Raw genomic sequence first — 56,855 nt, forward strand, 5'->3', positions numbered from 1 at the left:
GCCGCCGCGGCCCGGGCCGGCGACCCGGTCGCCGTCGCCTCCTTCGAGCGGGCCGCACAGGCCCTGGCCGCCGGGATCGCCGCGACCGCGACCCTCGTGGAGATCGACATCGCCGTGATCGGCGGGGGCGTGGGCAAGGCCGGCGACGTCCTGTTCGCTCCACTGCGCAAGGCGCTGAGCACCTACGCGACGCTGTCCTTCGTCCGGCACCTGACCGTGGCCCCGGCCCAGATGGGCACCGACGCCGGGCTGGTGGGCGCGGCGGCGGCAGCGCTGGAGCGGCGGACCGACGCGGCCGCGGCGGGGGTGTGAGACCGGGCAGGAACGTTCAGGCGGGTATCTCCGGGTCCCCGGCGCGTTGCTGATGCGGAGGGAACCGCTCCGACGCGGGCGGCATCTGGCCCGGCATGGGCATCGGGATGTTGTTCTTCGGGCTGGCGTTCATGGGCGGATGGGCGGCGGCGGCCGGCGCGCTGGTGTACGCCGTCGTCACGCTCGTCCGTGGCCGGGCGGAGGACTGGATGCGGCGCGACGGACACCCCGCGGCGCGGCTGCTGCTGCCTGCGCCCGTGTACCTGCGCTTCGACGTGGCACTCGCCGTGACGGCCTTTCTGGCAGATCTGCGGCTCGTGTCGGCGGCCATCGTGTTCGGGGCGGACGGCGTCTTCGCCGAGGACTGGATGGGCTATCCCGGCATGATGGACCCCACCGGGCAGGGGTATCAGGCCGGAGTCGTGAGCGCGTTGCACACGACGGCGTGGTGGACCTTCGGGATCGCGGTCCTCGGCCGGTGCTGGATCACGGCCGGGGTACAGGTGTGCCTCCTGCCGCTCGCCGCCTGGTGGATCGGGACGTTCGACACGTACTACACCTGACGGGTTGCTGAACCTGACGGACGCCGGTCCGGAATACCGGGCCTTCCCGCGGAAAACGCCCGAATGTCAGTGCTATGTGGCACGATCGCGCTTGTGAGCAGCAGACCCGCCCCGGCGCAGCGCCTGCGCGACCTCGCCCTCCTGCGCCGGGTCAAGGACCGGATCGACCGGGAGTACGCACGGCCGCTGGACGTCGAGGCGCTGGCCCGGGGGGTGCACATGTCGGCCGGGCATCTCAGCCGCGAGTTCAAGCGCGCCTATGGCGAGTCGCCGTACAGCTACCTCATGACGCGCCGCATCGAGCGCGCCATGGCGTTGCTGCGCCGTGGGGACCTCAGCGTCACCGAGGTGTGTTTCGAGGTCGGCTGCTCGTCTCTGGGCACCTTCAGTACCCGTTTCACGGAACTGGTCGGCATGCCGCCAAGCGCCTTCCGGCGCCAGGCGGTCCTCGCCACCGCGGGCATTCCGTCGTGCGTGGCGAAGCAGGTGACCAGACCGATCAGGAATCGAGAAGCGCCCGCCCCGGGCCGAAACTAGCGTGATGGCCATGGACCTCACCATTCACGCCAGCTTCCTTCCGCACGACGACCCGGACGCCGCCCTGGCGTTCTATCGCGACACCCTCGGCTTCGAAGTCCGCAAGGACGTCGGATACCAGGGCATGCGCTGGATCACGGTCGGCCCCGTCGGCCAGCCCGGCACGAACATCGTGCTGCATCCGCCGGCCGCCGACCCCGGGATCACCGAGGACGAGCGCAAGACCATCGCCGAGATGATGGCCAAGGGGACCTACGCCAGCATCGTCCTGGCCACCCCCGACGTCGACGCCGTCTTCGAACGGGTGCAGGCGGGCGACGCCGAGGTGGTCCAGGAGCCCGTGGACCAGCCGTACGGCGTTCGCGACTGCGCCTTCCGCGACCCTGCGGGCAACATGGTCCGCATCCAGCAGCTCGAGCCGTGACGGCCCGGTAGCAGCCGGCCCACGGATCCACACGAAACACCCCCGCGCCGCGCCTCAGGGCCGGCGCGGGGACACAGATCGTCCGACCGCGGCAGCCCCGCCCGACAGATGGAGACCGATGAGCATGGCCACGAGGACGGACAGACAGTCGTCCGGACCGCACGTCGCCGACAGCCACGACGTGATCCGTGTGCACGGCGCGCGCGAGAACAACCTCAAGGACGTCAGCATCGAGATCCCCAAGCGCCGGCTGACGGTGTTCACCGGCGTCTCCGGCTCGGGCAAGAGCTCGCTCGTGTTCGACACGATCGCCGCGGAGTCGCAGCGGCTGATCAACGAGACCTACAGCGCCTTCCTCCAGGGCTTCATGCCCAACCGGGCCCGGCCCGAGGTCGACGTGCTCGACGGGCTGACCACCGCGATCGCCGTGGACCAGCAGCGGATGGGCGGCGACCCCCGCTCCACGGTCGGCACCGCCACCGACGCCAACGCGATGCTGCGCATCCTCTTCAGCCGGCTCGGCAAGCCGCACATCGGCCCGCCCAGCGCGTACTCCTTCAACACCGCATCGGTCCGCGCGAGCGGCGCGATCACCGTCGAGCGGGGCGCCAAGACCAAGGCGCAGAAGGCGACCTTCGAGCGCACCGGCGGCATGTGCAACCGCTGCGAGGGCCGCGGCAAGGTCTCCGACATCGACCTCACCCAGCTCTACGACGACTCCAAGTCGCTGTCCGAGGGCGCGTTCACCATCCCCGGCTGGAAGTCGGACAGCCAGTGGACCGTGCAGCTCTACGCCCAGTCGGGCTTCGTCGACCCGGACAAGCCGATCCGCGAGTACACCAAGAAGGAGCTGCACGCCTTCCTCTACGGGGAACCGGTCAAGATCAAGGTCAACGGCATCAACCTCACCTACGAGGGGCTGATCCCCAAGATCCAGAAGTCGTTCCTGTCCAAGGACAAGGAGGCGATGCAGCCGCACATCCGGGCGTTCGTGGAGCGGGCGGTCACCTTCACCGTCTGTCCCGAGTGCGACGGCACCCGGCTGAGCGAGGGCGCCAGATCCTCGAAGATCGACGGCATCAGCATCGCCGACGCCTGCGCGATGGAGATCAGGGACCTGGCCGAGTGGGTCCGGAAGCTCTCGGAGCCGTCCGTGGCGCCGCTGCTCACCGCGTTGCAGGGGACGCTCGACTCGTTCGTGGAGATCGGCCTGGGCTATCTCTCGCTCGACCGGCCGGCGGGCACCCTGTCGGGCGGCGAGGCGCAGCGCGTGAAGATGATCCGCCACCTCGGCTCCTCGCTCACGGACGTCACCTACGTCTTCGACGAGCCGACCATCGGCCTGCACCCGCATGACATCCAGCGGATGAACGACCTGCTGCTGCGGCTGCGGGACAAGGGCAACACGGTGCTCGTCGTGGAGCACAAGCCGGAGGCGATCGCGATCGCCGACCACGTCGTGGACCTCGGCCCCGGCGCCGGCACGGCGGGCGGCACCGTCTGCTTCGAGGGCACGGTCGAGGGGCTGCGGGCCGCGGACACCGTCACCGGCCGTCATCTCGACGACCGGGCCGCCGTCAAGGAGACGGTCCGCAAGGCCACCGGCGCGCTGGAGATCCGGGGCGCGACGGCGAACAACCTCCGGGACGTCGACGTCGACATCCCGCTCGGGGTGCTCACCGTCGTCACCGGTGTCGCCGGCTCCGGCAAGAGCTCCCTGCTGCACGGGTCGGTCCCCGCCGACGCGGGGGTCGTCTCGGTGGACCAGAGCCCGATCAAGGGCTCGCGGCGCAGCAACCCCGCGACCTACACCGGGCTGCTCGACCCGATCCGCAAGGCGTTCGCCAAGGTCAACGGGGTGAAGCCGGCCCTGTTCAGCGCCAACTCCGAGGGCGCCTGCCCCACCTGCAACGGCGCCGGCGTGATCTACCTCGACCTCGGCATGATGGCCGGCGTCGACACCCCCTGCGAGGACTGCGAGGGCAAGCGGTTCCAGGCTTCGGTGCTGGAGTACCACCTCGGCGGCAGGGACATCAGCGAGGTGCTCGCGATGTCGGTGGCCGAGGCCGAGGAGTTCTTCGGCACGGGCGAGGCACGCACCCCGGCCGCGCACAGGATCCTGGAACGGCTCGCCGACGTCGGCCTCGGCTACCTCACCCTCGGCCAGCCGCTCACCACGCTCTCCGGCGGCGAGCGGCAGCGCCTCAAGCTGGCCACGCACATGGCGGACAAGGGTGGCATCTACGTCCTCGACGAGCCGACCACGGGCCTGCACCTCGCGGACGTGGAGCAGCTGCTCGGCCTGCTGGACCGGCTCGTCGACTCCGGCAAGTCCGTCGTCGTCATCGAGCACCACCAGGCGGTCATGGCGCACGCCGACTGGATCATCGACCTCGGCCCCGGCGCGGGCCACGACGGCGGCCGGATCGTCTTCGAGGGCACACCGGCCGACCTCGTCGCGGCCCGCTCCACCCTGACCGGGGAGCACCTGGCGGCGTACGTGGGGGCATGACGGCGTTCTGCGGGGCCGTGAGGCGAGTACTCCGAGACTCCTCTCACGGCCCCGATTTTTTTTGGACATAAGGGGCGAAAGTGTGAATATCAGTGCGCCTTCGAGGGCACTCCATCCCCTGACCCTCCACAGAACGGAGCCGCTGATGATCATCAAGAAGATGCACGAGATGGGCGTCCGCAGCGAGCACGCCTACATCGCCGCCATGGCATCCATCGGCCTCAGTGTCGTCGCCTGGGCGGGCTCCCTGAAGGTGGAACCCGGCGTCAACGTCGCCCGCGCCGACCGCTGGGGCATCTTCGTCGGCGAATGGGCGCCCACCTTCTTCGGTCTCGGACTCGCCCTGTCCCACTACGAACAGCAGGACGGCACGCTCACCGCCGACGTCCACGAGTTCCGCCAGGCGCAGAAGGCGGGCTGAACGGCCCACTCCGGCGAGCGCCCGGCGCCGTTCCCGCGCACCCTGGTGCCATGGCGTCCGTGAAACCCGTCGTGGTCTACCCGCCCGCCACGGACGGTGGCCGGCGGGTCCGCGTGGACGACCAGTTCCTCGGGATCGCGTACGGGCTGCTGGACGTCGCCGAGTTCCTGCGGCGGGCGGGGATCGAGGATGCGGACGAGGCGTACGTGGCGGCGACGGGCCTGATCGAGTGGCGCGGCGGCGGCCCCGGCACCTGGGGTACGGGGCCCGGGTGAAGCCGGCGCTTCCCCCGAACGGCCCAGCGGCGTGACCCCGGAGCGGGTCCGGCAGTTGAGTCGGGCATGAAGAAGCGCAGCATGCTCGCCATCGCCTCCCTGGCCACCGGCTTCGTCGTCGCCGCGGTCACTCCGTCGCACGCTGTCGGAGAGAAGCTCCCCGCCATCAACGTGGACGAGACTCTCAAGACGCTCGACCAGGCCGTCGGCAAGGACGGCCTGTCCGTTGCCGGGAAGGATGGCGTTCAGAAGAACAAGGGTGCCCAGAAGAAGGGCGCTCCGAAGAAGAAGGGCTGACGAGCCGCTCAGGCCCGGGCCCACGGCGCCGGCGCTCCCCGCGTGCGGGGGCGCCGGCGCCGTCGTCATGCGCCCTCAACTGCGGCTGGTTTCCGTGGCAGGGTGGAGCGGGCAAGCCTCAGGGGGCCAACAGAAGAGGGGGACCTGTGACCGTCGTCTGGATCAACGGCGCGTTCGGTGCGGGGAAGACCACCACCGCACAGGAACTGATCGAACTGATCCCGAACAGCACGCTCTTCGACCCCGAGGTCATCGGCGGAGCGCTCCGGTACCTGCTACCGCCCAAACACCTCGCCGAGGTCGGCGACTTCCAGGACCTGCCGATCTGGCGACGGCTCGTGATCGACACGGCGGCCGCGATGCTCGCCGAGCTCGGCGGGACCCTGGTGGTCCCCATGACCCTGCTGCGCCAGGAGTACCGCGACGAGATCTTCGGCGGCCTGGCCGCCCGCAGGATTCCGGTCAGCCACATCCTGCTCGCTCCGGCCGAAACGATACTGCGGGAGCGGATAGCGGGCCGCGAGGTTCCGCCGGACCTGCCCGACGGCGAGATGCGAATACGCCAGTGGTCCTTCGACCACATCGAGCCGTACCGCGCCGCCCTCGCCTCCTGGCTCACCGCCGACGCCCACCCGGTCGACACCAGCGACCTCACGCCCCACGAGACCGCCGCCCGGATCGCCGAGGCCGTCAACAGCGGCTCCGTGCCCGCCTGCGACATCGTGCAGACACCCGAGCCCACCGCCGAGACACTCGCCGCCGGAGTGCTGCTCTTCGACGAACAGGACCGGGTGCTGCTCGTCGACCCCACCTACAAGGCCGGCTGGGAGTTCCCCGGCGGGGTCGTCGAACCCGGTGAGGCGCCCGCGCGCGCCGGTGTGCGGGAGGTCGCCGAGGAGACCGGCATCCACCTCGACGAGGTACCGAGCCTCCTCGTCGTCGACTGGGAGCGCCCCTCGCCCCCCGGGTTCGGCGGACTGCGGCTCCTCTTCGACGGCGGCCTCCTCGACTCCACGGAGGCCCGACGGCTGCTGCTGCCCGGGCCGGAGCTGCGCGACTGGCGGTTCGTCACCGAGGAGGAGGCCGCCGACCTGCTGCCGCCGGTGCGCTACGAGCGGCTGCGCTGGGCTCTGAGGGCGCGCGAACGCGGAGCGGCGTTCTATCTGGAAGCCGGAGTGCCGGTCGGCTGACGCCGAGCTCTCCGTCAGTGCCCTTTACCCGGCGCGGGGGATTCCGAGGGAAAAGCAAAAGGAAACGTCCACGCAGCCACTGCCAATCGCTGCCCAAGGAATCTCCCGCACTCCCTCACGCGGCGGGTAATCACATTCCCCGTGCTCGTCAACACTTTTCCATGACCGCAAACAATCCCTTTTCCGGCCCCTGCTCGGCTTGACCGGACTCGCACGTCGTTGCGAAAGTCCGCAGAGTCTCACGGCGGCACTTTCGACCGCCACTCAATTTCCTTGCCTCAGGGGCAGATCCGGGATGTCCGTACGATGACCACGCAACACCAGCCGGCCGACGCCGGCGGCGGCACCGCGCTGCTGACCGAGCCGTCGACGCAGGACCCCCGACCCGCCGACACCGTCGTCGCCGGCCGCTCACCGGCCCGCATGGCCTGGAAGCGGATCAGGGGGGACAAGGTCACCATGGCCGCCCTGGTGGCCACCCTCCTGTTCATCGCGATCGCACTGCTCGCGCCGGTCCTCACCGCGCTGACCAGCTGGGGACCGATCACCCCCGACAACAAGGCGATCAACCCCGACACGGGCAACTTCCCCTACGGATCCCTGGGCGGCATCAGCGCCCAGCACCTCCTCGGAGTCGAACCGGGCACCGGCTACGACCTGTTCGCCCGTATCGTCTACGGTCTGCGCACCTCCCTCTACGTGGGTTTCGCCTCGGCCGCGCTGTCCACCGCGGTCGGTGTCGTGGCAGGGCTCGCGGCCGGCTACTTCGGCGGCTGGGTCGACTCCCTGCTGTCCCGGGTCATGGACGTGATGCTGGCGTTCCCACAGCTGCTGTTCATCATCGCGCTCACCCCGGTGATCCAGAACGCCCTGCAGACCAACAGCCACGGCGGCACCGACGAGAACCTCCGGCTGCTCGTCCTCGTCCTCAACATCGCCGTCTTCGCCTGGGCCTACACCGCCCGTCTGGTGCGCGGCCAGGTGCTGTCCCTGCGCGAGCGCGAGTTCGTCGACGCCGCGCGGCTGATGAGCGCCGGCCGGCGGCACATCCTCTTCCGGCAGCTGCTGCCCAACCTGTGGGCGCCGATCCTGATCTCCTTCGCCCTCGCCGTCCCGCAGAACATCACCACCGAGGCGGCCCTGTCGTACCTGGGCGTCGGCGTCATCCCGCCCAACCCGGACTGGGGAGCGCTGCTGTCGGACGCCTCCCAGTTCTTCCTCCAGGACCCGATGTACCTCTTCGTGCCCGGCGTCCTGCTCTTCCTCCTGGTCCTGGCGCTCAATCTCCTCGGGGACGGCGTCCGGGACGCCCTGGATCCCCGCGCCCGGCGCGGCTGACAAGCCACCCCCCGAGTGTCGGCCCGGCGGCCCCACGAACGGCCGCCGAGCCCGTAGCAAGAAACGGAGTTTCCTCAATGACGCGCAGCACGCGCAGATCGCGCACGGTCGCTCTCACGGCCTCCGCCGTGATGATCGCCCTGGGGGCCACCGCATGCGGAGGGTCCTCCGGCAACAGCGCCAGCGGCTCCCCGTCGAAGGGCGGCACGCTGACGATCCTCGACGATGCCGACTTCAACCACATCGACCCCCAGCGGACGTACACCACCGAGGGTTCGAGCATGGACTACGAGCTCGTCCGCACCCTCACCGGCTGGGACGAGACGGCGTCCGAGCCCAAGCTGGTCGGCGACCTGGCCACCGACACCGGAACGCCCAGCAAGGGCGCCACGGTGTGGACGTTCCACCTGCGCCACGGTGTCAAGTGGCAGGACGGCAGCGAAGTCACCGCGCAGGACGTCAAGTACGGCGTCGAGCGGGCGTTCTCCCCGGACATCAACGGCGGCCCGCCGTACGCCAGTCAGTGGCTGGTCGGCGGTGATTCCTACAAGGGTCCGTACAAGGGCAAGCAGCTGGCCTCGATCCAGACGCCGGACAAGTACACCCTCGTCTTCCATCTCAACCAGCCCGTCGCCGACTTCAACGAGACGACGGCCATGACCGGGTGGTCGGCCGTGCCCAAGGCCCACGACACCGGCGCCACGTACGACACGCACGTCTGGTCCGACGGGCCCTACATGATCAAGTCGTACGCCAAGAACAAGGAAATGGTCCTCGTCCGGAACAAGAACTGGAGCCAGTCGACCGACCCGATCCGTCAGCAGAACCTCGACGAGATCGACGCGAAGTTCGGCCAGGACCAGGCCGCCATCGACCAGCAGATCAAGTCCGACGGCGGCTCCGCCCAGACCGCGATCACGCAGACGCCGATCGCCGGCTCCGACCTGACGACGATGGCGGGCGATCCCTCGCTCAAGTCGCGCTACTACAAGATCCCGGCCCCGGGCATCAACTACATGGCGATCAACCTGAACCGGGTCAAGGACATCAAGGTCCGTCAGGCGATCGAGTACGCCGTCGACAAGACCACCGTACGCGGCGCCTTCGGCGGTTCGGCCTACGGCAACTACGCCACCACGATGCTCGCCCCCGGTATCGACGGCCACAAGGACTTCAACCTCTACAGCAGCAACCCCGCCGGTGACCTCACCAAGGCCAAGGCCCTGATGAAGCAGGCCGGCAACCCCAAGCCGACGATGTCGCTCGCGGTGGAGAACATCCCCACGCACGAGCACTTCGCCGACGCCGTGAAGACCGCGCTGGCGAAGATCGGCATCACGGTGAACATCACCCCGATCGACAAGAACAACTACTTCAGCACCGTGGACAACGTGAAGAACCAGTACGACCTGACGTGGGGCGACTGGATCGCGGACTGGCCGAACGCCTCCACCGTGCTGCCCACCCTCTTCGACGGGCGCCAGATCAAGAAGCTCCCGCAGTCCAACAACGACCTCTCGTACCTGAACGACCCGAAGGTCAACGCGCAGATCGACAAGATCGGCAAGATGACCGACATCAAGCAGCGCAACGCCGCCTACGGAGAGCTGGACGAGCAGATCCTGAAGGACGCCGCCGTGGTCCCGCTGATGTACATGAACTTCAGCGAGGTGAGCGGCTCGAAGGTGGGCGGTGTCATCGACGACTCGATCATGGCCGAACCCAGCCTGGTGCACGCCTACATCAAGCAGTGACGCACCCCCTCTGAACCCCGCCGGCGGCCCAGGCCGCCGGCGGGCACCCCACTCACGTCAGGTCCCGGCACCCCATGTTTCGTTACCTCATCAGACGGCTGCTGGCAGCGGCCGTGATCATGCTGGTGATCACCACGATCACGTTCTTCATCTTCTTCGCGCTGCCGTCCAATCCCGCGCTCCTGGCCTGCGGAAAGACCTGCTCGCCCTCCCGTCTCGCGGAGATCAAGCACTCGCTGGGCCTGGACCAGAGCTACCTGACGCAGTACTGGGAGTTCATCAAGGGACTCGTCGCGGGCCGCGACTACGGCGACCAGAGCGTCCGCATCCACTGCGCGGCGCCCTGCCTCGGCATCTCCTTCCAGACCGACACCCCCGTGCTGACCACGCTCCTGCAGGACTTCCCGGCTGACCTCTCACTCGGTCTCGGTGCCGCGGTGGCCTTCCTGATCCTGGGCGTCGGCCTCGGCACCCTCGCCGCGGTCCGCAGGGGCAGGGCCGCCGACAAGGCGGCGGTCGGACTGGCCCTGTTCGGCGTGTCGGTGCAGATCTACTTCATCGGCCTGCTCCTGCTGTACCTCTTCGTCGACAAGTTCCAGATCCTGCCGACCTCCGGCTACACCTCGATCACCGAGGACCCGGCGGGCTGGTTCAAGGGCCTGATCCTGCCGTGGGCCACCCTGGTCATCGTCTACCTCGCGATGTACACCCGGCTCACCCGCTCCTCCATGCTGGAGGTCTTCGCCGAGGACTACATGCGCACCGCCCGCGCCAAGGGCCTGCCGGCCGTCACCGTCGTCCTCAAGCACGGACTGCGGGCCGCCATCACCCCGATCATCACCATCTTCGGCATGGACGTCGGCTCCCTGATCGGCGGCTCCGCGGTCATCACCGAGTCCGTGTTCGGCATCAACGGCATCGGCAAGCTCGCGGTCGACTCCGTCCAGAACTCCGACCTGCCCGTCATCCTCGGCACCACGCTCTTCGCCGCGACGTTCGTCGTCCTGGCCAACGTGGTCGTCGACCTGGTGTACGGCCTCGTCGACCCGCGCGTGCGCCTCGCCTGAGCCCCCCTTTCGTCCTTAGGAACACCCGTGTCCGTTCAGACCTCACCGCAGCCCGCGGACGTCACGCCCGCGCCCGCACCCTTCCTCGACGTACGCGACCTGAGGGTGCACTTCCCGACCGAGGACGGCCTCGTCAAGTCCGTCGACGGCGTCTCCTTCACCCTGGAGAAGGGCAGGACCCTCGGCATCGTCGGCGAGTCCGGCTCCGGCAAGTCGGTGACCTCGCTGGCCCTGCTCGGACTGCACAAGGGCACCCGCGCCCGGGTCTCCGGCGAGATCTGGCTGGAGGGCAGGGAACTCGTCGCCCTGCCCGAGGCCGAGATGCGCGCACTGCGCGGCCGCACGGTCTCCATGATCTTCCAGGACCCGCTCTCCGCGCTGCACCCCTTCTTCACCGTCGGCTCCCAGATCGCCGAGGCCTACCGCGTCCACCACAAGGTCTCCAAGAAGGAGGCCAAGGACCGCGCGGTGGAGATGCTCAAGCGGGTCGGCATCCCGCAGCCCGAACGCCGGGTCAGGGACTACCCGCACCAGTTCTCCGGCGGCATGCGCCAACGCGCCATGATCGCCATGTCCCTGGTCTGCGACCCCGCCCTGCTCATCGCCGACGAGCCCACCACCGCCCTGGACGTCACCGTCCAGGCACAGATCCTGGACCTGATCCGCGATCTCCAGGAGGAGTTCGGCTCCGCCGTCGTCATCATCACCCACGACCTCGGCGTGGTCTCCGACATCGCCGACGACATCCTGGTGATGTACGGCGGCCGCCGGATCGAGTACGGCACCACCCGCGAGGTCCTCAAACAGCCCCAGCACCCCTACACCTGGGGCCTGTTGCAGTCCATGCCGCACCTCACCGGCGACGTCGGCGAACGGCTGAACCCGATCCCCGGCACCCCGCCGAGCCTGATCAACCTGCCGGACGGCTGCTCCTTCCACCCGCGCTGCGCCTACAAGGGCTGGGCACCGGAGGGGCGTTGCACCGTGGAACGGCCCGAGCTGCGCCTCGTCTCCGGCACCGGAGGGCACCTCGCCGCGTGCCATCTCACCGACGAGGCCAAGCAGGAGATCCGCGGCGGGACCGGCCCGGACGACCGCGGCACCGACGCCGTACGGGCCGCGCAGTGACGGCGGCGGACGAAAAGGAGCAAGCCGTGAGCACCACCCAGCCCCTCACCGGGCCGACCACCGACCGCCCCACCGGCGAGAACCTCCTCGAAGTGCGCGGTCTGCAGAAGCACTTCCCCCTCCGGCAGGGCATCATCTTCCAGCGGCAGATCGGGGCCGTGCGAGCCGTCGACGGCATCGACTTCTCGGTCGGGCCCGCCGAGTCGCTGGGCCTGGTCGGCGAGTCCGGCTGCGGCAAGTCGACCACCGGCCGCCTGATCACCCGGCTGCTCGAACCCACCGGCGGGTCCGTCGTGTTCGACGGCGAGGACATCACCCACCAACCTCCCGGACGGATGGAGGAGGCCCGCCGCAACCTCCAGATGATCTTCCAGGACCCGTACTCCTCGCTGAACCCCCGGCACACCGTCGGCACCATCGTCGAGACGCCGATGCGGCTCAACGGCATCAACCCGCCCCAGGGCCACAAGCGGCGCGCCCAGGAACTCCTGGAGACGGTGGGCCTCAACCCCGAGCACTACAACCGCTACCCGAACGAGTTCTCCGGCGGCCAGCGCCAGCGCATCGGCATCGCCCGCGCCCTCGCCCTGCGGCCCAAGCTGATCGTCGCCGACGAACCCGTCTCCGCACTGGACGTGTCCATCCAGGCGCAGGTCGTCAACCTGCTCCAGGACCTCCAGCGGGAGTTCGGCATCGCCTTCGTCTTCATCGCCCACGACCTCGCCGTCGTACGGCACTTCTCCGAACGCGTCGCCGTGATGTACCTCGGCAAGATCGTCGAGGTGGCCGACCGGGAGTCGCTCTACACCCGGCCACGGCACCCCTACACGCACGCGCTGCTGTCCGCCGTGCCCGAGGCCGACCCGGACGCCACGCAGCGCCGCGAGCGCATCCGGCTGGCCGGCGACGTGCCCTCACCGATCGACCCGCCCTCCGGCTGCCGCTTCCGCACCCGCTGCTGGAAGGCCCAGGACAAGTGCGCCACCGAGGAACCGCGGCTGGTACGGGCCGAGGGCAGCCCCGCGGGCCACCTCACCGCCTGCCACTTCCCCGAGGAGCCGACGGTCGCGGCGCGCGAGGAGGACATCGTCCTCGATCCGGCGCTCGGCTAAGCGCGCGCCGCGTTCCTCAGCGACCGGGCCGCCTGCCTCAGCGCCGGATCCCCGTGACCGAAGCAGGCCACGTCCGCGTCCAGCTCGGCCAGGCGGAGACAGGCCGCGAGCACCTGGGCGCGGTCGAGGTTGAACACCCCCGGCATCACCGTGCCGTCGACAGGCGACGCGGCGACCGTGTCACCGGTGAACAGCACGCCGTGCTCCGGGAGATGCAGCGCGATGCTGCCGTGCGTGTGTCCTGGCACGTGCACGATGTGCGCCCCGCCGCCGATGTCCAGCACCTCGCCGCCGGACAGTTCGGTGACCTCCCGGGGCCGGGCGTAGTCACCCCGGGGCAGCAGCTTCAGCGCCTGTTCGTGCAGCGGCCGCTCCCAGTCCTCGAACACCGGCTCCGGGCCCGGGATCTCGCCCCGTACGGCGGGCGCGTCCAGCCGGTGGGCCAGCACCTCGGCGCCGCTGAGCGCGGCGAACTCGGCCGCCCCGCCCGCGTGGTCCTCGTGGAAGTGGGTGAGCACGATCCGCCGCACGTCCCGGGGATGCCGGCCGAGGGCGGTCACCGCCTCGGCGATGGGGGCGCCGGAGCCGGCCGGGCCGGCGTCGACCAGCGTCAGTTCACCGCCGTCGTGCCAGAGGTAGGCCTGGCCCACCGGGAAGCGCAGCAGGTGCAGGCGGGGGAGGAGCCCGATGACGTCCATCGGACGACCGTAGGCAAGGCCCTCGTCCGCGGACGAGGGCCTTCTGCCGAGGGCAGAGCGGTCAGCTCGCCGCGTAGTTGCGCAGGAACAGCGCCTCCGCCACCGACAGCCGCTCCAGCTCCTCGGGGGAGACGCTCTCGTTCACCGCGTGGATCTGGGCCTCCGGCTCGCTCAGCCCGATGAGCAGGATCTCCGCGTGCGGATAGAGCGCGGCGAGCGTGTTGCACAGCGGGATGGAGCCGCCCTGGCCCGCGTACTGCATCTCCTGCCCCGGGTACGCCACCGCCATCGCGTCGGCCATGGCCTGGTACGCCGGGCTGGTGGTGTCGGCGCGGAAGGCCTGGCCCTGGCCGATCTGCTCGGTGCTCACCCGCGCACCCCACGGCGTGTGCGCCTCCAGGTGCGCCTGGAGCAGCTTGGTCGCCTCGGCCGCGTCCACGCCCGGCGGCACGCGCAGGCTGATCAACGCCCGGGCGCTCGCCTGCACGGACGGGGTGGCGCCGACGACGGGCGGGCAGTCGATGCCGAGGACCGTCACGGCCGGGCGCGCCCAGATGCGGTCGGCGACCGTCCCGGAGCCGATCAGATCGACGCCGTCCAGCACCTTGGCGTCCTGCCGGAACCGCTCCTCGTCGTACTGGAGCCCCTCCCAGGCCGAGTCGCCGGTGAGTCCGTCGACGGTCGTCGAACCGTCCTCGGCGCGCAGCGAGTCCAGGACCCGGATCAGGGCGGCCAGCGCGTCCGGCGCGGCACCGCCGAACTGGCCCGAGTGCAGATTTCCGGCGAGCGTGTCGATCCGCACGCGGACGAGAGTCATACCGCGCAGGGTGGACGTGACGGTCGGCAGCCCGACACGGAAGTTGCCCGCGTCGCCGATGACGATCGTGTCGGCCTCCAGCAGGTCCGGGTGCGCCTCCGCGTACCGCTCCAGGCCGCCCGTGCCCTGCTCCTCCGAGCCCTCGGCGATCACCTTCACATGGACCGGGACGCCGCCGTTCGCCTTCAGCGCGCGCAGCGCCAGCAGGTGCATGACGACACCGCCCTTGCAGTCGGCGGCCCCGCGCCCGTACCAGCGCCCGTCCCGCTCGGTCAGTTCGAACGGCGGGGTCGTCCAGCCGGCCTCGTCCAGCGGCGGCTGCACGTCGTAGTGGGCGTACAGCAGGACGGTCTTCGCGCCCTCGGGGCCCGGCAGGCAGCCGTAGACCGACTGCGTGCCGTCGGGGGTGTCGAGCAGGGCCACGTCCTGGAACCCCTCGGCGGCGAGCGCGTCCGCGACCCAGCGGGCGGCGGCCTCGCTCTCGCTCCTCGGGAACTGGTCGAAGTCCGCCACCGACCGGAAGGCCACCAGTTCGGCGAGCTCTTCCTTCGCCCTGGGCATCAGCGAGGCGACGGTCTCGGCGACCGGATTCGACGGCATGGGCACGCTCCTCGTGGGTGCGACGTTGTAGCAGTGAGTGCCGTAGATCCTCCCACAGCGGCCTGTGGCCAGGTCCGCCGTAGGATGCGGGAGACAGCAGGGGCAGGCGGCTTGATCGGGAGCAGTAGACCATCGTGAGCAGCGAGAACTCTTCGGCGGACGACGTGCGACAGGTGTGGGACGTCGTCGTGGTGGGCGCGGGACCCGCGGGCGCTTCGGCCGCGTACGCGGCGGCGGTCGCCGGCAGACGCGTGCTGTTGCTGGAGAAGGCGGAGCTGCCGCGGTACAAGACGTGCGGCGGCGGCATCATCGGCCCCTCGCGCGACGCCCTCCCGCCCGGCTTCGAGCTGCCGCTCAGGGACCGGGTGCACGCGGTGACGTTCTCGAACAACGGCCGCTTCACGCGCACCCGCCGGTCCAAGCAGATGCTGTTCGGGCTGATCAACCGGCCCGAGTTCGACCAGCAGCTGGTCGAGCACGCGCAGAAGGCCGGCGCCGAGCTGCGTACGGGTGTCACGGTCCAGCGGGTCGAGCAGCACGGCTCGGCGGTGCCCGACCGGCGCACGGTCGCCGTGCTCCTGCAGGGCGGCGAGGTCCTGCTCGCGCGGGCCGTGGTCGGTGCGGACGGCAGCGCCAGCCGTATAGGGGCGCACGTCGGGGTCAAGGTCGACCAGGTGGACCTCGGCCTGGAGGTGGAGATCCCGGTGCCGGAGACCGTCGCCGAGGACTGGCAGGGGCGGGTGCTCCTCGACTGGGGTCCCATGCCCGGCAGTTACGGCTGGGTCTTCCCCAAGGGCGACACCCTGACGGTCGGGGTGATCTCGGCGCGGGGCGAAGGAGCCGCGACGAAGCGGTACTTGGAGGAGTTCGTCGGGCGGCTGGGTCTCGCCGGCTTCGAACCGAGCATCTCTTCCGGGCACCTGACCCGCTGCCGGGCCGACGACTCGCCGCTTTCACGCGGGCGGGTGCTGGTGTGCGGCGACGCGGCGGGGCTGCTGGAGCCGTGGACCCGCGAGGGCATCTCCTTCGCGCTGCGGTCCGGGCGGCTCGCGGGGGAGTGGGCGGTGCGGATCGCCGAGGCCCACGACGCCGTGGACACGCGCCGGCAGGCCCTCAACTACGCCTTCGCGGTCAAGGCCGGGCTCGGTGTGGAGATGAGCGTCGGCAAGCGGCTGCTGACCGTGTTCGAGCGCCGCCCCGGGCTGTTTCACGCGGCGCTGACGAGCTTCCGCCCGGCCTGGAGGGCGTTCAAGGAGATCACGCAGGGCTCGACGTCGCTGGGCGAGATCGTCCGCACGTATCCGGTGGCCCAGCGGGCCCTGACCGCGCTGGACCGCCGTCCCGCCGCGACGGGCGAGGAGATCAGCCCTTCAGAGTGATCTCGAAGACCGGGTGGTCGGGGGCGATCCGACGCAGCTGGTCGTCCGGAGAGTCGGGGCCGACGCCGTTGAAGAAGACCCCGACCTCCGCCTTCCAGCGCTTGAGGTAGGCGCGCAGGATCGGGGTCTTGTCGTCGTCGGCCACCTCGGTCGCGGTGAAGGTGTCCACGTGCTTGCCGAGGTGCAGTTCGCCGCCGCCCGCCGCGCGCATGTTGTGCGTCCACTGGACGTGGCCGCGGGGTGCGACCAGGTACTGCCGGCCGTCCAGCGTCAGCAGGTTGACCGGGGTGGTGCGCCACTGGCCGCTCTTGCGGCCGCGGACGGCGAGGACGCGGGAGCCCCAGACGCTGATGCCGCGGCGGGTCAGCCAGGCGACGAGCCGGTTGAAGACGTTGATCGTGAACCAGCCGGGCTTGCGGACGTGCGTGGACATGGGGTCCCCCTGGTCGATGTGGAGCGGTGGTGTGGAGCGGTGCTCTCTTTTGTGAGCACTGCTCTCGCTCTCTGGTGCCAGTCTGCACGAGGTCGGTGCTCCAAAGCAAGAGCACTGCTCTCGTTTATGATTGCTGCTCTCGTTTGTGTGCACTGCTCTGCTTCCGTGGCACGATGACACGCATGAGCACCGCACACGGCGCCCGTGCCCGGGCCAGGATCGAAGTCACCGCGGCCATCAAGGACGAGGCCCGCAGACAGCTCGCGGCCGACGGCGCCGCCCGGCTCTCGCTGCGGGCCGTCGCCCGCGAGCTCGGCATGGTCTCCTCCGCGCTGTACCGCTACTTCCCCAGTCGTGACGACCTGCTGACCGCCCTCATCATCGACGCCTACGACTCCCTCGGCGAGGCCGCCGAGGCCGCACACGACGCGGCTGCCGGCTCCGGCCCCCTGCAACGCTGGATCGCGGTGTGCGAGGCGGTGCGGCGCTGGGCGCTCGGCCATCCGCACGAGTACGCCCTCATCTACGGATCGCCCGTCCCGGGCTACACCGCCCCCGACACCACCGTCCCGGCCGCCGCCCGCGTCGGTCTCCTGCTCATCGGCGTCGTGCGCGACGCGTACCGCGGCCTCGGCCTGGCCCGGCCCTCGCTCCCGGCGGACCTGCGCCCGGAGGCCGAGCGGATGGCCGCCGACCTCGCGCCGGACCTCCCGCCGGAGGTGGTGACGGTGCTCGTCGCCGCCTGGGCCCAGTTGTACGGGCTGGTCGGGTTCGAGCTGTTCGGGCAGTTCAACCGGGTGGTGGAGGACCGGGAGGTGTTCTTCCGGTATGCGGTGGGGCAACTCGCCCACGGGGTGGGGCTGGTGTATCCGCAGCGGGGGCCTGCCGCGAAGAGCCCCGGACCTCACAACGACTGAGCCGGCGGCGGCCCCGCACTCCTCGGGCGCGCAGCACTATGCACTGCCGGAAGGCCGGCGGGGCTCGGGGGCCCACCATCCGTGGGGGCCGGGGCCTCCGATCACCGGGCCGTCGGGCCACAGATCAGCGAGGTCGGCCGGATGGAGGGGCCGGTGGTAAGCAGCTCGCAGAACGTCGGCAGCCGTCGCGGGAGGAGCCTCGGCCAGGGCCATGAACCAGTCGAAGCCGGCCGGATATGCCCACAGGTACGTCCGCAGCAGCGGATCCGCGCCCCGGTCGGAGAGCATGTCCGCGATCTGGGTGTCGTCCCAGAAGGGCACCCGTGACACAGCGTGGGCCGCGCAGGCATCGGCACTCACGCCGGAATGGATGGCCACGTGCAACTCTGCGCACACCAGTTGCAGATAGTGCTCCAGGCGCACGCGTGTCATCAGCTGGTGGTCGTCGGGGGCGACGAACAGAGGCAGCGACTGTGCCAGCCCCTCGAGAACCACCTGACAGGGCGAGTGCACCGTGAGCAGCGGCAGCCACTCCTGCTTGCCCCTCGCGAAGGCCGCGTGGAACCCCGCGCTCTGCAACCCGTGGCCGAGAACCTCATGGAGCGCGAACAGCCTGGCCTGAACGACGGTGAGGGCTGCCCGTTCGAGATTGATGCGCAGTCGTACGGTCCGCCCGGCTCCATCCAGCCAGTATGACCAGTAGGCATCGACCCGAACCGCCTCGATCGTCAAGTCATAGGGCGCCGTCGCACCAACCGCAGTACGTACGCGCGGCTCGAACGAGGCCGCTGCACGGCTGACCGCTTCGGCCGCCGCTTCAGGGGCGATGATGCCCTCGGCGCGATTCAGGTCGTGGGCGGTATTCGGCCCCCAGGCGATCCCTGCGTCGGCCAGAAGGCGGCGAACCTCATCACCGCGCTCCGTGACGTAGCCGGCCGGCCAGCCTCGTGTGCCGCAGCCCTGGGTCCGGCGCACGTAGGTGTCAAAGGCAAGGTGCTCGCCGAGCAGTGTGGAGAGGTAGGCGAGCTGAGCCTGGATCTCCCGCACAAGACGGCCGTCGGCCACCTCCCGAGCGCGGTCGAGGAGCGAACGCAGACGCCGCAGTGCTTCGAGCCTGCCCAGCGCCGCCGGGGCCGGCGCGGGCGCGCAGTCGAAGTCGATGACCGGCGAGTTTCCCCGCTCCGTCTCGAATCGGTGCCAACCGCGAAGAACTTGCTCCAGCGCCTCGTACAGAGTCTCGCTCATGGGAGTGCGGCTCCGATGTGTGGCCGACGGCAGGGCTTCCGGGCTTTCGTGGGTGGAGTCATACTCGGATGATGAGCGACCTCGTACCGCTCGCCCAGAAGGACGGAGAATCCTTTGGAAACTCAACTGCCCGATCTGAGCGGTGTGATGATGACCGATCTTGCCCATGCGAGCGATGAACAAACGATGGCCGCCCTCAACTGGGTGATCGGGCAGTGCGATCGTACGCCGTCCGTCTGTGCCGGTGGCGGTGAACCGGGCGGGGGAGCAGAGCGCATCGGCTGACCGCCCATCACCGCATCACCGCCATTACGCGTAGGGGAGTTGTCGTGATCGAATCGCAGGTGCCGGATCTCACGGTTGTTCGACTCCGAGATGTCCTCGGCATTGACGATGTCGCGGTGCGTCGTGGGCTTGTGTGGGTCGGTATGCAGGTTGACGAGGTGCCGGCGGTCGCCGTGTCCAACGACGGCCCGGGCGGTGGCGGCGCGGAGCGCATCGGCTGACTGTCCATGACCGCCTCACCGCATTCCTGGTAGGGGAGCTGACGTGATCGAATCGCAGATGCCGGATCTCACGGCTGTTCGACTTCGCGATGTCCTCGGCACTGACGACACCGCTGTGCGTCGCGGGGCTGAATGGGTCGGTATGCAGGTCGAGGGGGTGCAGGCGATCGCCGCGTCCGGCGAGGGGGGACCCGGCGGTGGCGCGGAGCGTATCGGTTGACGGGCACAGGGATTTCCCGTCATCGCATCTCCCTGAGCACCCTCGACGCCATCGCCCGCGGAGCCGCGGGTCCCGAAGTCGTCCACGAGGTCAGGAAGGCCGAGCGCAGCCGTACGCTGCTGTTGTTACGTGCCATTCGGGACGAAGCCGCCTCATCTTCGAAGGCCCGAGGTCCTCTCCCGCCGACCGAGTCGGCCTGGCAGGTGCTGGATCGCGTCCAGCAGAGCGCACCAGCGGCGCTGGAGACCGTCTTGTCGTACCCGTATGTCGCCGGGTGGGCCGGCTTCACGTTGCGCCATCTGCGTCGCGGGCACCCGACGGATCCCACCCCGGCATGGGTCCACCTCGGTCAACTGCACAGCATCGCCGCCGCGGCCGCCCTGCACGCAGGGATCGATGTGGACGTACGAGTGCCGGCCAGGAGCGGGACTGTCTCGCTGCCCACCCTGGGCGCGGCCTTCTCGCCGGCCGACCGCGTCGATCAGTGGTCCGTGGCCCGAATCCGGTCCTGCGATCGGGATCGCCGTATCGACATCGGCGACAACACGGTACGGCTGCCGCCTGACCTCTCGCAGGACGCCACCGGGTGGTGGGCACTTCGACGCCTCACGTGCCGGGAGGGCTCACACGTTCTGTCCTTGCGGCTGGACGACCTGGATCCGTACCGCGGACTCTACGAGACGCTCGATCCACATCGCCTCGACGATGCCGAGGTCACCAGGTGGCAGGGCATGCTCGACGAGGCCTGGCACCTCGTGTGCCGTCACATTCCCGACAAGGCGGATGCGATGAGCGCCGGTCTGGACGTCGTAGTCCCACGTCCTTCCACCAGCCGCTTTCCGCTGATCTCCGCCTCCAGTGGCGAGGCCTTCGCGGGTATCAACGTTGCCCGGCCCCACGCGGCCGAGGATCTCGCGGAGATCCTCGTTCACGAGTATCAACACGTCTTGCTGGGTGGCCTCCTCCACTTGGTCCCCTTGACGCGGCAGGACGAGGGGCGACTCTTCTACGCCCCTTGGCGTGACGACCCGCGCCCTGCCGCAGGGTTGCTGCAGGGCGTCTACGCCTTTTTCGGAGTGACGGAGTTCTGGCGGGCCGCGGCCAGGTCCGGAGACGACGCGGTCGCCGACTTCGCCGCGTTCACCTGCGCGCGGTGGCTGGAGCCGACGCTGGAGGCCGCTCGTGCCCTGCTGGCCGAACGGACTGTGACCGAAGCCGGCCGTCGCTTTCTCGATGGGATCGCGGAACAGCTCGTCACCTGGGGAGACGTCTCTCCGCAGCATCGTGTGGCGGAGGTCGTGACCGCCGATCACCGGGCCGGATGGCGCCTGCGCCATCTGCGACCCGATCCTGGTGTCGTGGCCGGTCTGGCCCGCGCATGGCAGGAGCCGGATGAGGATGGCGCACCAGGCCGATGCACGGAATCACTCGTATCGCAGCCCGACGGCCCGTGGTCCCTCGCTCGTGTCGATCTCCTGCGGTGCGCGGTCCGGGAGGGCTCGTCCTCCGTGAACCCGATTCTGGCCGAGTCGACCGGAGCGACAGTCGCCGACCTCGCGCTCGCCGACGGCCGTTACGCCGACGCCCTGGACAGCTACCGCGCGGAGATCGCAGGTGACCCGGACCACCCCCCGTCCTGGATCGGCTTCGCGTTGGCCTGGTCCTGCCTCGCGTCCGGGCCCGGGCCCACGCTGTTGCTGCGACGACCCGAACTCGTACGAGCGGTCCACCGGTTGTTGCGGGCTGGGACGGAAGCGCCGCAACCAGACACGCTCGCCACCTGGCTCGCAGACCGTCTCTCCACGGGTGACGACGGCTATGAGCGTCCGCGTACGGGAATGGCGTAGCGGTATCCGAGTTTGGCCTGCGCCGTCTTCCACCGCACGCCGTCAGCGGTCCGGCAGAACCGGGACTGCAACTGCGACTCGGGGGCGTCGGGCATTTCCATGCCCAACTGCTGCGCTTCCACACGGTTCTGCGCATATGGCGAAGAGGAAATGGTGAGGCCGTCGCGGCCGGTGATCGTGACTTCGAGGCTCTCGGTGACGTATGAGACGTCGGTGTAGCACTTTTCCTCACGCTCGACAAAACCGAAAGCACCGCAGAGTTCCAGCTCGACCGTGAAGGAGCAACGAGTGCGGCCCGGATCCAGAGAAACAGGTACGCGAACGGCGCCCGACTCGACCAGCCGTCCGTCGAGGGCTGTCGGGTCGGCCGGTATCTTGCGCTCCCTTCGTACGAAGGCGATGGACGGATCGGACTCCACACCGTCCACGCTGACGCGAAGCACCGAAACGCTCGTCCATGCCGGATTTTCCGGAGGTACCTCCGCGATCATCGGGAAGGAGATCCACGGCACCACCGCGGCATTCGGCGACTCGACATCGCACGAAATCCTCAACGTCGCATTCCCGTCGCCCGAGATGACGAAGGTGTCGTGTCGATGGCGGAAGCGGATGAGCTGGGGCACGTACGCTTCCAGGTCTCGCAGATGTGCCAGGTCGCGCACTCCTTTGCGGATGCGGTCGGCCAACAGCCAAACGGCGACCAGGCCGGTTGCGATGGAGGCGGTGATCAGTAACCACGTGAGCACGAGGAAGAGCGCGGTTTGAGAGGCGCTGGACCTCAGACTCACCAGCGTTCCCGCGATCGTGAGCACAGTCGATACCACCGCAGAAACGAACGCCGCGAGGGTCGCGCTGACCCCGTCGTCCCGTGGCTGCCCCACACCGTTCTCCCCCCGGTACGTGCCGTGCCCGCCATTGTCGCTTCGGCAGCAGTCTCGTGACCAGCCGAGCACACAAAGTCATGCAACGCCTCCTCCTGCCGACGCGCGGTCGGCGAGGGCATCCGGGCGAGGCCGCCCCGGCGGACGACGTACTTCCCCGGGAGTACGTGTGATCACCACGCCGGGGTGACGCCGCCCCGGACCGACGGCGTCTAGCGTGGCGGTATGGACGAGCAGCGGGTGCGGGGCGGTCCGCCTCAGTGGTGGCGGCACGGTCCTCCCTGGTGGGACCGGTGGGGAGAGGGGGAGCGCGCGCCCCACTGGCCCTGGCGGTCCACCGTCGTCGTCACGGTCTTCGTGCTGGCCGGCTCGAACTTCGCCGCTCACGGCCAGGAGGGCGAGCGGGCGGCCCTGGACCCCTTCGCGCGGGTCCTGCTGCTGGTGGCCGGGGCGCTGCTGCTGTGGCGCAAGCGGTATCCGGTCGCCGTGGTCTTCGGCACCGCGGGTGCCGTCATGGTCTACCTGGGGGCCGGGTATCCGTACGGGCCGGTGCTCTTCACCGTCGCGCTGGCGTGCTTCAGCGCGATCGTCGCCGGGCACCGCCGGGCGGCGTGGGCGGCGATGGGAACGCTCTGGGTTGGGCACGTCCTGGTGGCGCACTGGCTCTACCAGTGGCTGCCGCCGTCGGGGGACTCCGCCGCCTCCTGGGGCGAGGAGCTGGTGGTCGCCACCTGGGTGGTGGCGATCGCGGCGGTCTCGGAGCTGTTCCGGGTCCGGCGCGAGCAGTGGGCACGGGAGCGGGCCGAGCGTGCCGAGGCCGCGCGGCGGCGGGCCGACGAGGAGCGGCTGCGGATCGCGCAGGAGCTGCACGACGTGCTCGCCCACAGCATCTCCGTGATCAACGTCCAGGCGGGGGTCGGCCTCGCGCTCCTCGACTCCGATCCCGAACAGGCCCGTACGGCGCTCACCACGATCAAGGCCCAGAGCAAGGAGGCGCTCGGCGAGGTCCGCCAGGTGCTCGACACACTGCGCGCGCCCGGTGACGCGCCGCGCGCCCCCGCGCCCGGGCTGGACCGGCTGCCCGAGCTGGTGGAGCATGCGGCGAGCGCGGGCCTCACGGTGGACGTCGAGGGGGAGCCGCCCCGGCTCGCTCCCGGCACGGACCTCGCCGCCTTCCGGATCGTCCAGGAGGCCCTGACCAACGTCGTACGGCACTCGGGCTCGCGGCACGCCCGCGTGCACTTCGCGTACGACGCGGGCGTGCTGCGGCTGCGCGTCGACGACGACGGGCCGGCGACCGGGGCCGATGCGGGCGGCAGCGGCAACGGGCTGGCCGGTATGCGGGAGCGGGCCGCCGCGCTGGGTGGCACCATCGAGGCGGGACCCCGCCCGGACGGCGGTTTCCGGGTGCTCGCCGTACTTCCGTTGAGTGCTTCCGCCGGCCGTTGAGCCGTACCCCAGAACCACGTCAGGAGGACGACGGTGATCCGCGTACTGCTCGCCGACGACCAGTCACTGGTCCGGGCCGGGTTCCGGGCGCTGCTCGACGCGCAGCCCGACATCGAGGTGGCGGGCGAGGCCCCGGACGGAGAGGAGGCGGTGCGCCGGATCCGCGAACTGCGGCCCGACGTCGTCCTGATGGACATCCGCATGCCCGCGCTCGACGGCCTGGCCGCGACCCGCCGGGTCACCGAGGACCCGGACCTGAAGGACGTCAAGGTGGTCATGCTCACCACCTTCGAACTCGACGAGTACGTCTTCGAGGCCATCCGCTCGGGGGCCTCCGGCTTCCTGGTCAAGGACACCGAGCCGGACGAACTCCTGCGCGCCGTACGGGCGGTGGTCGCGGGCGACGCGCTGCTCTCGCCGGGGGTGACGCGCCGCCTGATCGCCGAGTTCGCGGCCCGCTCCAAGGAGCCCGCGGCGGCCGACGTGCTGGCCGGGCTCACGGAGCGGGAGCGGGAGGTGATGGCCCTGGTCGGCATCGGCCTGTCCAACGAGGAGATCGCCCGCCGCCTGGTCGTCAGCCCGCTCACCGCGAAGACCCACGTCAGCCGCACGATGGTGAAGTTGCACGCCCGCGACCGGGCCCAACTGGTCGTGCTCGCCTACGAGTCCGGGCTGGTGCGGCCGGGCTGGCTGGGCTGATCCGCCGAGCGGAACCGGACCAGCACACTGACGACCCGGGCGGCGAAGAGGACGGGCGCGAGCACCAGCCCGGCGCGCAGCAGCAGACGCTCCGGCGTGTCCGGGAGGTCGAAGAGCAGCGCGGGACCGGCCACGGCCCCGAAGACGACCGCCGCCGCGAACGCCGCGCTGCACAGCGCGTACCCGATCTCGACGGTGACGGCATCCCGTTCGGCCTGCGTGCGGCGTCCCCCGTGACTGGTCATACGGCGAGTCAAACAGGAAGGCCTCCGGTGGGCAAGCGACTACGGGGCGACGTCGGCGACGCCGTCCGCGGGTTTGTCGAGGACGTACGCCGTGTAGCGAGTGACGCGTCCGATGGCCCGGTGAGCCCGGACGACGGAGATGACCTCGTCCCAGTCCTGTGCGTCGAGTGTCCTGAGGCCGGGCCACCGCACGCACAGGGCCTGTCGGCCGGCCCGGGTGGAGGCGGCACCGGCGAACAGGGCACAGAGCTGGGCTGCCCGGTGGAGTACGGGAGTGGTCCAGTCGAGGATCCGGCGCGTGGTGAAGCCGGCGGCGGACGCCAGCAGCGGGTACCGTTCGTACGGTTCGATGTCGTCGAAGCGCCAGGTCCCGCGTACGAGGCCGGTCGCGTCGAGAGTCCCGATCGGCTGGTCCGTACGGGACGTGACGTCCACGATGACGAGCCGGCCTCCTGGGCGGAGCAGCCGGAAGCTTTCGCTCAGGAATGACCTGCGGCCCTCATGGCCGAAGTGGAAGGCGGCCTCCAGGCAGTGCACCCGGTGGAAGGAACCGTCCGCCAGCGGGATCCGCGCTGCCTGCCGGGGCAGAGCCGTGGCGTCGGCGACGGCGAAACGCACGCCGGAAAGGCCACCGAAGCGGCGACGTGCCTGGTCGATCTGCTCGGGCTGGATGTCCACCCCCAGCGCCCGGCATCCCGCGGCGCCCAACCGCGCCGTGGTGTCACCGCGACCGCATGCGGCGTCCAGGACGAGCTGCCCGGGCCGGGCGTCCAGCAGCGCCAGCGACCGGCGAGCCAGCCGGCGCTGAAAGGGCGCCGGACCGGCCAGGACCACGAGCGGCAGGGTGGGCAGCGTGAAGTAGCCGATGTCGACCAGGCTGTCCCAGCCGAGGTGCCGCAGCACCCGGAAGAGCACGCTGTCGTCGTTGTACGCACTCGCGAGGTCCCCGCTGTCACCCATCCCGCATCCTCCCCTTTCCGAAGGCACGCACACCGGGCCCACTGTCCGTGTCACCGCCTCGACCTGCGCTTACACTGAGCTCATAAGGGACGTTCGTGACGTACCGGAATCGCCGTGCGCTCTCAGCGGATGCTCGTACCGGCCCTCGCCCTGGTCCTCTTGACGGTGCCCGCGATCTCAGCCCGGGCACAGGGTGAGGAAGTTCCGCGCGGCCCCACCTTCGCCGCACGCGCTCTGCAGGCGCTGATCGACGGTATCCAGTTCGGGGTGATCATCGCGATCACCTCGGTCGGACTCTCGCTGATCTTCGGCACCATCCACCTGATCAACTTCGCGCACGGTGAGTTCGTGACGATCGGCGCCACCTTCGCGTTCTTCCTCAACGTCTCCGCGGCCGGTCCGGGCTGGCACCTGATTCCCGCCGCCCTCGCCGCGGTGGTCTTCGGCGCCCTGCTGGGCGGGGCCGTCGATCGCGGCATCTGGCGCCCGCTGCGCGCTCGGGGCACCGGGCTGATCAACATGTTCATCGTCACCATCGGGCTCTCGCTGGTGCTGCGCCACGTCGTCCTCGTGCTGTACGGAACCCGGCCCGCCTCCTACGCGCAGTACGACATCCAGAGCACGATCGACCTGGGGCCGGCCGGCATCACCCCGCGGGACCTCACCGTCACCCTGCTCGCCGTACTGGTGCTGCTCGGCATCGCAGCGCTCCTGCAGAAGACGCGGATCGGCACGGCCGTACGGGCCGTCTCCGCCAACCGCGACCTCGCGGAGGCGTCGGGCATCGACGTGCAGCGGGTGGTGCTGTTCGTGTGGATGCTCGGCGGCGCTCTGGCCGCGCTCGGCGGGGTCTTCTTCGGCCTGGTGGAGATCGTCACCTGGGACATGGGCTTCAAGCTCCTGCTGCTCATGTTCGCGGGGATCATCCTGGGCGGCCTCGGCTCCGCCTACGGTGCGATGGTCGGCAGCCTCGTCATCGGCGTCGTCGCCCAGATGTCCACCCTGTGGTTCCCGGTGGACCTGCAGTACGCGTGGGCGCTGCTCGTCCTCATCGTCGTCCTGCTCGTCCGGCCGCAGGGCATCCTCGGCCGGGCCGAACGCGTCGGGTGAGGGGGCGCGCCATGGACTTCTCGGCCATCCTCTCCGACGCCCTGCGCTCGGGAATCGGCCCCATCGCCGCCGTCTACGCGCTCGCCGCGATGGGCCTGAACCTGCACTTCGGCTACACGGGGCTGCTGAACTTCGGCCAGGTCGGGTTCATGCTGGTCGGCGGCTACGGGCTCGCCATCACGGTGTCGACGTACGACGGCCCGATGTGGCTCGGCGTCCTCGGCGGCATCGCCTGCGCGATCGTGCTGGCGCTGCTGCTCGGCCTGCCCACCCTGCGGCTGCGGGCCGACTACCTCGCGATCACCACGATCGCGGCGGGGGAGACGCTACGGCTGTTCTACCGGTCCAGCTGGGCCGAGCCGGTCACCGGTGGCGTGTTCGGGCTGCAGAGGTTCGCGAACGACTTCTACGAGCTCAGCCCCATCGATCCCGGCACCTACGGCGTGTGGCTCGTGCGGTTCAGCTCCCGCGACCTCTGGGTGATGATCGTCGGATGGGCGCTGGTGCTCGTGGTCGGAGGACTGATGGCCCTGCTGATCCACAGCCCGTGGGGCCGTGTCATCCGGTCGGTCCGTGAGGACGAGGTCGCCGCGCGCAGCCTCGGCAAGAACGTCTACGCGTACAAGATGCAGAGCCTCGTGCTCGGCGGCGTCATCGGGGCGGTCGCGGGCATGATGCAGGCGATCCAGGTGCAGTCCGTGAACCCGGACAACTACGATCCGGGTGTCACGTTCTTCCTGTACACGCTGCTCGTCCTCGGAGGTGCCGGGCGGATCCTCGGGCCGGTCGTCGGCTCGATCCTGTTCTGGTTCGTCCTCAGCTTCCTTGACAGCGCGCTCCGCCAGGCCATCGACGCCGAGTACATCTCGCCGGACCTCATCAGCACGTCGGAGGTCGGCGCGGTGCGCTTCGCCCTGGTCGGGGTGGCCCTGATCCTGCTGGTCGCGTTCCGGCCGCAGGGCATCCTCGGCAGCCGGAAGGAGATGCTGCTCAGTGGCCGCTGATCCTGTCGTGTCCCGTACGGGCCGGCTCTCCGCGATCGATCCGGAGCCGGGGGTGCGCAAGCCCGACCCTCTGCTCGTCCTGGACGAGGTGACCCGTACCTTCGGCGGTCTCGTCGCCGTGCGGGTCGAGCACCTGGAGGTGCAGCGCGGGGCCATCACGGCGCTCATCGGGCCCAACGGCGCGGGCAAGACCACCCTGTTCAACGTGGTGAGCGGGTTCGACCGGGCCGACGGCGGCCGGTGGTCGTTCGACGGACAGTCGCTCACCGGCGCCCCGGCGCACCGGGTGGCGCGGCGGGGAATGGTCCGTACGTTCCAGCTCACGAGGACGCTCGCCCGGCTCACCGTGCTGGAGAACATGCTGCTCGCCGCGCCCGGGCAACGGGGCGAGCGGGTGCTGCCCGCGCTGCTGCGACCACTGTGGCGCGGGCAGGAGCGGGAGCTGGAGCGCCGGGCCGGCGAACTGCTGGACCGGTTCCGGCTCGGACCGCTGCGCGACGACCACGCCGGCACGCTCTCCGGGGGGCAGCGCAAGCTGCTGGAACTGGCCCGCGCGCTGATGGCCCGGCCGGTCATGCTCCTGCTCGACGAGCCGATGGCCGGGGTGAACCCCGCGCTGACTCAGTCGCTGCTCGGACACATCACGCAGTTGCGGGACGAGGGGCTGACGGTGTGCTTCGTCGAGCACGACATGGACGTGGTGATGGGCATCAGCGACTGGGTGGCCGTCATGGCCGACGGCCATCTGGTGGCCGAGGGCCCACCGCACACGATCGGCCGGAACGCCGCCGTCGTCGACGCCTACCTGGGCAAACGGCACGACGAGCCGGAGGCGAGCGAGGAGAAGGGCGAGGAGGACTAGCGATGTCCGCAGAGGAGCAGGCACCGGTGCTGGCGGCCGACGACATCGTCGCCGGTTACGTCCCGGGTGTGGATGTGCTGCGCGGATGCAGCGTCGAGGTGCGGCCGGGCGAGGTGGTCGGGGTGATCGGCCCCAACGGTGCCGGCAAGTCGACGCTGGTCAAGGCCGTCTTCGGGCTGCTGCGGGTGCGCGGCGGGACCGTGCGGCTGCGCGGTGAGGACGTGACCGGCCGGCCCGCGCACGAACTGGTCCGGCGGGGCGTGGGCTACGTACCGCAGCTGCAGAACGTGTTTCCCACGCTGACCGTCGAGGAGAACCTGCGCATGGGGGTCTACCTGCGGCCCAAGGACCACGCGCGGCGGGTCGCGGCGGTCGAGGAGCTCTTCCCCGTGCTGGCCGACCGCCGCAGGCAGAAGGCCGGCGCGATGTCCGGCGGCGAACGCCAGATGCTTGCGATGGCCCGCGCCCTGATGATGGAACCGCAACTGCTGCTGCTCGACGAACCGTCGGCCGGCCTGTCACCGCTCCACCAGGACCACGTCTTCGACCGGTGCAGAATGATCAACAACGCGGGCGTCGCCGTGCTCATGGTCGAGCAGAACGCCCGCAGATGCCTCCAGTTCTGCGACCGCGGCTACGTCCTCGACCAGGGCCGCAACGCGTACACCGGCACGGGTACGGCCCTGCTGCACGACGAGAAGGTGATCGAGCTCTACCTCGGCACACTCGCCCGCGTCCGTTGACTCCCGCTGTCGGTCCTCCCTGTCACTCCTCGGCCCTGCTGGTCTCGGTACGCAGGGTCTGCAACCGTCCCTCGTCGTCGTAGCCGTACACCTCGATCGTCGCCTGGCCGGGTTCGCCCTTGTCGGTGAAGTTCAGCGGACCGCTGACACCCTCGTAGTCGATGTCCCTGCCGTCGGCGAGCAGTTCCTTGCAGGCGGCGAACGAGTTGCACTTCTCGCCGTCCTTGGTGATCCCGTTCATCTCCTTCGCGTACTCGCCCGGGTCGTCGGACTCCGCCTTCTCGGCGGCGAGGGCGATCGTCGTCGCGCAGTCGAACGCCTGCGGTGCGAACTGCAGCTCCTTCAGATCCGGCGCGAATTTCTTGAGGTCCTTCACGTACTGCGCGTTCCCCGCCGACGCCGGGGCGGTCCCCTTCATCCCGGAGAGCCTCTCGGGCTGGCCGGGGGCGACCAGCGAGGCCAGTTCCTCACTGCGCAGTCCGTCGGCGCCGTAGACGCCGATCCGGTCGGGTCCGAGTCCGGACTCGATCATGCCCTGCAGGATCTGGGTGCCTTCCTCGAAGGCGATCACCACGGCGGCGTCCGGCCTGGCGTTCTCGATCTGCTGGGCGACCTGGTCGAAGTTGGTCGCCTTCGGGTCGTAGGTCTCGGCGAGTGTCACCGTCGCGCCACGTTCCTCCAGCGACTTGCGGGTGGCCTCCATCAGGCCGCGCCCGTAGTCGTCCGCCCGTGCGACCAGGGCCACCCGGTCGTGGCCGTCGTCGCGGACGACGTCCGCCAGGATGGGCCCCTGCAGCACGTCGCTCGGGACGGTGCGGAAGTAGTAGCCGTCGTCCTCGTAGTCGGTGAAGGTGGGAGCGGTGTTCGACGCCGAACACTGCACGACGCCCGCTCCGGTCACCCGGTCGATGAACGCCAGCGACATGCCGGAAGCCGCGGCGCCGACGATCGCGTCCACGCCTGCGGCGAGGACCCGGTCCGCCGACTGTGCGGCAACGGCCTCCTGGCCCGCCTCGTCGCTGGAGACCACGCTCGGCACCGGCTTGCCGAGGACTCCGCCGGCGTCGTTGATCTTCTGTATCGCGAACTTCAGCGACTCGATCTGGGGTGGGCCGAGGTAGGCCAGCTGTCCCGTTTCCGGCAGGACGTAGCCGAACTGGAGCTCACCATCGCCCGGCTCGGCCCGGGCTGTGCCCGTCGAACCGCAGACGGCAATCACAAGAGCAGCCGCGCTTGCGAAGATCGCGGACCGCCGTATCGACGCTTTCATCTCCGCCTCCGCTCGTTACAGGCGGCGGTGGACGACTGGCCGGCCCTCCGCCTGCCATTGACATGAGCGTAGAACGCTTTCGGAGTCCGGAAAAGTATGAAACGTTCACTTTTGCGATTGAGTCGGAAACGCTTCTGAGTCGGAAACGCTTCCTAGTCGCGCACGGCGACGTGCTCCGCTTCCTTCGGGGTGGACCTGGCGACCACGACGGACGGCTGGTCCCGGCGGGTCCGCAGGCCCGTGAGGGTGATCAGCAGGCCGGCGAGGGCGACGAGCGTCACGACCAGCAGGCCGGGCCGGTAGCTGTCGAGGACGGCCTGCGGGGAGGCGTCGCCCCGCTCGGGGGCGTTCGCGGTCACCACCGCCGTCACCACGGCGAGGAAGATCGCGCCGCCCACCTGGACCGAGGTGTTGAGCAGCCCGGAGACCATGCCCTGCTCATGCTCGTCGACGCCGTTGGTGGCCTGGACGTTGAGGGACGGGAAGGTCAGCGCGAAGCCCGAGCCGACCAGCAGCATCGTGGGGAGGATGACCGCCGCGTAGACCGGGTCGAGGTCGATGCGCAGGAACAGCACGTAGCCGGTCACCATCAGGGCGAAGCCCAGCACCATCAGCCGGGCCGTGCCGAACCGGTCGATGACGGCCCCCACCTTCGTCGCGGACAGCGCCACCAGCGCGCCCGCCGGCAGGAAGGCCAGGGCCGTGTGCAGCGCCGACCAGCCGAGCAGTTGCTGCATGTAGAGGGTCACCAGGAACTGGAAGCCGATGTAACTGCCGACGAACGTCAACGCGCCCAGCTGAGCCCGCACTTGCGGCCCCGAACGCAGCACACCGAGCCGGATCAGCGGACTCGGGCTGCGCCGCTCGACGGCGACGAAGGCCGCCAGCAGGACGGCGACGGCGGCGAAGGACAGGACGGTCCGGGCGGCCCCCCAGCCCGCCTCGGGCGCCTCGACGACGGTGAAGACGAGCAGCAGCATCGAGGCGGTGCCGAGGACGGCGCCGGGGACGTCGTAGCCGCCCCGGCCGCGCTCGCGCTCCGTGCGCGGCAGCAGCTTCAGGCCCACGAGCAGGGCGATCAGTGCGATGGGGGCGGGCAGGAGCATCGTGAGCCGCCAGCTGGCCTGAGTGAGCAGGCCGGAGAAGACCAGTCCCATCGAGTAGCCGGTGGCGCCGCAGGTGGTGTAGATGGCCAGGGCGCGGTTGCGCAACGGGCCTTCGGGGAACGTCGTGGTGATGATCGACAGGCCGGCTGGGGCGGTGAAGGCCGCGCTCAGGCCCTTGACGAAGCGGCTGGCGATGAGCAGCGGACCCGAGTCGACGAGGCCGCCGAGCAGCGAGGCCAGCGCGAAGACGCCCAGCGCCACCAGGAAGACCTGGCGCCGGCCCAGCAGGTCGGCGGCGCGTCCGCCGAGGAGCAGCAGGCCGCCGTAGCCCAGGATGTAGCCGCTGACGATCCATTGCAGCGCCGAGGTCGACAGGCCGAGGTCGGCACCGATGGAGGGCAGCGCGACGCCGACCATGGACACGTCCAGGGCGTCCAGGAACATCGCGGCGCAGAGCACCAGCAGGGTGCCCCAGAGCCGGGGAGTCCAACGCCCGTCGGGCGTGGGGGAGGTGAGCGGAGAGGTCATGCCCGAGAGATTACATGCGCATGCATGTGATGCAAGCGCATTTGATTCAGGTGCAACAATCCCGGTTCTCTGTTACGGTGCGGCGCATGGCGGCGAAGCAGGCCGAGCAGGCGCTCGTGGAACAGTGGCGCGACATTCTGGCGCTGCATGCGCGAACACAGTGTGAACTCGACCGGGTTCTGCACGAACACGGCCTGTGCGCCAGCGACTTCGAGGTGCTCGACGTCCTCGCCGGGTGCCGGGCGGCTAAGGGCACACCCTCCTACCGCGTCCAGGAGATCTCCGAGCGGGTCCATCTGAGCCAGAGCGCGCTGTCGCGGCTGATCGCGCGGCTGGAGAAGGAAGGGCTCGTCGAGCGCTGCATGTGTCCGGAGGACCGGCGGGGTGTGCGCGTCGCGCTCACGGCGAAGGGGCGCACGCTGCACGGTGAGGTGCTGCCCGTGCAGCGTGCGGTGCTGGCACGGATGCTGGCGGAGGACTGAGTCCGGTCGGATGCCCCGAGTCGGGTCAGATTCCCGAGGTTTCACGCCACAGCTCGGCGAGCGCCCGGTCGCCCGTGACCGACGGCAGGGGAGCCCGGTTCCACAGCGCCAGGTACAACTGCCCGGCCGGGCCGGACAGTTCGCACTCGGCGTTCCCCGACGCGCCCGGCGTGGACACGGGCGGCTCGGACGACAGCCGTACGGTCCACACCGCGCCGGTGTCGTCCGTGCGCACGCGCAGGACACGCGGCTCGGGGGTGCGGACCCGGCTCCTGGAGCGGGCGTGGAAGCCGCGCAGCAGCTCGTCGATGCCGTCGGTCGCGAAGTCCGGGGTGACGGCGGTGATACCGGCGCCGCGCGCGGACTCCGCGTCGACCCGGTGCACCGCTGTCTCGTGTGCCTGCCGCCGGGTCCAGAAGGCCAGCGGGGACGGCGCGGGCAGGAAGAACCAGCACTCCACGTCGGGTGACGCGCCGGCCAGCGTGTCGACGAGGTGGCGGTGACTGTCGCGGTACCAGGCCACGAGCCGGGCACCGTCGAGGTCCGGGGCGTCACCCAGCGGACGGCGCTCGGTGTACCCCCCGGTGATGTACGACGCGGCCCAGCGGTGCACCGCGCCCGTGTGCCGCAGCAGATCGCGCACGTGCCACTCCGGGCACGTCGGCACCTTGGCGTCGGTCCCGGCCTCCTCGGCGGCCGCGGCCAGCAACCGGCCCTCTGTCTCCAGCGCTTGAAGGAACTCGGCGGTCTCCATGCCGCGAGTCTGCCGTACGGGGCGCGCTCGAAGCGCCGGAATTTCCGCGAGGGACATCACGGCAGCGGTGTGCCGCCCGTGGCGTTGACGATCTCGGCGGTGATGTACGACGCCTCCTGGGAGGCGAGGAAGACGTAGGCCGGTGCCATCTCGGCCGGCTGCGCGGGCCGCCCGATGGGCGCCTGCTTGCCGAACTTCTGGGTGTCCGGCATCGTCGCCGGGATCAGCGGCGTCCACACCGGGCCGGGCGCCACGGCGTTGACGCGGACGCCCTTGTCGATCACCATCTGCGCCAGTCCCTGCGTGAAGGTGACGATCGCGCCCTTGGTCGTCGCGTAGTCCAGCAGATGCGGACTGGGCTTGTAGGCCTGCACCGACGTGGAGTTGATGATGCTGCCGCCCTCCGGGATGTGCGGCAGGGCCATCTTGCACAGCCAGAACATGCCGTACAGGTTGGTGCGCAGCACCCGGTCGAACTGCTCGGTGGAGATCGCCTCGATGCCGTCGGGCTGCGACATCTGGTACGCCGCGTTGTTCACCAGGACATCGATCCGGCGGAACTCCGCGACGGCACGGTCGATCAGCGCGCGGCAGTTCTCCTCCTCCCGTACGTCGCACGAGACGGGCACGGCACGCCGCCCGGCCTCCTCGACCAGGCGGGCGGTCCCGGCGGCGTCGTCCTTCTCGTCGTCCAGGTGGGTGAAGAGCACGTCGGCCCCCTCCCGGGCGAACGCCAGGGCGACCGCGCGGCCGATCCCGGAGTCCCCACCGGTGATCACGGCCTTGCGGCCGTCCAGCCGTCCGCTGCCCCGGTAGGACTCCTCACCGTGGTCCGGGGGCGGGTCCATGGGGCCGGTCCAGCCCGGGTGCGGCTGGTCCTGGGAGGGAAACTCCGGCGTGGGGTGCTGGTCGCCGGGGTGCTGTTGCTCGGTCACGGGTCTGCCTCCTTGTCCATGGCGTACGGCCCGGTGATCACAGCCGGTGATCACAACGGGCGGAGCCCCGGGTACCCCGATGCCGGGGTGCCGATCACCTCCTTGTTCGTCCGGATGTCCGGCAGGCCGGTCCGCCGGGTCAGCCCGCCGCGGCGCGTCGCGTCGCGAAACCGATGAGCGCGGCCACGGCGGCCAGGATCGCCACGCTGGTGAGCGCGGCCGGGAGGGAGAACCAGTCCGCCATGAACCCGATGGCGGGCGGCCCCAGCAGCATGCCGCCGTAGCCCAGCGTGGAGGCCGTGGCGACTCCGCTGGGACCGGCGAGCGCGCCCGCGCGTTCCACGGCCACGGGGAAGAGGTTCGCGAGGCCGATGCCCGTGACCGCGTACCCGAGCAGGGCCGCCCACAGGGCGGGGGCGAGCGAGCCGAGCAGCATCCCGGCCGCCGCCGTGGCGCCGCCCGCCACGACGGTCCGGGTCCGCCCCAGGCGCTCCAGGAGCGTCGTGCCGGTCAGGCGGCCCACCGTCATGGCGAGCGCGAAGCAGGAGTAGCCGATGGCCGCGGCACCCGGCGAGGCGGCCAGGTCCTCTTCCAGGTGCAGGGCGCCCCAGTCGGCCAGCGCCCCCTCGCCGTAGGCGGTGCACCCCGCGATCAGGCCGAAGACGAGCACGAGTCCCCGGGTACGGCCGTGCAGGCGGCGCGGGGCGTCCTCGGCGGGACGCTCCCGTTCCGGCGGTGCCGGCGGCTCGTGCCGGAGCAGAACGGGCCCCGCCACGGCGGTCACGAGCAGTCCGAGGCCGGTGAGCAGCAGCAGGTGCCGGGTGGGGGAGAGGGACCCCGCGACCAGGGCGCCCAGCCCGGCGCCGACCATGCCGCCCAGGCTGAACGCGGCGTGGAAGCTCGGCATGATCGGCCGCCGCATCGCGGCCACGAGGTCCACGGCGGCGCTGTTGAAGGCGACGTTGATCCCGCCGTACGCGGCACCGAAGACCAGCAGGACGAGGCCGAGCGCGAGGGCCGAGTGGGTCAGCGGGGGCAGGGCCACGCTGAGGGAGAGCAGGACGGCGCAGACGACGGTGACCCGGTGGTTGCCGAAGCGGCGGCACAGGCGGCCGGTGAGGATCATCGTGACGACGGCTCCGGCGGAGACGCCCAGGAGGGCGAGGCCCAGGGCGCTGGCGGAGGCGTCGGTCTGTTCCTTGATGGCGGGGATGCGGACGACCCAGCCGGCGAAGACGAAGCCGTCGAGGGCGAAGAAGACGGTGATCGCTGTACGGAGTGTGGTGAGGGAGTTGCCGTCGCCCGGCACGGCACTGTGCGTTCTGGGTTTGTTTATTTGCGGCACAAACTCAGGCTAGGTGGGTGCGGGTGCCGCGACAAGGTGCGACGCCGGGACGAGAAGGTGCGACTCTGGGACGAGAACCATCCGCCGAGGGAACCCGGGAGCGTACATGGGACGTGACGTGCCGGCCCTGGTGTTCACACGGGAGGACCGCCGTCGGTACCGGGCCAAGATGCAGACCGGCCTCGAAGTGCTGGCCCGGATGCTGCGCGAGTCCAGCTTCGAGAGCGAGCGCCCCCGGGTCGGGCTGGAGATCGAGCTCAACCTGGTGGACGACCACGGGCTGCCCGCGATGCGCAGCACCGACGTCCTCCAGGCGATCGCCGACCCCGCCTGGTCGAGCGAGCTGGGCCGCTTCAACCTGGAGATCGACATCCCGCCCAGGGAGCTGACGACCGGCGGCCCCGGCGCCTGGGAGCAGACGATCCGGGACGCCCTGAACCACGCCGAGGACCGGGCCTCGGCCGTCGGCGCGCACCTGATCATGGTCGGCATCCTGCCCACCCTGGACGAGGCGGACGTCAGCGAGTCCGCCCTCTCCGGCGACCCGCGCTACCGGCTGCTCAACGAGCAGATCTTCGCGGCACGCGGCGAGGACCTGCGGATCAGGGTCGACGGCGTGGAGCGCCTGTCGACGTACGCCGACACCATCACTCCCGAGGCCGCCTGCACCAGCACCCAGTTTCATCTCCAGGTCGCGCCCAAGCAGTTCGCGGACTACTGGAACGCGGCCCAGGCCATCGCGGGCGTGCAGATCGCCCTCGCGGCGAACTCGCCCTTCCTGTTCGGCAAGGAGCTGTGGCGCGAGACCCGCATCCCCCTGTTCGAGCAGGCCACCGACACTCGCCCGGAGGAGATCAAGGCCCAGGGCGTACGGCCCCGGGTGTGGTTCGGGGAGCGGTGGATCACCAGCGTCTTCGACCTCTTCGAGGAGAACGTGCGCTACTTCCCGGCCCTGCTGCCGCTGTGCGAGGACGAGGACCCGCAAGCGGAGCTCGACCGCGGCGGCGTTCCGCAACTGGGCGAACTGACCCTGCACAACGGCACGATCTACCGCTGGAACCGCCCCGTCTACGCCGTCACCGAGAGCGGCCCGCATCTGCGCATCGAGAACCGGGTGCTGCCCGCCGGCCCCACCGTGGCCGACATCATCGCCAACGGCGCCTTCTACTACGGCCTCACCCGCGCCCTCGTCGACGAGGACCGGCCGGTGTGGACGCGGATGTCCTTCGCGGTCGCCGAGGAGAACCTGCACACGGCGGCCCGCGACGGCATCGACGCCCGCCTGTACTGGCCCGGCGTGGGCGAAGTGCCGGTCACGGAACTGGTGTTGCGGCGTCTGCTGCCGCTGGCCCACCGGGGTCTGGAGCTGGCCGGCATGGACGCGGCCTGGCGCGAACCCCTGCTGGGCATCGTGGAGCAGCGCTGTGTCACCGCCCGCAACGGCGCCCTGTGGCAGGCGGAGACGGTCCACCATCTGGAGAAGGCCGGCGTCTCCGACCGGCGGGAGGCGCTGCGGCAGATGACCGCCACGTACATGGACTACATGCACATGAACGCGCCCGCGCACACCTGGCCCGTGGACTGACCGCCCCGACATCGCCGTCTCACGCCGGGCTGGGGGCGGCCTGGCCTCCCCATTCCTCGGCGGTCGTCAGCGGGACGGGGGCGGGCGGCTGCGCCGACGTCGTCAGCTCGATGCGCCGTCCCTCGGCCGACGAGCGCAGGAGCGCGGTCATCGTCTCCAGCACGTGCAGGGCGAGTTCGCCGTTCGCACGCGGTGCGCGCCGCGCGTCGGCGGCGACGAAGTCCAGCAGCCCGACGCCCCGCGCGCCCTCGACGTAGCCCGCCGACGGCGGGAGCGTGCGCCACTGCGTGTCGCCCAGTCCGAAGAGCCGTACGTCGCCGTCGAAGCGGTTCGGGTCCGGGACGGCGAGGGTGCCCGCCTCGCCGTGGACCTCGATCGGCGACGCCGTGGTGGCCACCCCGTCGAAGCTCGTCGTGATCGTCGTCAGCGTCCCGTCCACGTGCTCCAGCACACCGGAGACGTGGCTGTCCACCTCCACCGGTATCCGCTCGCCCGCACGCGGACCCGAACCGATGACCCGCTCGGCGCGCAGCCGGCTGGACGCCCCCGTCACGGCCCGCACCGGGCCCAGCAGGTGGATCAGGGACGCCAGGTAGTACGGCCCCATGTCCAGCAGGGGGCCGCCGCCCTCGGTGTAGTAGAAGTCGGGGTGCGGATGCCAGCGTTCGTGGCCCGCGGTGACCATCACGGCCGAGGCGAACAGGGGGCGCCCGATGCGCCCCGCCGCCACGGCCGCCCGGGCCGTCTGGACCCCGGTGCCCAGCACGGTGTCCGGCGCGCACCCCACACCGACGCCCGCCCGCGCGGCGGCCGCCATGACGGCGTGGGCGTCGGCGAGCGTGGCGGCGAGCGGCTTCTCCCCGTAGACGTTCTTGCCGTGGCCGATGGCCCCGAGGGCGATCGCGGCGTGCGCCCCGGGCGTGGTGAGGTTCAGCACCGTGTCCACGTCCGGGCTGCTCAGCAGCTCCTCGACGGTGAGCGCCCGGACTCCGGGCAGCTCGGCGGCGACCGCGGCCGACCGGGAGGCGTCCAGGTCGGCGACCGCCGTCACCCGCACGGCGGAACGGCCGGCGAGAGTTTCCAGGTACGCGCGGGAGATGACGCCGAGCCCTACGACGCCGACGCGGTGCGCGTCGCCCACAGCATGCCCCTCTCGATGATGGCGCGGACGTTCGGGTTTTCGAGCACGTCGACACTGTGTCCCGGTGTCGTCACCACGATCCGGCCGGCCCCCCACCGGCGGGTCCAGACCGCCGGAGAGGTGACCGGCCGGTGCCAGGGCTCCCACGGCCGGGTGGGGTGCGTGGTGGTGGCCAGTACGTCGATGAGGTCGTCGTGGAGGACCCAGTACTGCTCGGTGTGCAGTTCGAAGTCCTCGATGCCCGCGGTGACGGGGTGCTCGCGGCCGGCCTCGGTGAGGGTGATGGTGTGCGGCAGGAAGTTGTCCTCCGGCCCGCCCAGGCGCTCGCACGGCTCCTTGCCCGGGTGCGTGGCGAACTGCCCTCCCACCAGGTGGAGATAGTCGGAGGAGGCGCGGAACGAGTCGGCGATGCCGCCGTGCCAGCCGGTGAACCCGGTGCCGGCCACGACCGCCGAGCTCAGTCCCGCGAGCTGCTCGCGCGTGATCTCCGACATCGTGACGCACTGCACGATCAGGTCGGTGCCGGCCAACTCGGCGGCGTCGGCGTAGACGTCGGTCGACTCCTCGACCCGGACGGCGTATCCGTTGCTCCGCAGGAAGGGCAGGAACAGTTCCGTCGCCTCGACCGGCTGGTGCCCCTCCCAGCCGCCGCGGACCACCAGTGCTCTCTTCTGCGTCATCGTGATCTCACTATGCGGCGGGCGTCCGCGCTCACGAAAGAGGGCAGGGCCTCACGAAAATTTCGCTGTCGAGGCCCGGGCGCCGACCGTCCAACAGGCCGCGGTGAAACGGACTTCCGAGCCGTGCACGAAGGGGTCGAAGGCGGCCCGGACCGTCTCGACGACCCGGTCGCGGGTCTGCTCGTCCACCTCGGGCAGGTGCATGCCGACCGCACCGAGCCGGGTGAAGTAGTGGACCAGTTCCTTCTCGGGCAGGGTGCAGACGACGTCGACCGGCCGGATGTCGATCCCGGCCCAGCCGCTCTCGGCCAGGATCCGCCGGACCTTGTCCGGGTCCGCGAAGGCGAACTGTCCCGGCTCGTCCGGCCTGCGGACGGGCAGGTCCGGGAGCAGCGGGGCGGCGGCGCGCTGGGCCGTCGTCATGAACGGGTTCTCGGCCGGATCGCGCCAGACGACGAACCGCAGCGCGGCCTCGTCCCGGGCCGCGCGCCGGAGGTTGGCGAAGGCCCGGACGGAATCGCGGAAGAACATGACGCCGAACCGCGAGATGACGGCGTCGAAGGTGCCCGGCTCGAAGGGGTGGTCCTGGGCGTCGGCGCAGAGGAAGGACGCCGGTACGTCCTCCTGTCCGGCGTACTCCCGGGCGGTGGTGATCATCGCCTCGGAGATGTCGACGCCGACACAGCGACCGGCCGGGCCGAGCCGTCGCGCGACGGCCAGCGTGATGCCGCCCGTACCGCAGCCGACCTCGAGCACGTGCCGCGCCTGTTCGGCGGCGACGGCTTCGACGAGGAGCTCCTCGAAGGGCCTGAACATCTCGTCCAGCACGCCCTTCAGATCGCCCCAGGCGTGACCGGCGCGCCCCTTCCAGCGGGCTGCCTGCTCGTCGGCGGCCCTGTGTTCAGCGTCCATGGCTTTCTCTCCTTCTGGTTGCCCTCGGCGTACCGGGATGACAGCGTTCTACTTCAAGTCGACTTGAAGTCAAGACAATGACGGACATGACAGAAACGACAGAAACATCAGATGCGACAGAAACGACACAGCTGGACATCGCCGAAGTGTCGCACCGCGCCGGGGTTCCGGCATCGACCCTGCGCTACTACGAGGAGAAAGGGCTGATCTCCTCGACGGGCCGGCGCGGCCTGCGCCGGCAGTACGACCCGGGCGTACTGGAGCGGCTGGCGCTGATCGCGCTGGGGCGGACGGCCGGGTTCTCGCTCGACGAGATCGCGGACATGTTCGCGCCGGACGGGCGGCCGCGGATCGACCGGGGGATGCTGGCCGCCAAGGCGGACGAACTCGACCACAGGATCCGCGAACTGGGCGTACTGCGCGACTCCCTGCGGCATGCCGCCGCGTGCCCCGCGCCCAGCCACCTGGAGTGCCCCACCTTCCGCCGCCTCCTCGACGCGGCGGCCTCCGGCGGTGTGGCGGCGCCGGGAAGGCGGATTCCGGGTCGCTAGCGGGCGGTCGGTGCTCTTGGCCCAATCGTGGTTCGTGCTTTGCCCGATTCCCGGTGCTCCGTGCCTAGCCTCGGCTGCGAACTTCTGGAGGCCGCAGTGCTGAACACCGTGAAAGCGCAGGCAGCGGGGCTGACGAAAGACCAGCGCAACGCCTTCGTGGCCGCCTATCTCGGCTGGGCGATGGACGCGTTCGACTATTTCCTGGTCGTGCTCGTCTACAGCGAGATAGCCGACGATTTCCATGTCTCCCTGACCGACATGGCCTTCCTCACCACCGCGACGCTGGTGATGCGGCCCATCGGCGCGCTGCTGTTCGGCATGTGGGCCGACCGCCGCGGCCGTCGCGTCCCGCTCATGGTGGACGTCGTCTTCTACTCGATCGTCGGGTTCGCCTGCGCCTTCGCGCCCAACTACACCGTGCTGCTGGTACTGCGCCTGCTCTACGGCATCGGCATGGGCGGCGAGTGGGGTCTGGGAGCGGCCCTGGCCATGGAGAAGATCCCGGCCTCGAGGCGCGGCTTCTGGTCGGGGCTGCTGCAGAGCGGCTATTCGCTGGGGTACCTGCTGGCCGCCGTGGCGTTCTTCGTCATCGAGCCGGTCTTCGGCTGGCGGGGACTGTTCGCCTTCAGCCTGCTGCCCGCGCTGGTCGCGCTGTGGGTGCGCAGCCGGGTGGAGGAGAGCGAGGTGTGGGAGAAGACCGTCCGGCTCAACCGCACCCCCGCGCACCAGGTGTTCAAGAACCCGGCGGTGCTGCGGCGCTTCGTCTACCTGGTCGCGCTGATGACCGCCTTCAACTGGATGTCGCACGGCACGCAGGACATCTACCCGACCTTCGTGAAGAAGGGCCTGGAGCTGTCCGCGAACACCTCGATCGCGATCGCCGTCGTGTACAACATCGGGGCCATGATCGGCGGTGTGCTGCTCGGTGCGTACTCCGAGCGGCTGGGCCGCCGCCGGACGATCATGATCGCGGCGGCCGGGGGCCTGGTCGTGGTGCCGTTCTTCGTGCTGTCCACGACCGTCGGCTGGCTGATGCTGTCGTCCTTCCTGATGCAGGTGTGCGTACAGGGGGCCTGGGGTGTCATCCCGGCCCATCTGACCGAGATGAGCCCGGACGCCGTCCGGGGCTTCTACCCGGGCGTCACCTACCAGCTCGGCAATCTGATCGCCGCGTTGAACCTGCCGATCCAGGAGGCCATCGCCGAGCGCCACGGATATCCGTCGGCGATGGCGTGGACCGTCGTGCCCACCCTGGCCGTGGTGATCCTGCTGAGCGCGATCGGCAAGGAGGCCAAGGGCATCCACTTCGGAACCAGCGGCCCACAGGCCCCGAGCACGGCGGCAACGGGCACGGTCCAGCCCTGACGGGCAGCGTGCGGCTCACGCCGGGCGATCCCTGGGCGCCGGCGAGCTCCCGGCGAGCGAGACCCGCCGCCCGGCGTGAGCACCCGGCGCGGCGCAGGACCTCGGCGCTGGGCAGGCCTCCGGCGCCGCGCAAGTCCCCGCCGCCGGGTGAACCCCGGGTACTGCGTGAGCCTTCGGTGCAAGATCGACGACGGGGGAGTGGCAGGGACGCCCACGGCGAACGCCCCCACGGGCGACGCGTTCCGGGGCGCGCCGCGCCCCGCTCTCCCTGGCCCTCTCCGCGGACGGCGGACGCACCTGGCCGCTCCGCCACGACCTCGAAACCGGCGACGGCCACTGCCTGACCAACAACTCCCGCGACGGCCTCAACCGCGAGCTGTCCTACCCCTCCCTCGCCCAGAAACCGGACGGCACGCTCCACGTCGCCTACACCCACCACCGCCGCACCATCAAGCACCTCCGCCTGGACGGCGACTGGCTGAAGAGAGAGGTCCCCGCCTGACCCGGCCCGCGCTCCTGGAGTGACCCGTCGTCCGACCGTCGGTCCACCTCTGACGGAGGATCACACAGCGTCCGAAACCCTCACCCTGCGCGTTTTGGAACAGCACTTCTCCTGCGCTGCATCAGCGCTGTACGAGCGCTAACCGGCCTCCCACGACAGTTGGATCACCGCTCCCGCCCGGGAGAACGGAGACCGAAAGGGACGGCCACATGGGTACCGCCAGGACACCGCAGCGCAGGGCCATACTCACCGGCGGGCTGGCTGCCACCGCAGCGATGCTCACCGCCTGCTCGTCGAACCCGGACACCTCGAACGCGGGGAAGACATCGGCCGTGGGCGCGGCGAAATCCCCCTCGCCCTCGCCCGCGGCGGGCCCGCGACCGGACTCGCCCTGGGCGGCGTTCGCGCGGCTGATGGACGGCAACAAGCGCTGGGTGGACGGAAAGCTCCAGCACCCCGACCGCGACCCGAAGCGGCGCGAGTTCGTCGCCGAGGCGCAGGACCCCTACGGCGTCATCCTCTCCTGCATCGACTCCCGCGTCCCGCCGGAGCTCGTCTTCGACACGGGCCTCGGCGACCTGTTCGTGATGCGCACCGGCGGACAGGTCGTGGGGCCGGTGGTCGTCGGTTCAGTGGAGTACGGTCCGATGACCTCCGGCACTCCGCTCATCGTGGTCCTCGGACACCAGCGCTGCGGTGCGATCAAGGCGGCCTACGAGGCGATGCGCGACGGCAAGAAGCTCCCCGGCAACCTCCAGGCGATCTCCGACGCCCTGCGGCCGGCCTACCGGGAGACCGCCAGGCAGCAGCACACCGACCCGGTCGACGCCATGGTGCGGATCCACATCAAGCAGACCGCCGCCGAGCTGCGGACCAACCGGGACCTCGCCCCGCTCGTGAAGAAGGGCGACCTGGCAGTCGTCAGCGCCTACTACTCGCTCGACACCGGCCGCGTGGAGGTCCTCACCGGCGCGCCCTCCGCCTGACCCGGAAACCGCGACGACCGGGCGGGAAAAACGTTCCACGCCCGGTCACGTTATACTTGCGGCGCCCATGAAGGCCACCGTCGTGCCTGGTCGCACGGCTGCAACAGCGAGGGGGTGGACGCCGTTCCGGCACGCCCCGCCCGCATCCAGGACGTCGCGGCCGCCGCCGGCGTCTCGGTGTCCACCGTGTCGAACGTGCTCAACCGGCCCGAGCGCGTCACCGCACAGACCGCCGAGCGCGTCCGCATCGCCGTCGCCGCGCTCGACTACGTCCCCCATCCCGGAGCCGCCGGACTGCGCACCGGGCGCGCCTCGGCCATCGGCCTGGTGCTGCCCGACGTGACCAACTCCTTCTACGCGCGCATCGCCCGGGGCGCCGCGGACGCGGCCTACGACCACGGCTACTCCCTCGTCCTCTGCCACAGCGGAGACGACCCGGAACGGGAGCAGGGCTACTTCAGCATGCTCGTCGAGCAGCGGGCCGTCGGCGTCGTCGTCGTGCCGCTCGGCGCCGACCCGGGCCGGCTCGCCCGGCTGCGCGAGCGGGGCATCCCGCTCGTCCTGGCCGATCGCGCGATGCCCGACCGGGAGGGCTGCTCGGCCTCCGTCGACGACATCGCCGGCGGCCGGATCGCCGTGCAGCACCTCCTCGACCGCGGGGCGCGCGACATCCTCGTCGTCAACGGCGAGCGCGGCATACGCCAGTGCGCCGACCGCTACCAGGGCGCCCGGCAGGCCGTGCGCAGCCGGCGCGAGGCACGGCTGGACCAGGTCGTCGCCGAGCGGATGACCGTCGCGTACGGCACACGGATCGCGCACGACCTCGGGGACCTGCCCGACGGGGTCTTCTGCACCAACGACTTCCTCGCGGCGGGCCTGTGCCGCGGGCTGACCGACCGGGGCGTGCGCGTCCCCGAGGAGGTCCAGGTGGTCGGCTACGGCGATCTCGACATCGCGACCTTCGGCGCCACCACCCTCACGACGGTCCGGCAGCCGGTCGAGGACCTCGGCCGGGCAGCGGTGGAGATGCTCCTCGACGAGATCGAGGCCCGCGCGGACCACGTCCACGAGACCCGCGTCTTCGCCCCCGGCCTCGTCGTGCGCGACTCCACCCGACCGCCCGCCGACGACTAGGGCCCGTCCTCCGGGCCGGACGGGATCCGCAGCGTCACCGGCCCCAGCAGCCCCGACGACAGCTGGGAGTCGAACGCCCAGGCCGTCGGCGTGGCCTCCGCGAGATACGGCGCCAGGGTGCCCCGGACGGTCACCTCCAGCCGCACGGTACGCCCGGCGGCACCGCGCAACGGGAAACGGTACGGCGTGCAGAACGCCTCACCGGCCGGCTCCCCGTCGACCGACACCTCCACACTGCCCCGCACCCGTCCGAGATCCAGTACGGGATCGGGCCCCGACGGCACATCCAGGACCCGCGCGTACGTCACGCCTCCGCTCCAACTGCCCAGCCCCAGCTCCCGCCAGTCCCCCAGGGGCAGCGGCGCCGGCACGGCACGCACCCGCACCGGCCCCCGCCAGGCGGAGCCGCCCCGCAGGACCGCCGTGGGTTCCGTGACCACCTCGACAGGCGTCGGCTCCTGGAGCGGCTGACCGAGTTTCAGCCGATCGCCGTCCAGGGGCAGTTCCGGCCCGTCTCCGACGCGCGCACTCGCGCGAAGCAGCAACGGCAGGGCGAGCGACACCGTTCCCGCCGGCACGGTGAACCGGAAGCGCTGCGGCATCGCGTGGACATCGTCGGTGGACCGCGACGGCCATACGGTGCCGCCGAGCACCGGCCGGCCGGTGAGCCACCCGGTGTCCGGCAGCGGGTGCGGCCGTACCACGGCGTGGCAGTGCTGCACCTCGCCCCGCCTGCGCTCGTCCTCGACGGTCCGCCCCCGCCAGTCACCCGAACCGGCCTCCCAGCCGGCGCCGCTGACCAGGGCCGTCACCCCGGCCCCGGACCGCACCACCAGGTCGACGAACACCGCGTCCCGGGCGTCGGCACCGTCGGCCACGACCTCCAGGGTGTGCTCGCCCGCCCCGAGCTCCGGTTCGTGGCGGAAGAACATCGGCACGGCGCCCCAGTCCGCCTCGTAGTACTCCACCTTCTCCTGCCGCGCCACGACCTCCCCGTCGAGCAGCACGGTGACCGCCGAGGCGGCACCCACGACGAGTACCGCCCGGGCGTCGCCGCCCGGCACCCGGAGCCGCGCCCGGTAGGCGACGCGGCCGTCCGGCCGCACCCCGTCCGGGGGCCGCATGAACCGCGGACGCGGCCCGAGCCCGCCCGGCTCCGACAGACAGAAGAAGCTGCCCAAGGGAGTGCCCTCGGCGGCCGAGATCGTCGAGGGGCGGCTCTGGGCGCCGGACAGTTCGTACTCGAGCACGTTGCGGTCCCGGGCCACCGTGACCCGGGCGGAGGCCAGATAGCCGCCGCCGTCCGGCTCCAGCGGCTCGCCGTTCCACCACACCCGCTTGACGCACTCCGCGCCGACGTGCAGTTCGGCCGGCCCCCGGTGGCCGGTCTCCACGATCGCCCGGACCCGCGCGGCCGTTGCGCCGCCCGGCACCGGGACACGGACGAACTCCTCGTTCACCAGCCCCTTGAGACCCAGCAGCCCGCCCGGGTCCGGGATGCCCCGGCTCGACGAGTACACGGCGACGTCCCAGCCCGCGTCGGGTGGTACCAGGGGCAGTTCACCGGCCAGGATCCGCTCCACGGCCGTGGCGTCCAGCGGCTCGGGCACCTCATCGAACGGCACCGGCGGCAGGACACGGACCCGGTTGCCGTACGTGACCCGGGTCCGTTCCCAAGCCCCGCCCTCGGTCCACTCCATGGTCCAGATCTGCGGCTCGTCCACCGGCGAACCCGGGGGCAGTGCCAGATCACCCCAGGTGTTGTCCATGGTGGGGACCAGACGGCCGTGCCAGCCGGTCGAGACGTCGAGCACCTGGGCGGGCGCCTCCAGTTGAGGGCCCGTGGGCGTCGGCCGGCCCTCGCGCCACACGACCAGGACCGCGGGGGCGCCGTCCAGCGGCACGTCGATGGTCGAGACGTTGCCGTCGCCGGAGACGGTGACGTGCGCGGGGGTGCGGGAACCGGTCGCCGGGTTCCAGACCTCGGCCTCGGCGACGGCGGCCCGCACGGTGACGGACGAGGTGCCGGCGTCACCCGAGGGGGACGACCCCGGCCGCAGCGGATGCGCGCCGATCTCGGGGAAGGCCGCCGTGACCAGAGCCACCGCCTCGTTCCCCGTCCGCCGGACGAGCAGCGGCACGTCGCCCGTGGCGTGACCGGCGAGGTCGGTCACGGCCGCCGCGCCGGCCTCCGGGTCGCGCACCCGCTCCAGCCGGGGATGCGCCGGCAGGGCCGCCACCACCGAGTCGTCGCCGGACCGGCCGGCGGCCGTGGCAGGAGGACGGCCCACGACGACGACGCGGCCGCCCGCGTCGAGCAGTTCGGTCAGCCGCCGCGCCGTCTCCTCCTCCAGCACGCTCGCCGAGGGCAGCAGCACCGCGCGGTAGGCCAGGTCCCTGATCCGCAGGGCGCCGTCGACGGCCTTGGCGCGCTGCACCGAGTCGTCGTCGACGACGTCGAAGGAGATGCCGTGCCGGTCCAGGGCGCCGGCGTGCGGGGCGAGCCAGTTGTTCGTGCCGCACAGGTCCAGGTAGTGGCGCTGCGTCTCGTCGGCGTCGGCGTGGCCGTCGCCCAGCCGGCCGTCGCCGAAGTGCCGGACGGGCGCGTCCAGTGGGACGAGGGCCTGCATGGTGGCGGTCGGGTGCAGGACCGCCACGTCGGCGGCGTAGCCGCCCCAGGACATGATCGAGCAGATCCGGGCCACGGCCCGGGAGAACGCCGGGTACTGCTTCCAGTACGGCTGGCGCCAGTCGGTGGACGGCGGTGCCCACTCGAACCAGCCGCCCGCCGTGCCGAAGTAACTGGCGTGCGGGTTGTACAGGTTGGCGCCGCCGCGCAGGAACGGCAGCAGCCAGTGGTAGGTGTCCTCCAGCGTGCCGCCCCAGCCGGAGGAGTGGAACGCCTCGATCCACACCCGCTCGTGGCCGTAGAGGTGGGCCATGGAGGAGTGCACCTTGGCGTCCCCGTGGTGGTCGCTGCCGGCGGCGCCGTACCAGCGGTGGGTGCGGAAGTAGTCGGTGTAGATCTGCGTCGACTGGGCCGGGTAGCCGGCGCGGGCGGGGTGGCTCTGGTCGCTGCCCAGCAGCATCCCGCGCTCGCGGTGCCATGCGGCCAGCGGCCGGAAGAGGGCCTCTTCGGTGAGTTCCGCGCGGACCGCGTAGTAGTCGCCGCGGATCTTCGTCTCCGGGACGGCGGCGTCCGTGCCGAACAGGGCCGGCAGGTGGTCGAGCAGGTCGTAGCCGCGCCGGGCGCGGAACTCGTCGGCGAAGCGGTGGCTCCAGGCGTTCGTGCCCGGCAGTTCGTCCTGGAAGCTGCCCGCGATGACGGTGCCGAGGTATTCCGGTACGCGGCGGTCGTACTCGTGGTGGACCGTGTCCATCAGCAGGCCCACGGCGTGCGGGTCCAGGTAGTCGAACGCCGTGGGAACGGCGGTGACGAGCCGCACCTCGTCCCCGTCCGGGGCCGCGATGTGCCCGCCCCCGGCGAGGTCGAGCCGCCGGCCCTGCCGGGAGTACGCCGCCAGCGGTGTCTCGGCATCCGCCAGGGCGACCGTGCCCCCGCAGACGCTCACGTCACGGCAGCGCAGCGCAAGTCCGGCCGCCCCGGGGTGACGTCGTGTCACACCGCCCTGCACATTGGCGCCGGAGAACCCGATCTGGTCGTAGAACCACAGGCGGGTGCCCAACTCCGCGGCGATCTCGCACGCGTCGGTGAAGCGCGCCCACCACTCCTCGCCGAACCACGCCGGATCGTCGGCCCGGGCGCCGAACGTCGGGCCGGCCGGGGCCAGATTGATCACGACGAGGTTGTGGACACCGCCCTCGGCGAACGCCCGCAGCTGCCAGGCGAGTCGCTCACGGGTGACCTTCGCACCCGACCACCACCACAGGGGAGCGGGGCCGAAATCGCGGGGCGGGTCGTCGAACAGCTGCCGGAGCGCGGGGGAGATCACGGACGCGGTCCTTCCCCTAGGGAGATCCTTGCAACGTTTTCAGGCCACCTTCACCGTAGGCGACCTGGAACGGTCACGCCATATCCCCGGACGGCAAGGCGGACGGTGACACGCCGCCACCGATGTCTGCGCGACACCTTGTTGCAACGTTTTTCCCGCCCTATATTCGCTGCGACCAGGCCCCCGGAACCGCGATGTCACCAGACGACGGAGTCGCATCATGGCCGGTACCCGCCCCATCCCCAAACACCTCTGGAAGGCCGCCGCCCTGTCGGGCATGGCCTCCTACCTCGACGCCGGGCTGATCGTGAGCATCTCCGTCAACCTGGCCATCTACCGCGACAGTTACGACATGGGCGTGTGGATGGCCGGGGCGATCAGCGCGATCGTCACGGGCTGCATCGCCGTCGGCTCCCTCGTCGGCGGCCGGCTCGCCGACCTCTTCGGCCGCCGCCGCGTCTACAACTGGGACATCTTCTGCTTCGCGCTCGGGGCGATCGTCATCACGCTGGCACCCGACGACATCACGCTGCTGATCGGCGTCCTCGTCGCGGGACTCGCGGCCGGCGCCGACCTGCCGACGTCCCTGGCCGTGGTCTCGGACGCCGCACCCTCCTGGGCCCGCGGCAGGCTCGTCGCCTTCACGCAGGTCATGTGGATGCTGGGCATCGCCGTCGCCGTCTTCCTCGGCTTCGTCCTGTCCACCACGGGCATGACCGGGGCCCGGCTCATCACCGGACAGCTCGCCGTCGCCGCACTCGTCACCTGGGCCCTCCGCTCCCGCCTGAAGCTGTCCGCCGAACAGGACACGGGTGAGGAGACGGTGGCCGCCCCGCCCGGCAGCGCCCTGAAGAACATCTGGACGCGCGCCGCCCTGCTGCCCATGACGGCGACGTTCGTCTTCTACGTCACCTGGGGCCTCGGGGCCAACACCTTCGGCCAGTTCGGCACCTATCTGCTCGTCACCGTCAGCGACGCCTCCCAGAGCCTGGCCACCGGGATCAACCTGGCCTTCATCCCGATCGGGGTGCTGCTGACCTTCGCCTTCGTCCGCGTCGCCGACAGCCCGTGGCGCGACCGGCTGTTCCACGTGGCCGCGGTGGTGCAGATCCTCGCCTTCGTCATCGCGTCCCTGACCGCGGGCGCGCTCGTCGGCATGCTCGTCTTCTTCGTGCTCTACCAGTTCTCCAACCCCTTCGCCGGAGAGGCGAACTACAAGGTGTGGTCGCAGCTCACGCTGCCCGCGGACACCCGTGGCACCACCCAGGGCTTCACCTACGCCCTGTCCCGGGGGGTCTTCGCGGTCGCCGCGTTCTTCACCCCCGCCCTGGCCGACTACAGCCCGGCCGTCCTGCTCTGGACGATCACCGCCTGCATGACGGCGGCCGCCTTCGCGGGCGTGTTCATCATCCGCGTCCTGGTCCCCCGTGCCACCGGTGCCGCGCGGGACAGAGCGGACCTGCGCGTCCCCAGCACCTGAGCCGAAGCACACCCGACAAGGAGCATCGACCATGGCAACGACCGCGGACCGCGCCGCCGTACGGGCCGCCGCCCTGCACGACCTGCTCCCGCCGGTGACCCGGCGACGGACCCGGATCGGGCTGGTCGCCGGCGGACTCGGCACGTACTGGCCGCAGTTCCCCGGGCTCCTCCCGCAGCTGAAGGAGTCGGCCGCCTACGTCGCCGAGCGCTTCCGTGGGATGGACGCGGAGGTGACCGACGCCGGGTTCGTCTCCGACGCCCAGGAAGGCGCGCGCGCCGCCGAGCAGTTGCGCAAGGCCGACTGCGACCTCATCGTGCTGTTCCTGACGACGTACCTCACCTCCTCGATGGTGCTGCCGATCGCGCAGCGCTCGCACACGCCGGTCCTGGTCATCGACCTCCAGCCGACCGAGAAGATGGACCACGCCTCCTTCGACACCGGCGCCTGGCTCGCCTACTGCGGCCAGTGCCCCGTCCCCGAGGTCGGCAACGTCTTCCGGCGCGCCGGCATCCCCTTCCGGTCGGTCTCGGGCTGGCTGCGGCAGGAGTCCGCCTGGCGGCGCATCGAACAGTGGATCCGGGCCGCGCACATCCGCGCCGCGCTCCGGCACGCCCGGCACGGCCTCATGGGACACGTGTACCCGGGCATGCTCGACGTGCAGACCGATCCGACGCTGCTGTCCACGACGTTCGGCTCGCACGTGGAGGTGCTGGAGTTCGACGACCTGCGGCACCGGGTGGAGCGCGTGACCGAGCAGGAGACCCGGGAGCGGATGGCACTCGCCCGGCAGGTCTTCACCCTCGACGACAGCGTGGTGGAGGAGGACTTCGCCTGGGGCGCGACCGTGTCGGTCGCCCTCGACCGGCTCGTGGCGGACTTCCGGCTCGACAGCCTCGCGTACTACCACCGGGGCCTCGACGGGGAGCTGCACGAGCGGCTCGGTGCCGGCATGATCCTGGGTGCCTCCCTGCTCACGGCCCGGGGCGTGCCGGCGGCCGGGGAGTACGAATTGCGCACCAGCGTCGCCCAGCTCGCCTCCCGGAGCGTCGGCGCCGGAGGCTCCTTCACCGAGATCCAGGCCCTGAACTTCGAGGACGGCGTCGTGGAGATGGGCCACGACGGACCCGCCCACCTCGCGGTCAGCGCCCGGGACCCGCTGCTGCGCGGGCTCGGCGTCTACCACGGCAAACGCGGCTGGGGCGTGAGCGTCGAGTTCGACGTCCAGCACGGGCCCGTCACCCTGCTCGGCCTCGGCCAGGACGCCGACGGCAGCCTGTCCTTCGTCACCTCCGAGGGCACCGTCGTACCGGGGCCCCTGCTGGAGATCGGCAACACCACCAGCCGCGTCGACTTCGGCCGCGACCCCGGCGAATGGGTGGACGCGTGGAGCGCCACGGGTGTCGGCCACCACTGGTCCCTCGCGGTCGGCCACCACGCGGCCGACTTCAGGGCGGCGGCGAGCCTGCTGGGCATCGACCACCGCCACGTGTGACCGGGAGACGGGTCTCGGACATGGGTGTCGCCCCCACCCGGAGATGGGTGCGGGCACCGATGGTGACGGGCCCGGGGCCCGTGTGAGGCTGGCGGCGTCGCCGAGGCTCGCGCCGGTTGTCAGGGCCGCGGTCCCGGCCCGCGCCGAGACGCGCACGACGCCGTCCGAACCGGCCCCACGAAGGAGGAGCCCCTATCCATCCCCGCACGGTGAAACGATCCGCCCGCTGCGCATCCGCGAAGGCGGTGACCCGTGGGACACGCTGACAGCCTCCTCGCCATGGGCGGAGCCTTCCTGGCCGCCGCCCTCCTGGCCCGCCTCGGCGGCAGGATCGGACTCCCGACCATCCCGCTCTTCATGCTCGCGGGCATCCTGCTCGGCCCGCACACCCCGGGTCTGGTCATCGTCGAGGACGCGCACGACTTCGAGATGCTCTCCGCGCTCGGACTGGTGCTGCTGCTGTTCTACCTGGGCCTGGAGTTCCACCTCGACGACCTCAGGAGCGGCGGCCGGCGCCTGCTCACGGCAGGTGGCATCTATCTCCTGCTCAACGTCGGCGCCGGCCTGGCCTTCGGGTTCGCCCTGGGCTGGGGCGCCCGGGAGGCGCTGGTCCTCGCCGGTGTCCTGGGGATCTCCTCGTCCGCCATCGTCACCAAGATCCTCATCGACCAGGGTCGCATCGGCCGCCCCGAGACACGTCTCATCCTGGGCGTCATCGTCGTCGAGGACATCTTCCTGGCCCTCTACCTCGCCGCGCTCCAGCCGGTCATCAGCGGCGCCCAGGGCGTCGGCGACATGGTCCTCCAGGGTGCCAAGGCCTTCGGTTTCCTGCTGGTACTGGCCGCGGCCGCCCGCTACGGCACGAAGCCGGCCGGCCGTCTGATCGCGACCCGCGACAACGAACTGCTCGTCATCAGCTTCCTCGGCGCGGCCGTCCTCGTGGCGGGAGTCGCCGAGGTCCTCGGAGTCGCCGACGCCATCGGCGCGTTCATGGTCGGCCTGATCCTGGCCGGCACGCCCTCCGGCCCGCGCATCCGGGAACTCGTGCATCCGCTGCGCGACGCCTTCGCGGCGATCTTCTTCTTCGCCTTCGGGCTCTCCATCGACCCCGGCGACATTGTCTCCGTCGTCGGCCCGGTCACCGCGGCGGCGGTGTTGACCGTCGTCATGAACGTCGCCGCGGGACTCCTCGTCGCCCGCGTGTACCGCTACGGCACCGAGCCCGCCGCCGAGATCGCCACCACCCTCCTGGCCCGCGGGGAGTTCGCGCTGATCCTGGCCGCCATGGCCGCAGGCGCCGGACTCGACACCCGGCTCGCCCCGTTCATCGCCGGGTACGTCCTCGTCCTCGCGATCCTCGGCCCCATCGCCGCCGGCCGGGCCCATCTGCTCGCCCGCGCGCTCCGGGCGGCCCAGGACCTGCTGCCCGGCCGCATGGCCCCGTCGTACGACACCGAGCCGCGCTCCCCGGACGACAGCACACCGTCGTCCGCCACCGCCCCGGGGCCCTCGCCCGGGCCGGTGTCGACGAGCAGGGCACGTTCAGGCACACCCCGCACGCCCGGCTCTCGTCGTGGCTGATCGCGCAGTTCCCCGCGCCCCTGAAGGGGCGCGGGCGGCCGCCGTGACACTCATCCGACCCGTCCGTTCCGCCACCCGTCCATCGAACCGAACATCCGCCTTACGGCACGGCGTTCGTACGGGGCGGCCACCGGGAAGGATGAGGTGTGGGCCCCGTGGCGGACGCCGCTGGAGGGGGGAGAAGCCGAAGCCCTGGTGAGACCGGCCGCGCCGCGCGGCGGCGGGCTGTCTCCCTCCGCACCGTCACGCGGCCCGACACCCCAGGACTTGCCATGGCCTCGGCCGTGCCCTGCCTCGAAGCTGTCGGGTTCCGGGAAGGAGAAGCCGTGCCCCAGTCCGAAGACGCACCTCTCGTCGACCTCGAAGCACGACTCGAGCGGGAGGACCCCAGGTTCACCCGGGCCATGAGAGCCGGCCGCCCGGCCCGGCCCCGGGAGTACCGGCGTACCGGAGCCTGGTGGGCCCTGGCCCTCGGCGTGGCCGTCCTGGGCTCCGGCATCGCCCTGGCACAAGGGCTGCTCATCGCGACCGGGCTGGTCCTCGTCGGCATGGCGGCCCAACTGGTCGACCCGGACCCGAGCCGCCTGGGCCGTCAGCGCCAGAGGCGATGGTGACGCGCGCGGCAGGCAGGCCCTACGCCCCGGCCCACTTCCGCAGCAGCGCCTCGCGTTCCTCGCGCGGCGGCGTGCCCTCGGCCGCGTGGTCACGGCCCCAGGCGAGGAGGTCGCCGATCTCGGCGCCGCCCTCGGCGAGCCGCTGGAGGAGGGTGACGGAGAGTTCGTACTCGGAGGGCAGGTAGATCCCTCCGGCGACGGCCGCGAGCACATCCGCCCGGACGGTCTCCTCGGCCGTCGTCACGTCCACGCAGAACGCGGGCGGCAGCTCGCCGTCCCCCGTGACCACGACGAGCGCGGCGTCGAAAGCCATGGACGCCAGCCTCCGCACCCCGGACCGTACGGGCACGTCGTGCGGCTCGATCCGGACCACCTCGTCCCACGTCCAGAACCTGCCCCGGCCGGCCCCCAGCGTCTCGACGCCGTCCTCGGACAGCCGCACCCCGCAGGCGGCTCCCGTGGGCTCGGCACCCACGTACACCGAGTCCTCGCCGATCCAGAACAGGCCGACCATGGCCATGAACGCCTCCCGCAGCTGGCCGGGGGAGAGCGGACCTCGCCCCCCGTGTCGCCGTAGGAGACGGGTGCGGCGGGCGGGAGGTTGCGATCTTCCGGCCGGACCGGCTGGGGCAAGTACCGCCGTCAGAGTGTGGTTGTAACCCGTGTGAACGCCCTGGATGGTGGGACGGCCCGGCATGACTGACGGTGGTTCACGTCAAGGCCGGTCTCGTGAGCTGGCGAGGCGTCAGCGCCCGGCCCGCGACGGAAGGACTCACCGATGCGCTCTGCCCGCATGCTGCTCGCGACGGCCACGGCCACGGCCGCCCTCGCGATCGCCGCACCCACGGCCTACGCCGAGGCGATGGGTGACTGGGACCACGACAACACTTCTAACAGCAGGGAGCACGACAAGGACGGCAAACACGACGCGCCGCGCGGCGGGGTACACACGGGTGGCGGAGCGCTGACCGGAGTGAGCGCGGACGACGACTGGGACAACCCCAAGCACGACCCGGACAACCGCAAGGACGAGGAGCACGGCAAGCACGACGAGCACGGCAAGCACGACGAGCACGGCAAGCACGACGAGCACGGCAAGCACGACGGGCACGGCAAGGGCGACGAGCACGGCAAGCCGCACGGCGCGGTGCACACGGGTGGCGGAGCACTGGCCGCGGTGAACAACGACGACGACTGGGACAGCTCCAAGCACGACCCGGACACCTACAAGGACGACGAGCACGGCGACGACCCCTGGGGCGACAAGCAGGACGAGGACCCCTGGGGCGACAAGGGCGACGACCACGGCAAGCACGACGAGGGCTCCTGGAGCGGCGACAAGCACGACAAGCCGCACGGCGGGATGCACACCGGTGGCGGCGCCCTGGCCGCCGCGCCGGGCGTCACGGCCGGCGGTCTCGCGGTGCTGGCGGTGGCCGGCACCGGCCTGTACGCCCTGCGGCGCCAGAAGGCCTCCCAGGGCGCGGCATGACCGAGGTCTGACCTCATGCCGCCGTGGCCGCCGCACGTGCTCCTCGCGTCGCGGCGGCCCGGCTCGTTCTCCCGCCCCCCTGTCCGCTGCCGTGTCCGTTCCGCTGCCGTGCCCGAATGAGGTGGTCTCCGATGGCAGCCAGCCCCCTTCCCCCTGCCGAGCCCTGCCCCGCGCCGTCGAGGCAGCGATTCCGTACCGTCGTGACGATCCTCTGGAGCGTCGCCGCCCTGGTCCTGACCGTGACCATGGTCGCCGGCCGTGGTGAGTCGTCCGACGCCGGCGGCCCGCCGCACGCCCCGCCGGCCGCGCACGCCACCCCAGCCGCGCCCGACGCGCCGCCCTCGTCCGCGGCGCCGCACCGGACCGCCGCCTCCGGGGCCGGCCCTCATCTGCCGCGGTCCCGGCCGGTCCGCCTGCACATCCCCAAGATCTCGGTGAACGCGCCCTTCACCGACCTCGTCATCGGCCGCAACGGCCAGCTCCAACCGCCTCCGGCCCATGACACCAACCTCGTCGGCTGGTACGCCAAGGGCGTCTCGCCCGGCGAGGCCGGAACCGCGATCATCGCCGGGCACGTGGACACCGCGACCTCCCCGGCCGTCTTCGCGGGGCTCAGCGCGCTGAAGAGGGGCGACCGGTTCCACGTGGCGCGAGCCGACGGCAGCAGGGCGACCTTCGTGGTCGACGACACGGACTCCTTCGACAAGGACGACTTCCCCAGCGAGCGCGTGTACGGCGACACCCCCGACGCCCAGGTCCGGCTCATCACGTGCGCGGGTGCCTACGACCGTCAGGCCCGGGACTACACCGAGAACCTCGTCGTGTTCGCCCACCTCGTGTGACTTCCGGGCCTCCTCCCTGACGTGGTGTTTTAAAGTGACTGCCACCAGTTCAGGCGACTGTGGGACCTGTGAGGTATTCGCGAACCATGACGACCGAAACGTTTGAGTTCCAGGTAGAGGCACGTCAGCTGCTCCAGCTGATGATCCACTCGGTCTACTCGAACAAGGATGTCTTCCTGCGGGAGCTCGTCTCCAACGCCTCCGACGCGCTGGACAAGCTGCGTCTGGAGAAGCTGCGGGACGACTCCCTCGACGCCGACGTGTCTGATCTGCACATCAAGATCGACGTCGACAAGGAGGCCCGGATTCTGACGGTGCGGGACAACGGCATCGGGATGTCGTACGACGAGGTCGGACAGCTCATCGGCACCATCGCCAACTCGGGCACGGCCGGCTTCCTGAAGGAGCTGCGGGAGGCCCAGGACGCGGCCGGCGCCGAGGGGCTCATCGGCCAGTTCGGCGTCGGCTTCTACTCCGGCTTCATGGTGGCGGACGAGGTGACGCTGGTGACCCGGCGCGCCGGCGAGAGCCAGGGGACCCGCTGGACGTCGCGCGGCGAGTCCACGTACACACTGGA

At 71.0% G+C, this 56,855-nt stretch carries 57 protein-coding genes (2 of these 57 cut by a window edge); 40 read left to right on the forward strand and 17 right to left on the reverse strand.

The genetic code is table 11. From position 1 onward, the window contains the following. The 14 genes from MQE23_RS38830 to MQE23_RS38895 all read left to right on the forward strand — a co-directional run. On the forward strand, positions 1-312 hold the 3' end of the coding sequence (locus MQE23_RS38830; RefSeq protein ID WP_243381580.1) for an ROK family protein. 642 nt of this gene lie to the left of the window's left edge; the window shows 312 of its 954 coding nt (coding positions 643-954); its start codon lies off the left edge, out of view; it ends in the stop codon at positions 310-312. A gap of 95 nt (positions 313-407) precedes the next feature. After that, on the forward strand, positions 408-875 hold the full coding sequence (locus MQE23_RS38835; RefSeq protein ID WP_243381581.1) for a hypothetical protein: 468 nt from the start codon (positions 408-410) through the stop codon (positions 873-875). A gap of 93 nt (positions 876-968) precedes the next feature. Then, positions 969-1,412, forward strand: a complete 444-nt coding sequence (locus tag MQE23_RS38840) for a helix-turn-helix transcriptional regulator (protein WP_020276172.1) — start codon at positions 969-971, stop codon at positions 1,410-1,412. A gap of 10 nt (positions 1,413-1,422) precedes the next feature. Next, a complete protein-coding gene (locus MQE23_RS38845; RefSeq protein WP_037672584.1) occupies positions 1,423-1,836 on the forward strand; it encodes a VOC family protein in 414 nt (137 codons plus the stop codon). Positions 1,837-1,954: 118 nt separating this feature from the next. Beyond that, positions 1,955-4,348, forward strand: coding sequence for an excinuclease ABC subunit UvrA (locus tag MQE23_RS38850; protein ID WP_020276174.1), 2,394 nt, complete (start codon positions 1,955-1,957; stop codon positions 4,346-4,348). A gap of 145 nt (positions 4,349-4,493) precedes the next feature. Continuing rightward, positions 4,494-4,769, forward strand: coding sequence for a hypothetical protein (locus MQE23_RS38855; RefSeq protein ID WP_020276175.1), 276 nt, complete (start codon positions 4,494-4,496; stop codon positions 4,767-4,769). 50 nt (positions 4,770-4,819) lie between these two features. Beyond that, positions 4,820-5,044, forward strand: a complete 225-nt coding sequence (locus tag MQE23_RS38860; protein WP_020276176.1) for a hypothetical protein — start codon at positions 4,820-4,822, stop codon at positions 5,042-5,044. A gap of 66 nt (positions 5,045-5,110) precedes the next feature. Then, positions 5,111-5,341, forward strand: a complete 231-nt coding sequence (locus tag MQE23_RS38865) for a hypothetical protein (RefSeq protein ID WP_020276177.1) — start codon at positions 5,111-5,113, stop codon at positions 5,339-5,341. A gap of 146 nt (positions 5,342-5,487) precedes the next feature. Beyond that, complete coding sequence (locus MQE23_RS38870; protein ID WP_020276178.1) at positions 5,488-6,531, forward strand: NUDIX hydrolase; 1,044 nt, start codon at positions 5,488-5,490, stop codon at positions 6,529-6,531. Positions 6,532-6,837: 306 nt separating this feature from the next. Beyond that, positions 6,838-7,869 (forward strand): ABC transporter permease, encoded by a 1,032-nt coding sequence (locus MQE23_RS38875; protein WP_020276179.1) that lies wholly within the window; start codon positions 6,838-6,840, stop codon positions 7,867-7,869. Between the two features lie 77 nt (positions 7,870-7,946). Next, positions 7,947-9,623: an ABC transporter substrate-binding protein gene (locus tag MQE23_RS38880; RefSeq protein ID WP_020276180.1), complete on the forward strand. Its 1,677-nt coding sequence runs from the start codon at positions 7,947-7,949 to the stop codon at positions 9,621-9,623. Between the two features lie 74 nt (positions 9,624-9,697). Then, entirely contained in the window at positions 9,698-10,690 is a 993-nt protein-coding gene (locus MQE23_RS38885) for an ABC transporter permease (protein ID WP_020276181.1), read from the forward strand. Positions 10,691-10,717: 27 nt separating this feature from the next. Then, entirely contained in the window at positions 10,718-11,818 is a 1,101-nt protein-coding gene (locus MQE23_RS38890; RefSeq protein ID WP_243381582.1) for an ABC transporter ATP-binding protein, read from the forward strand. A gap of 26 nt (positions 11,819-11,844) precedes the next feature. Next, positions 11,845-12,930, forward strand: a complete 1,086-nt coding sequence (locus tag MQE23_RS38895; protein WP_243381583.1) for a dipeptide ABC transporter ATP-binding protein — start codon at positions 11,845-11,847, stop codon at positions 12,928-12,930. On the opposite strand, the gene MQE23_RS38900 is transcribed toward MQE23_RS38895, so the two are convergent. After that, positions 12,927-13,628 (reverse strand): MBL fold metallo-hydrolase, encoded by a 702-nt coding sequence (locus tag MQE23_RS38900; protein ID WP_243381584.1) that lies wholly within the window; start codon positions 13,626-13,628, stop codon positions 12,927-12,929. The two genes, MQE23_RS38895 and MQE23_RS38900, sit on opposite strands and share 4 nt — an antisense overlap. Before the next feature lie 61 nt (positions 13,629-13,689). Further along, complete coding sequence (locus MQE23_RS38905; RefSeq protein WP_020276187.1) at positions 13,690-15,045, reverse strand: dipeptidase; 1,356 nt, start codon at positions 15,043-15,045, stop codon at positions 13,690-13,692. A 134-nt stretch (positions 15,046-15,179) separates the two neighbouring features. Here MQE23_RS38905 and MQE23_RS38910 point away from each other — a divergent pair, with 134 nt between their 5' ends. Then, positions 15,180-16,424 (forward strand): geranylgeranyl reductase family protein, encoded by a 1,245-nt coding sequence (locus tag MQE23_RS38910; protein WP_020276188.1) that lies wholly within the window; start codon positions 15,180-15,182, stop codon positions 16,422-16,424. Here MQE23_RS38910 and MQE23_RS38915 read toward each other — a convergent pair. Further along, complete coding sequence (locus MQE23_RS38915; protein ID WP_020276189.1) at positions 16,408-16,857, reverse strand: nitroreductase family deazaflavin-dependent oxidoreductase; 450 nt, start codon at positions 16,855-16,857, stop codon at positions 16,408-16,410. The two genes, MQE23_RS38910 and MQE23_RS38915, sit on opposite strands and share 17 nt — an antisense overlap. A 182-nt stretch (positions 16,858-17,039) precedes the next feature. Here MQE23_RS38915 and MQE23_RS38920 point away from each other — a divergent pair, with 182 nt between their 5' ends. Continuing rightward, positions 17,040-17,774, forward strand: coding sequence for a TetR/AcrR family transcriptional regulator (locus tag MQE23_RS38920; protein ID WP_037672570.1), 735 nt, complete (start codon positions 17,040-17,042; stop codon positions 17,772-17,774). Positions 17,775-17,810: 36 nt separating this feature from the next. On the opposite strand, the gene MQE23_RS38925 is transcribed toward MQE23_RS38920, so the two are convergent. Beyond that, positions 17,811-19,019, reverse strand: coding sequence for a hypothetical protein (locus tag MQE23_RS38925; protein WP_243381585.1), 1,209 nt, complete (start codon positions 19,017-19,019; stop codon positions 17,811-17,813). Positions 19,020-19,133: 114 nt separating this feature from the next. Here MQE23_RS38925 and MQE23_RS38930 point away from each other — a divergent pair, with 114 nt between their 5' ends. Genes MQE23_RS38930 through MQE23_RS38945 form a run of 4 tightly spaced genes read left to right on the forward strand, consistent with a single transcriptional unit; the run spans position 19,134 to position 21,592 of the window. Continuing rightward, complete coding sequence (locus tag MQE23_RS38930; protein ID WP_020276192.1) at positions 19,134-19,304, forward strand: hypothetical protein; 171 nt, start codon at positions 19,134-19,136, stop codon at positions 19,302-19,304. Between the two features lie 44 nt (positions 19,305-19,348). Next, positions 19,349-19,525, forward strand: a complete 177-nt coding sequence (locus MQE23_RS38935) for a hypothetical protein (protein ID WP_243381586.1) — start codon at positions 19,349-19,351, stop codon at positions 19,523-19,525. 43 nt (positions 19,526-19,568) lie between these two features. Then, complete coding sequence (locus tag MQE23_RS38940) at positions 19,569-19,745, forward strand: hypothetical protein (RefSeq protein ID WP_154693902.1); 177 nt, start codon at positions 19,569-19,571, stop codon at positions 19,743-19,745. Next, on the forward strand, positions 19,742-21,592 hold the full coding sequence (locus MQE23_RS38945) for an HEXXH motif domain-containing protein (RefSeq protein WP_243381587.1): 1,851 nt from the start codon (positions 19,742-19,744) through the stop codon (positions 21,590-21,592). The genes MQE23_RS38940 and MQE23_RS38945 overlap by 4 nt, the downstream gene beginning before the upstream one ends. On the opposite strand, the gene MQE23_RS38950 is transcribed toward MQE23_RS38945, so the two are convergent. Beyond that, positions 21,562-22,473, reverse strand: a complete 912-nt coding sequence (locus MQE23_RS38950; RefSeq protein ID WP_243381588.1) for a hypothetical protein — start codon at positions 22,471-22,473, stop codon at positions 21,562-21,564. The genes MQE23_RS38945 and MQE23_RS38950 overlap by 31 nt on opposite strands. Positions 22,474-22,698: 225 nt before the next feature. Here MQE23_RS38950 and MQE23_RS38955 point away from each other — a divergent pair, with 225 nt between their 5' ends. Then, on the forward strand, positions 22,699-23,922 hold the full coding sequence (locus MQE23_RS38955; protein ID WP_243381589.1) for a sensor histidine kinase: 1,224 nt from the start codon (positions 22,699-22,701) through the stop codon (positions 23,920-23,922). Positions 23,923-23,955: 33 nt separating this feature from the next. Continuing rightward, a complete protein-coding gene (locus MQE23_RS38960; protein ID WP_020276198.1) occupies positions 23,956-24,621 on the forward strand; it encodes a response regulator transcription factor in 666 nt (221 codons plus the stop codon). Here the strand turns inward: MQE23_RS38960 and MQE23_RS38965 are convergent. After that, entirely contained in the window at positions 24,582-24,866 is a 285-nt protein-coding gene (locus MQE23_RS38965) for a DUF6332 family protein (protein WP_020276199.1), read from the reverse strand. The genes MQE23_RS38960 and MQE23_RS38965 overlap by 40 nt on opposite strands. Positions 24,867-24,905: 39 nt before the next feature. Further along, positions 24,906-25,826: a class I SAM-dependent methyltransferase gene (locus tag MQE23_RS38970; protein ID WP_243381590.1), complete on the reverse strand. Its 921-nt coding sequence runs from the start codon at positions 25,824-25,826 to the stop codon at positions 24,906-24,908. A gap of 114 nt (positions 25,827-25,940) precedes the next feature. Between MQE23_RS38970 and MQE23_RS38975 the strand changes: the two genes are divergently transcribed. The 4 genes from MQE23_RS38975 to MQE23_RS38990 are packed head-to-tail and all read left to right on the forward strand — an operon-like array spanning position 25,941 to position 29,545. Beyond that, positions 25,941-26,936, forward strand: a complete 996-nt coding sequence (locus MQE23_RS38975) for a branched-chain amino acid ABC transporter permease (protein WP_082320048.1) — start codon at positions 25,941-25,943, stop codon at positions 26,934-26,936. Between the two features lie 11 nt (positions 26,937-26,947). Next, entirely contained in the window at positions 26,948-27,940 is a 993-nt protein-coding gene (locus MQE23_RS38980; RefSeq protein WP_020276202.1) for a branched-chain amino acid ABC transporter permease, read from the forward strand. Continuing rightward, the gene (locus MQE23_RS38985; protein ID WP_051185706.1) at positions 27,930-28,802 is read left to right on the forward strand and encodes an ABC transporter ATP-binding protein; all 873 of its coding nucleotides are present in this window, start codon (positions 27,930-27,932) and stop codon (positions 28,800-28,802) included. The genes MQE23_RS38980 and MQE23_RS38985 overlap by 11 nt, the downstream gene beginning before the upstream one ends. A 2-nt stretch (positions 28,803-28,804) precedes the next feature. Continuing rightward, positions 28,805-29,545 carry an ABC transporter ATP-binding protein gene (locus tag MQE23_RS38990; protein WP_020276204.1) on the forward strand — a complete coding sequence of 247 codons (741 nt, stop codon included), beginning with the start codon at positions 28,805-28,807 and terminating at the stop codon, positions 29,543-29,545. A 22-nt stretch (positions 29,546-29,567) separates the two neighbouring features. Here MQE23_RS38990 and MQE23_RS38995 read toward each other — a convergent pair whose 3' ends face one another. Together MQE23_RS38995 and MQE23_RS39000 are read right to left on the reverse strand one after the other, a co-directional pair. Continuing rightward, a complete protein-coding gene (locus MQE23_RS38995) occupies positions 29,568-30,815 on the reverse strand; it encodes an ABC transporter substrate-binding protein (protein ID WP_037672574.1) in 1,248 nt (415 codons plus the stop codon). A 152-nt stretch (positions 30,816-30,967) separates the two neighbouring features. After that, on the reverse strand, positions 30,968-32,449 hold the full coding sequence (locus tag MQE23_RS39000) for an MFS transporter (RefSeq protein ID WP_020276206.1): 1,482 nt from the start codon (positions 32,447-32,449) through the stop codon (positions 30,968-30,970). A gap of 86 nt (positions 32,450-32,535) precedes the next feature. Between MQE23_RS39000 and MQE23_RS39005 the strand changes: the two genes are divergently transcribed. After that, positions 32,536-32,931: a MarR family transcriptional regulator gene (locus MQE23_RS39005; protein WP_020276207.1), complete on the forward strand. Its 396-nt coding sequence runs from the start codon at positions 32,536-32,538 to the stop codon at positions 32,929-32,931. A 25-nt stretch (positions 32,932-32,956) separates the two neighbouring features. On the opposite strand, the gene MQE23_RS39010 is transcribed toward MQE23_RS39005, so the two are convergent. From MQE23_RS39010 to MQE23_RS39020, 3 genes are all read right to left on the reverse strand, one after another. Further along, on the reverse strand, positions 32,957-33,685 hold the full coding sequence (locus tag MQE23_RS39010; RefSeq protein ID WP_020276208.1) for a maleylpyruvate isomerase family mycothiol-dependent enzyme: 729 nt from the start codon (positions 33,683-33,685) through the stop codon (positions 32,957-32,959). 56 nt (positions 33,686-33,741) lie between these two features. Next, positions 33,742-34,620 (reverse strand): SDR family oxidoreductase, encoded by an 879-nt coding sequence (locus MQE23_RS39015; RefSeq protein WP_243381591.1) that lies wholly within the window; start codon positions 34,618-34,620, stop codon positions 33,742-33,744. Between the two features lie 139 nt (positions 34,621-34,759). Continuing rightward, positions 34,760-35,929 carry an MFS transporter gene (locus tag MQE23_RS39020; RefSeq protein ID WP_243381592.1) on the reverse strand — a complete coding sequence of 390 codons (1,170 nt, stop codon included), beginning with the start codon at positions 35,927-35,929 and terminating at the stop codon, positions 34,760-34,762. Positions 35,930-36,071: 142 nt separating this feature from the next. On the opposite strand from MQE23_RS39020, the gene MQE23_RS39025 reads away from it, so the two are divergent. Beyond that, complete coding sequence (locus tag MQE23_RS39025; RefSeq protein ID WP_243381593.1) at positions 36,072-37,550, forward strand: glutamate-cysteine ligase family protein; 1,479 nt, start codon at positions 36,072-36,074, stop codon at positions 37,548-37,550. A gap of 19 nt (positions 37,551-37,569) precedes the next feature. On the opposite strand, the gene MQE23_RS39030 is transcribed toward MQE23_RS39025, so the two are convergent. The 3 genes from MQE23_RS39030 to MQE23_RS39040 are packed head-to-tail and all read right to left on the reverse strand — an operon-like array spanning position 37,570 to position 40,283. Continuing rightward, the gene (locus MQE23_RS39030; RefSeq protein WP_020276212.1) at positions 37,570-38,691 is read right to left on the reverse strand and encodes a Gfo/Idh/MocA family oxidoreductase; all 1,122 of its coding nucleotides are present in this window, start codon (positions 38,689-38,691) and stop codon (positions 37,570-37,572) included. Next, positions 38,661-39,371 (reverse strand): ThuA domain-containing protein, encoded by a 711-nt coding sequence (locus tag MQE23_RS39035; RefSeq protein ID WP_243381594.1) that lies wholly within the window; start codon positions 39,369-39,371, stop codon positions 38,661-38,663. Before MQE23_RS39035 ends, MQE23_RS39030 begins: the two co-directional genes overlap by 31 nt. 51 nt (positions 39,372-39,422) lie before the next feature. Beyond that, complete coding sequence (locus MQE23_RS39040) at positions 39,423-40,283, reverse strand: class I SAM-dependent methyltransferase (protein ID WP_243381595.1); 861 nt, start codon at positions 40,281-40,283, stop codon at positions 39,423-39,425. An 86-nt stretch (positions 40,284-40,369) separates the two neighbouring features. Between MQE23_RS39040 and MQE23_RS39045 the strand changes: the two genes are divergently transcribed. The 5 genes from MQE23_RS39045 to MQE23_RS39065 all read left to right on the forward strand — a co-directional run bounded on the left by MQE23_RS39045 (position 40,370) and on the right by MQE23_RS39065 (position 44,821). After that, positions 40,370-40,834, forward strand: coding sequence for a helix-turn-helix domain-containing protein (locus MQE23_RS39045; RefSeq protein ID WP_051185707.1), 465 nt, complete (start codon positions 40,370-40,372; stop codon positions 40,832-40,834). 96 nt (positions 40,835-40,930) lie between these two features. Continuing rightward, on the forward strand, positions 40,931-42,199 hold the full coding sequence (locus tag MQE23_RS39050; protein WP_020276216.1) for an MFS transporter: 1,269 nt from the start codon (positions 40,931-40,933) through the stop codon (positions 42,197-42,199). Between the two features lie 268 nt (positions 42,200-42,467). Then, positions 42,468-42,701 (forward strand): hypothetical protein, encoded by a 234-nt coding sequence (locus MQE23_RS39055; RefSeq protein ID WP_243382898.1) that lies wholly within the window; start codon positions 42,468-42,470, stop codon positions 42,699-42,701. Between the two features lie 209 nt (positions 42,702-42,910). Then, complete coding sequence (locus MQE23_RS39060) at positions 42,911-43,687, forward strand: carbonic anhydrase (protein WP_243381596.1); 777 nt, start codon at positions 42,911-42,913, stop codon at positions 43,685-43,687. A 114-nt stretch (positions 43,688-43,801) separates the two neighbouring features. Continuing rightward, positions 43,802-44,821 carry a LacI family DNA-binding transcriptional regulator gene (locus MQE23_RS39065; RefSeq protein ID WP_243381597.1) on the forward strand — a complete coding sequence of 340 codons (1,020 nt, stop codon included), beginning with the start codon at positions 43,802-43,804 and terminating at the stop codon, positions 44,819-44,821. Here the strand turns inward: MQE23_RS39065 and MQE23_RS39070 are convergent. Continuing rightward, the gene (locus tag MQE23_RS39070; RefSeq protein WP_243381598.1) at positions 44,818-48,774 is read right to left on the reverse strand and encodes a glycosyl hydrolase; all 3,957 of its coding nucleotides are present in this window, start codon (positions 48,772-48,774) and stop codon (positions 44,818-44,820) included. The genes MQE23_RS39065 and MQE23_RS39070 overlap by 4 nt on opposite strands. Before the next feature lie 220 nt (positions 48,775-48,994). Here MQE23_RS39070 and MQE23_RS39075 point away from each other — a divergent pair, with 220 nt between their 5' ends. The 4 genes from MQE23_RS39075 (at position 48,995) to MQE23_RS39090 (ending at position 53,944) form a co-directional block, all read left to right on the forward strand. Further along, positions 48,995-50,254: an MFS transporter gene (locus MQE23_RS39075; protein WP_243381599.1), complete on the forward strand. Its 1,260-nt coding sequence runs from the start codon at positions 48,995-48,997 to the stop codon at positions 50,252-50,254. 31 nt (positions 50,255-50,285) lie between these two features. Further along, the gene (locus MQE23_RS39080; RefSeq protein WP_020270648.1) at positions 50,286-51,749 is read left to right on the forward strand and encodes an L-fucose/L-arabinose isomerase family protein; all 1,464 of its coding nucleotides are present in this window, start codon (positions 50,286-50,288) and stop codon (positions 51,747-51,749) included. Between the two features lie 252 nt (positions 51,750-52,001). Further along, positions 52,002-53,330 carry a cation:proton antiporter gene (locus tag MQE23_RS39085; protein ID WP_243381600.1) on the forward strand — a complete coding sequence of 443 codons (1,329 nt, stop codon included), beginning with the start codon at positions 52,002-52,004 and terminating at the stop codon, positions 53,328-53,330. 326 nt (positions 53,331-53,656) lie between these two features. Beyond that, on the forward strand, positions 53,657-53,944 hold the full coding sequence (locus tag MQE23_RS39090) for a DUF3040 domain-containing protein (protein WP_037667600.1): 288 nt from the start codon (positions 53,657-53,659) through the stop codon (positions 53,942-53,944). Between the two features lie 19 nt (positions 53,945-53,963). On the opposite strand, the gene MQE23_RS39095 is transcribed toward MQE23_RS39090, so the two are convergent. Further along, positions 53,964-54,464, reverse strand: coding sequence for a hypothetical protein (locus MQE23_RS39095; protein ID WP_243381601.1), 501 nt, complete (start codon positions 54,462-54,464; stop codon positions 53,964-53,966). Between the two features lie 258 nt (positions 54,465-54,722). Here MQE23_RS39095 and MQE23_RS39100 point away from each other — a divergent pair, with 258 nt between their 5' ends. From MQE23_RS39100 to htpG, 3 genes are all read left to right on the forward strand, one after another. Next, a complete protein-coding gene (locus MQE23_RS39100) occupies positions 54,723-55,436 on the forward strand; it encodes a hypothetical protein (protein WP_037667591.1) in 714 nt (237 codons plus the stop codon). 131 nt (positions 55,437-55,567) lie between these two features. After that, entirely contained in the window at positions 55,568-56,278 is a 711-nt protein-coding gene (locus MQE23_RS39105) for a class F sortase (RefSeq protein WP_243381602.1), read from the forward strand. A gap of 86 nt (positions 56,279-56,364) precedes the next feature. Further along, on the forward strand, positions 56,365-56,855 hold the start of the coding sequence (gene htpG / locus MQE23_RS39110) for a molecular chaperone HtpG (protein WP_243381603.1). 1,408 nt of this gene lie beyond the right edge of the window; only the first 491 of its 1,899 coding nucleotides appear in the window; the start codon lies at positions 56,365-56,367; its stop codon lies beyond the right edge, outside the window.

The sequence above is a fragment of the Streptomyces sp. HP-A2021 genome, assembly GCF_022807935.1.
GTDB lineage: Bacteria > Actinomycetota > Actinomycetes > Streptomycetales > Streptomycetaceae > Streptomyces > Streptomyces afghaniensis.

Coding starts and splice junctions, on each gene's coding strand:
- MQE23_RS38880 (WP_020276180.1), top strand. CDS start 7,947: ATGACGCGCAGCACGCGCAGATCGCGCACGGTCGCTCTCACGGCCTCC.
- MQE23_RS39005 (WP_020276207.1), top strand. CDS start 32,536: ATGGCGGCGAAGCAGGCCGAGCAGGCGCTCGTGGAACAGTGGCGCGAC.
- MQE23_RS39105 (WP_243381602.1), top strand. CDS start 55,568: ATGGCAGCCAGCCCCCTTCCCCCTGCCGAGCCCTGCCCCGCGCCGTCG.
- MQE23_RS38970 (WP_243381590.1), bottom strand. CDS start 25,826: ATGGGTGACAGCGGGGACCTCGCGAGTGCGTACAACGACGACAGCGTG.
- MQE23_RS38925 (WP_243381585.1), bottom strand. CDS start 19,019: ATGAGCGAGACTCTGTACGAGGCGCTGGAGCAAGTTCTTCGCGGTTGG.
- MQE23_RS38980 (WP_020276202.1), top strand. CDS start 26,948: ATGGACTTCTCGGCCATCCTCTCCGACGCCCTGCGCTCGGGAATCGGC.
- MQE23_RS38850 (WP_020276174.1), top strand. CDS start 1,955: ATGAGCATGGCCACGAGGACGGACAGACAGTCGTCCGGACCGCACGTC.
- MQE23_RS38875 (WP_020276179.1), top strand. CDS start 6,838: ATGACCACGCAACACCAGCCGGCCGACGCCGGCGGCGGCACCGCGCTG.
- MQE23_RS39035 (WP_243381594.1), bottom strand. CDS start 39,371: ATGACGCAGAAGAGAGCACTGGTGGTCCGCGGCGGCTGGGAGGGGCAC.
- MQE23_RS38835 (WP_243381581.1), top strand. CDS start 408: ATGGGCATCGGGATGTTGTTCTTCGGGCTGGCGTTCATGGGCGGATGG.
- MQE23_RS38995 (WP_037672574.1), bottom strand. CDS start 30,815: ATGAAAGCGTCGATACGGCGGTCCGCGATCTTCGCAAGCGCGGCTGCT.
- MQE23_RS38855 (WP_020276175.1), top strand. CDS start 4,494: ATGATCATCAAGAAGATGCACGAGATGGGCGTCCGCAGCGAGCACGCC.
- MQE23_RS39025 (WP_243381593.1), top strand. CDS start 36,072: ATGGGACGTGACGTGCCGGCCCTGGTGTTCACACGGGAGGACCGCCGT.
- MQE23_RS38865 (WP_020276177.1), top strand. CDS start 5,111: ATGAAGAAGCGCAGCATGCTCGCCATCGCCTCCCTGGCCACCGGCTTC.
- MQE23_RS38905 (WP_020276187.1), bottom strand. CDS start 15,045: ATGCCGTCGAATCCGGTCGCCGAGACCGTCGCCTCGCTGATGCCCAGG.
- MQE23_RS39100 (WP_037667591.1), top strand. CDS start 54,723: ATGCGCTCTGCCCGCATGCTGCTCGCGACGGCCACGGCCACGGCCGCC.
- MQE23_RS39045 (WP_051185707.1), top strand. CDS start 40,370: ATGACAGAAACGACAGAAACATCAGATGCGACAGAAACGACACAGCTG.
- MQE23_RS38845 (WP_037672584.1), top strand. CDS start 1,423: ATGGACCTCACCATTCACGCCAGCTTCCTTCCGCACGACGACCCGGAC.
- MQE23_RS38955 (WP_243381589.1), top strand. CDS start 22,699: ATGGACGAGCAGCGGGTGCGGGGCGGTCCGCCTCAGTGGTGGCGGCAC.
- MQE23_RS39010 (WP_020276208.1), bottom strand. CDS start 33,685: ATGGAGACCGCCGAGTTCCTTCAAGCGCTGGAGACAGAGGGCCGGTTG.
- MQE23_RS39075 (WP_243381599.1), top strand. CDS start 48,995: ATGGCCGGTACCCGCCCCATCCCCAAACACCTCTGGAAGGCCGCCGCC.
- MQE23_RS38920 (WP_037672570.1), top strand. CDS start 17,040: ATGAGCACCGCACACGGCGCCCGTGCCCGGGCCAGGATCGAAGTCACC.
- MQE23_RS39095 (WP_243381601.1), bottom strand. CDS start 54,464: ATGGCCATGGTCGGCCTGTTCTGGATCGGCGAGGACTCGGTGTACGTG.
- MQE23_RS38860 (WP_020276176.1), top strand. CDS start 4,820: ATGGCGTCCGTGAAACCCGTCGTGGTCTACCCGCCCGCCACGGACGGT.
- MQE23_RS38900 (WP_243381584.1), bottom strand. CDS start 13,628: ATGGACGTCATCGGGCTCCTCCCCCGCCTGCACCTGCTGCGCTTCCCG.
- MQE23_RS39080 (WP_020270648.1), top strand. CDS start 50,286: ATGGCAACGACCGCGGACCGCGCCGCCGTACGGGCCGCCGCCCTGCAC.
- MQE23_RS38965 (WP_020276199.1), bottom strand. CDS start 24,866: ATGACCAGTCACGGGGGACGCCGCACGCAGGCCGAACGGGATGCCGTC.
- MQE23_RS38915 (WP_020276189.1), bottom strand. CDS start 16,857: ATGTCCACGCACGTCCGCAAGCCCGGCTGGTTCACGATCAACGTCTTC.
- MQE23_RS38990 (WP_020276204.1), top strand. CDS start 28,805: ATGTCCGCAGAGGAGCAGGCACCGGTGCTGGCGGCCGACGACATCGTC.
- MQE23_RS39040 (WP_243381595.1), bottom strand. CDS start 40,283: ATGGACGCTGAACACAGGGCCGCCGACGAGCAGGCAGCCCGCTGGAAG.
- MQE23_RS39000 (WP_020276206.1), bottom strand. CDS start 32,449: ATGACCTCTCCGCTCACCTCCCCCACGCCCGACGGGCGTTGGACTCCC.
- MQE23_RS38885 (WP_020276181.1), top strand. CDS start 9,698: ATGTTTCGTTACCTCATCAGACGGCTGCTGGCAGCGGCCGTGATCATG.
- MQE23_RS39060 (WP_243381596.1), top strand. CDS start 42,911: ATGGGTACCGCCAGGACACCGCAGCGCAGGGCCATACTCACCGGCGGG.